At 41.8% G+C, this 46523-nt stretch carries 36 protein-coding genes, 1 pseudogene and 3 riboswitches; of the genes and pseudogenes, 4 read left to right on the forward strand and 33 right to left on the reverse strand.

The genetic code is table 11. The features are described 5' to 3' along the window. The first annotated feature begins 369 nt into the window (after positions 1 to 369). A complete protein-coding gene (locus GT508_RS10155; RefSeq protein ID WP_161144170.1) occupies positions 370 to 609 on the forward strand; it encodes a DUF6061 family protein in 240 nt (79 codons plus the stop codon). 79 nt (positions 610 to 688) lie between these two features. Here GT508_RS10155 and GT508_RS15070 read toward each other — a convergent pair. The 11 genes and pseudogenes from GT508_RS15070 to tdh form a co-directional block, all read right to left on the reverse strand. Further along, positions 689 to 814 (reverse strand): annotated as a pseudogene (locus GT508_RS15070) (ArsR family transcriptional regulator); the annotation flags it as partial. 136 nt (positions 815 to 950) lie between these two features. Beyond that, positions 951 to 1661, reverse strand: a complete 711-nt coding sequence (locus GT508_RS10165) for a succinate dehydrogenase/fumarate reductase iron-sulfur subunit (RefSeq protein ID WP_009203877.1) — start codon at positions 1659 to 1661, stop codon at positions 951 to 953. Next, complete coding sequence (locus GT508_RS10170; protein WP_161144157.1) at positions 1658 to 3202, reverse strand: FAD-dependent oxidoreductase; 1545 nt, start codon at positions 3200 to 3202, stop codon at positions 1658 to 1660. Before GT508_RS10170 ends, GT508_RS10165 begins: the two co-directional genes overlap by 4 nt. Beyond that, positions 3199 to 3738 (reverse strand): hypothetical protein, encoded by a 540-nt coding sequence (locus GT508_RS10175; RefSeq protein WP_025579815.1) that lies wholly within the window; start codon positions 3736 to 3738, stop codon positions 3199 to 3201. The genes GT508_RS10170 and GT508_RS10175 overlap by 4 nt, the downstream gene beginning before the upstream one ends. A gap of 10 nt (positions 3739 to 3748) precedes the next feature. After that, positions 3749 to 4267 carry a DUF6921 family protein gene (locus tag GT508_RS10180; protein WP_008703789.1) on the reverse strand — a complete coding sequence of 173 codons (519 nt, stop codon included), beginning with the start codon at positions 4265 to 4267 and terminating at the stop codon, positions 3749 to 3751. 16 nt (positions 4268 to 4283) lie between these two features. Then, positions 4284 to 6638 carry a heavy metal translocating P-type ATPase gene (locus GT508_RS10185; RefSeq protein ID WP_161144158.1) on the reverse strand — a complete coding sequence of 785 codons (2355 nt, stop codon included), beginning with the start codon at positions 6636 to 6638 and terminating at the stop codon, positions 4284 to 4286. Between the two features lie 59 nt (positions 6639 to 6697). Further along, complete coding sequence (locus GT508_RS10190) at positions 6698 to 7057, reverse strand: ArsR/SmtB family transcription factor (protein WP_015512809.1); 360 nt, start codon at positions 7055 to 7057, stop codon at positions 6698 to 6700. Between the two features lie 330 nt (positions 7058 to 7387). Next, complete coding sequence (gene ppdK / locus GT508_RS10195) at positions 7388 to 10012, reverse strand: pyruvate, phosphate dikinase (protein ID WP_055283630.1); 2625 nt, start codon at positions 10010 to 10012, stop codon at positions 7388 to 7390. 176 nt (positions 10013 to 10188) lie between these two features. Then, a complete protein-coding gene (locus tag GT508_RS10200) occupies positions 10189 to 11577 on the reverse strand; it encodes an aminopeptidase (RefSeq protein WP_161144159.1) in 1389 nt (462 codons plus the stop codon). Between the two features lie 122 nt (positions 11578 to 11699). Continuing rightward, complete coding sequence (locus GT508_RS10205; RefSeq protein WP_161144160.1) at positions 11700 to 12902, reverse strand: glycine C-acetyltransferase; 1203 nt, start codon at positions 12900 to 12902, stop codon at positions 11700 to 11702. Between the two features lie 58 nt (positions 12903 to 12960). After that, positions 12961 to 14022, reverse strand: coding sequence for an L-threonine 3-dehydrogenase (gene tdh, locus GT508_RS10210; protein WP_138376284.1), 1062 nt, complete (start codon positions 14020 to 14022; stop codon positions 12961 to 12963). A 279-nt stretch (positions 14023 to 14301) separates the two neighbouring features. Between tdh and sstT the strand changes: the two genes are divergently transcribed. Continuing rightward, entirely contained in the window at positions 14302 to 15522 is a 1221-nt protein-coding gene (gene sstT / locus GT508_RS10215; RefSeq protein WP_138376285.1) for a serine/threonine transporter SstT, read from the forward strand. A 136-nt stretch (positions 15523 to 15658) separates the two neighbouring features. Here the strand turns inward: sstT and grdD are convergent, their stop codons facing one another. The 20 genes from grdD to GT508_RS10315 all read right to left on the reverse strand — a co-directional run bounded on the left by grdD (position 15659) and on the right by GT508_RS10315 (position 40770). Then, positions 15659 to 16813, reverse strand: coding sequence for a glycine/sarcosine/betaine reductase complex component C subunit alpha (grdD, locus tag GT508_RS10220; protein WP_161144161.1), 1155 nt, complete (start codon positions 16811 to 16813; stop codon positions 15659 to 15661). A gap of 12 nt (positions 16814 to 16825) precedes the next feature. Beyond that, positions 16826 to 18364 (reverse strand): glycine/sarcosine/betaine reductase complex component C subunit beta, encoded by a 1539-nt coding sequence (gene grdC / locus GT508_RS10225; protein WP_117598214.1) that lies wholly within the window; start codon positions 18362 to 18364, stop codon positions 16826 to 16828. A gap of 114 nt (positions 18365 to 18478) precedes the next feature. Next, positions 18479 to 18940: a glycine/sarcosine/betaine reductase complex selenoprotein A gene (grdA, locus tag GT508_RS10230; RefSeq protein WP_080656513.1), complete on the reverse strand. Its 462-nt coding sequence runs from the start codon at positions 18938 to 18940 to the stop codon at positions 18479 to 18481. A 76-nt stretch (positions 18941 to 19016) separates the two neighbouring features. Then, on the reverse strand, positions 19017 to 19334 hold the full coding sequence (gene trxA / locus GT508_RS10235) for a thioredoxin TrxA (RefSeq protein WP_022415097.1): 318 nt from the start codon (positions 19332 to 19334) through the stop codon (positions 19017 to 19019). 55 nt (positions 19335 to 19389) lie between these two features. Further along, on the reverse strand, positions 19390 to 20334 hold the full coding sequence (gene trxB, locus GT508_RS10240) for a thioredoxin-disulfide reductase (protein WP_055283624.1): 945 nt from the start codon (positions 20332 to 20334) through the stop codon (positions 19390 to 19392). 33 nt (positions 20335 to 20367) lie between these two features. Then, positions 20368 to 21678, reverse strand: a complete 1311-nt coding sequence (gene grdB / locus GT508_RS10245; protein WP_081021049.1) for a glycine reductase complex selenoprotein B — start codon at positions 21676 to 21678, stop codon at positions 20368 to 20370. An 18-nt stretch (positions 21679 to 21696) separates the two neighbouring features. Continuing rightward, positions 21697 to 22977 (reverse strand): glycine/sarcosine/betaine reductase component B subunit, encoded by a 1281-nt coding sequence (locus tag GT508_RS10250; protein ID WP_022415093.1) that lies wholly within the window; start codon positions 22975 to 22977, stop codon positions 21697 to 21699. A 72-nt stretch (positions 22978 to 23049) separates the two neighbouring features. After that, positions 23050 to 23430, reverse strand: coding sequence for a GrdX family protein (locus GT508_RS10255; RefSeq protein WP_006426357.1), 381 nt, complete (start codon positions 23428 to 23430; stop codon positions 23050 to 23052). A gap of 144 nt (positions 23431 to 23574) precedes the next feature. Continuing rightward, a riboswitch (glycine riboswitch) is annotated at positions 23575 to 23687 on the reverse strand. A 210-nt stretch (positions 23688 to 23897) separates the two neighbouring features. Then, entirely contained in the window at positions 23898 to 25271 is a 1374-nt protein-coding gene (locus GT508_RS10260; protein WP_044919436.1) for an alanine/glycine:cation symporter family protein, read from the reverse strand. Between the two features lie 247 nt (positions 25272 to 25518). Then, complete coding sequence (locus GT508_RS10265; RefSeq protein ID WP_028087060.1) at positions 25519 to 26919, reverse strand: glycine--tRNA ligase; 1401 nt, start codon at positions 26917 to 26919, stop codon at positions 25519 to 25521. Positions 26920 to 26993: 74 nt separating this feature from the next. After that, entirely contained in the window at positions 26994 to 27713 is a 720-nt protein-coding gene (recO, locus tag GT508_RS10270; protein WP_006426361.1) for a DNA repair protein RecO, read from the reverse strand. Further along, entirely contained in the window at positions 27685 to 27855 is a 171-nt protein-coding gene (locus tag GT508_RS10275; protein ID WP_155515226.1) for a hypothetical protein, read from the reverse strand. Before GT508_RS10275 ends, recO begins: the two co-directional genes overlap by 29 nt. A gap of 73 nt (positions 27856 to 27928) precedes the next feature. After that, entirely contained in the window at positions 27929 to 28825 is an 897-nt protein-coding gene (gene era / locus GT508_RS10280) for a GTPase Era (RefSeq protein ID WP_006426363.1), read from the reverse strand. 33 nt (positions 28826 to 28858) lie between these two features. Next, positions 28859 to 31780: an insulinase family protein gene (locus GT508_RS10285; RefSeq protein ID WP_161144162.1), complete on the reverse strand. Its 2922-nt coding sequence runs from the start codon at positions 31778 to 31780 to the stop codon at positions 28859 to 28861. 235 nt (positions 31781 to 32015) lie between these two features. Beyond that, positions 32016 to 33629 carry a Na+/H+ antiporter NhaC family protein gene (locus tag GT508_RS10290; RefSeq protein WP_161144163.1) on the reverse strand — a complete coding sequence of 538 codons (1614 nt, stop codon included), beginning with the start codon at positions 33627 to 33629 and terminating at the stop codon, positions 32016 to 32018. A gap of 183 nt (positions 33630 to 33812) precedes the next feature. Further along, positions 33813 to 33998, reverse strand: a riboswitch (Lysine riboswitch). 146 nt (positions 33999 to 34144) lie between these two features. Further along, the gene (nifJ, locus tag GT508_RS10295; RefSeq protein WP_161144164.1) at positions 34145 to 37687 is read right to left on the reverse strand and encodes a pyruvate:ferredoxin (flavodoxin) oxidoreductase; all 3543 of its coding nucleotides are present in this window, start codon (positions 37685 to 37687) and stop codon (positions 34145 to 34147) included. Between the two features lie 185 nt (positions 37688 to 37872). Continuing rightward, positions 37873 to 39453 carry an ABC1 kinase family protein gene (locus tag GT508_RS10300; protein ID WP_022415084.1) on the reverse strand — a complete coding sequence of 527 codons (1581 nt, stop codon included), beginning with the start codon at positions 39451 to 39453 and terminating at the stop codon, positions 37873 to 37875. Positions 39454 to 39467: 14 nt separating this feature from the next. Beyond that, the gene (locus tag GT508_RS10305; protein WP_161144165.1) at positions 39468 to 39881 is read right to left on the reverse strand and encodes a phasin family protein; all 414 of its coding nucleotides are present in this window, start codon (positions 39879 to 39881) and stop codon (positions 39468 to 39470) included. A 21-nt stretch (positions 39882 to 39902) separates the two neighbouring features. Then, entirely contained in the window at positions 39903 to 40280 is a 378-nt protein-coding gene (locus GT508_RS10310; protein WP_022415082.1) for a diacylglycerol kinase, read from the reverse strand. A gap of 142 nt (positions 40281 to 40422) precedes the next feature. Beyond that, positions 40423 to 40770, reverse strand: coding sequence for a hypothetical protein (locus tag GT508_RS10315; RefSeq protein ID WP_227080540.1), 348 nt, complete (start codon positions 40768 to 40770; stop codon positions 40423 to 40425). 506 nt (positions 40771 to 41276) lie between these two features. Between GT508_RS10315 and GT508_RS10320 the strand changes: the two genes are divergently transcribed. Next, complete coding sequence (locus tag GT508_RS10320; RefSeq protein ID WP_161144167.1) at positions 41277 to 42233, forward strand: Rpn family recombination-promoting nuclease/putative transposase; 957 nt, start codon at positions 41277 to 41279, stop codon at positions 42231 to 42233. Positions 42234 to 42357: 124 nt separating this feature from the next. Here the strand turns inward: GT508_RS10320 and GT508_RS10325 are convergent, their stop codons facing one another. Both GT508_RS10325 and GT508_RS10330 read right to left on the reverse strand, forming a co-directional pair. Continuing rightward, positions 42358 to 43815: an alanine/glycine:cation symporter family protein gene (locus tag GT508_RS10325; RefSeq protein WP_161144168.1), complete on the reverse strand. Its 1458-nt coding sequence runs from the start codon at positions 43813 to 43815 to the stop codon at positions 42358 to 42360. 1 nt (position 43816) lies between these two features. Continuing rightward, positions 43817 to 43921, reverse strand: a riboswitch (glycine riboswitch). Positions 43922 to 44152: 231 nt separating this feature from the next. Beyond that, positions 44153 to 44686 (reverse strand): DUF3877 family protein, encoded by a 534-nt coding sequence (locus GT508_RS10330; protein ID WP_028087070.1) that lies wholly within the window; start codon positions 44684 to 44686, stop codon positions 44153 to 44155. A 147-nt stretch (positions 44687 to 44833) separates the two neighbouring features. Here GT508_RS10330 and GT508_RS10335 point away from each other — a divergent pair, with 147 nt between their 5' ends. Beyond that, positions 44834 to 46099 (forward strand): dihydroorotase, encoded by a 1266-nt coding sequence (locus GT508_RS10335; protein WP_161144169.1) that lies wholly within the window; start codon positions 44834 to 44836, stop codon positions 46097 to 46099. Positions 46100 to 46523 lie beyond the last annotated feature (424 nt).

The raw sequence follows: 46523 nt of genomic DNA on the forward strand, positions 1-46523 counted from the left end.
CATCGTAAATGGAAGAAGCAAATCCATAATCAACATAAAAATCCAAAACCCCATTGTAAACCTCCTTTACTACAAATTCCGATTGAGATTTCACCTGTTTTAAGAGATTTAATAACTGTTATATTTTGTTATTAAATTCTCCGCAAACCCTTGAAGACACTGAATTTATCACTAGTGAGCTTTCCCTTATTATTTCCCTTGTGTTATATCGTCCCACCAGTGTTTACGAACTCTGATAAGGGCAACTACAAGGGCAAAAAAATCTGATAACACATTATAACACAAAATGAAAATGACATGGTGAACTGATTGAAATGCTTCTGATTTTTGTAACTGATGATTGATTGAATGATAAGGAGATTCGATATGATGAGAACGATATTTGCAGAATACAATCCACAACGCAACAGTATTGATGTTTATACTTCTGCTGGTTATATGCTCCGCATTGACTGTTGGGAAGCTGAAAAGGATTTAAAAACTACACCCGGATCAGACTGTGCATTAACCTCACTTGCTGTCGATGAACCACTTGAATATGCGAGATTATATCTTGATGGAAATTTGCAGATGTGGGTAGATGCGGAAGACTCATTAGATATTTTTTAATTTTTAAACAAATACAACAGTTTAAATAACTATTAGCTACAATATTTCCGGAACATTCATCATTGAATAAAGTTGGCTGGGTAATTTCAAATCTTTCCAAAAGTTTACACCCGCACTTTTCTCCATCCGACAGCATCTGTACAATTTCCAGCCGGTTCGCATCGCCCAAAGCCTTGCATATCAAAGCCACATCCATTGCATTCATATTGACACCTCACATTGATCATTGTCTATGTTCAATATAATATATACATAGATATTTGCCAATGTATGTATTTTAAAAAAAGAGAATCAAGTTTTTGATTCTCTTCATACATTCATTATAGCTTTTATCATCCATTTTATTTGCCCCAAACAGCCGCTGCATTCGACCTTACAAGCAGTTCTTCCACAGGCAGACCAATCGGACAAATATCATGACAAGATAACGACTTCCCGCATCCCTCAAAATATTTCTTCTTATATTCAGCAGAAATCTCATTCAAATGAGTGCTTTCCTGTTCTTCATTCAGAATCCGAAATGCGTTGACTGCAGCAACAGCGCCTGCGAAAGTCCCATTTGCAGAGAAGTTGGGACACACTTCAAGGCAGCAGCCACACATCAGACAGCGTGCCGACTGGTATCTCGGTTCATGTGTCCACGGATTCATATAAGCTTCACTTTCAAGCCAAAGGTTCAGTTTTTTCAAATTTTCAAACAGAATTGACCGGTCAACGATCAAATCTCTTACAAGCGGAAATTTGCTTAAAGGTTCCAAGGTGATTGTAGAACCTTTTAACGTATGTAGAAATGTAGAGCATGCCAGCCTCGGACGTTCGTTAATCAGCATGGCGCAAGCCCCACATTTTCGCACCATACAGCTACATTCCCAGCTGATGGGAGTAACTATATTCCCTGAATTATCTTTCAAAGGAGTTCTACTGTTCAATTCCTTTAGAACATTGGCAACAGAGCTGTTTTTGCTTCCGTCAAACTCAAATTCCTGCCAATAACTGTCTGATTTCTGACTCTCCTGCCGCCTGATTCTTATTTTATATACCAAGTGAATCACCGCCTTTCTGGAACAGGTACAAAGGAAATCTGTATCTGCTTTCCATCAAATCTGGCTACCGTTGTTTTAAGGTAATCATCGTCATTGCTCTTCGGATAATCCTCCCGCCAGTGTGCACCACGGCTTTCTTTTCTTGCAAGAGCACTCTTTAGAACTGCCATGCCAAGCAATGGAAGATTTCCTGTCAGCGCTTGTACCGTTTGAATCCCATTTAACAACGTATTCTCATTTCTGACAACGCCCATAGTCTCCTGCATCACTTTGTTTAATTGCTTTATTTCTGAAATTTGAGACGCTGGTGGAAAATCTATCTGTGTCGCACAAGATAGATCTACTACATCTGCCTGTTCGCATGCTGATTTTGCCGCAACACGTCCTCCGTATAACGCTCCTAACAGAGAATTTCCACCAAGACGGTTGGCACCATGATATTGGGCACAGCATTCTCCGGCAGCGCAAAGATTCTGAATCGGCGTTCTGTGCTGCTCATCCACCAGAATGCCTCCCATAAAATAGTGAATTCCCGGTAAAACAGACACCGGTTCCTTTCGTATATCTTTATGCAGATAGGTCATACAATCGTCTGCCAGACCAGATAGCTTATTTGAAATAATCTCCTCCGATATTTCCGTCATGTCAAGAAATACCTCTGATTCATGGCTGACCTTCCATATCTCTCTGGCGGTAATATCTCGTGGCATCAGATTTCCAAGCTCCGGGTATTTTTCCTCCATGAAATACCATTGTTTTCCATCTTTCATGGCAAACAACCTGCCACCTTCCCCTCTGGCCGCCTCGCTGATGAGCATGCGTTTTCCACCACATTTCACAGTTGTCGGATGGTACTGGATCATCTCGCCATTTGCCAGAGGAACACCAAGCCGGAACAATTCTGCGGTGACTTCTCCTGTATTGCTCAGCGAACCCGTTGTATTTCCAAACAATCCGTGCATACCACCGGTGGCAACAATAACCGCATCCCCCGGTAATTCCACAGTCTCCTGACTATATTCATCCCTGATTACGCAGCCACAACAAATATTGCCACACAGACGAAGTGTTAGGAAAGAATGATGGCTGAACCGTTCTACCATACCAGATGCTTCTTTCCTGCGAACAGCGTCTATCATAGCTGTCATGATCTGCTTCCCGGTATCGCTCTGTGCAAAAGCAGTCCGTTTCTTTTTCTGCCCGCCAAAATTCCGCAGATCCACATCATCATAGCCACTCATGTTAAATTTAACTCCAAGTTTTAGCAGCCAGTGCACCAGCTCCGGTGCTGCCTGTGTCATTTCCCAAACTGCATTTGGATCTGCCAGACCACATGCTGCCTTTATTGTATCTGTAAAATGTTCTTCGGGACTGTCGTTTTCATCTTTTGTATTCAAAGCTGCGTTGATACCGCCCTCCGCCATAACAGACTGTGCCCGCTCTGACGGAAGGGAGGAAACCAGTTTTACATTGCATCCATTTTCCGCTGCCTGCAAAGCCGCTGAAAGTCCTGCCAGTCCAGCACCTATAATAATAATTGTCTTACTCATAGATATTGCCACCCAATATAATATAAAATAACCGCTCCCGCTATAAAAAGAAGAAGCACCGAAAGGATCAAATAAATATCGCTCCTTCGTTCTTTATAACTAATGATTCCCAGTGATACGAGCAATGGGCGTATATTGATAAAAATATGAACAAAGATTGCCGCTACGAACAAAAGCTGAGTTACCATCTTTACCGTTGTAAAAGGGAACAAAATATATGTCCCATTCTGCACCTTTCCAAACAAGCCAATATGGAATAACAGCAGAATCAGTATTGCCATCCCACTGGCTCGTCTCGCCCAAAATATGGCGTTCTGTTTCAGATACATTTTTCCTGATTGCTTCGCTGTCTGTAAACTCTGAACTGTCAGGATGACACCAATCACCGTATGCACAACAAGAATACCAACACCAATCCATGCAAGAAGTTTCCCTGCACTACTTCCAACTCCGTTCAGCATAAAGCTGCCCATGATTCCATGAATCATAAAAATGAGAAGCATTAAAACAGACAAAATCGTATTCCATTTTCTCATAAATTCCCGCTCACCTCATTTCTTCGCTGTCCATGATCATATAGTCCATCTGTGTTAGCGTTGTAACGTCAATAAAATCATCCGATGCCAGGAATACATCATACTTTCCACTTACCACTCTTGATAGCATCATTGTGTTACTGTACTCTTTCAGATCTACGGAAAAACCGGCCTGTTTCAACCTGTCACAGAGTTTCTTAGCATAACTGACAAGCGGATAATCCGTCTCAGATACATATAACCGAAAACTAATGTCCGTTTTCATGAGATCTGTTTCATTTGTTTCCGAATCGTCCAGTGCCAATTCTTTTAATTTATTCCGGGTGTTCTCGTTGTCGAGACCATCTGACATCATATTAATACCGAGAACATAAGAGCCTTCCAACTGTGCGGAGGCTTGAGCCGCCTTTTTTGACTTCGGTGTTGCTCCTGTGACTGCATCAATCATAGAAGGCGGTGAATGTAAAATGACACCAAAACCTACAAGAAAAACAATCGTAACAACTAACAGAATCAGTTTTCGTTTCACATGTCCACCTCATTTCCTATTTTTTCAAAATTCTCATTGCGTTCAAAACAGCAATTATGGTAACGCCTACATCACCAAATACAGCTTCCCACATTCCCGCAATACCAAGAGCGCCAAGAATCAGGAACACACTCTTAATCCCAAGAGCAATCACTATATTCTGCATGACAATCTGTTTTGTCGCTTTTGCTACTTCAATCGCGTCCACCAGCTTAGACGGTTCATCTGTCATCAGAACTACATCTGCTGCTTCAATGGCCGCATCCGAACCAAGCCCACCCATTGCAATACCAACATCTGCACGGGCAAGGACAGGAGCGTCATTGATACCATCACCAACAAAAGCCAATTTGCTTCCCGGTCTCTTTTTACCATCTAAAAGCTCAACCTTTTCCACTTTTTGGTCAGGAAGCAGCTGTGCATAATATTCATCCAACTGCAATTCTTCTGCAACAGACTTCCCAATTTTTTCATCATCACCGGTAAGCATGACTGTTTTTTCCACGCCGATATGTTTCAGGTCAGAAATTGCTTTTTTACTGTCCGGCTTCACTTCATCTGTTATCAAAATACATCCTGCATATTGACCATCTACCGCCAAATAAACTTTTGTACCTGCGTTTTCACAGGTTGTGTACTCTATACATTCTGTATCCATAAGTTTCGTATTGCCAGCAAAAACTTTCTTTTCCCCTGCCATTACACTGATTCCATATCCTGAAATTTCCTTATAATCAGAAATCACTGACTGATCAATTTCTTTTTCATAAGCAGCAAGAATGGATTTTGCAATAGGATGGTTAGAAAAACTCTCTGCCTCTGCCGCATACTCCAGAACCTGTTCTTTTGAAAATCCATTTGCAGGCAAAATATCCGTCACATTGAAAACACCTTTTGTAAGTGTTCCGGTTTTATCGAACACAATAACGCTGACATTATTAAGTGCCTCTAAATAATTGCTTCCTTTTACAAGAACACCTCGTTTAGATGCCGCACCAATGCCGCCGAAGAAAGTCAGCGGGATTGAAATAACCAATGCACATGGACAAGATACCACAAGGAAAACAAATCCTCTGCGAATCCACTCTGTCCAGCCTCCGCCAAGAATGATCGGTGGCAGAATCGCCAGCAAAGCTGCTAAGATTACAACCACAGGTGTATAATAACGTGCAAATGTAGTAATAAAATTTTCTGTTGGTGCTTTTCGGCTTGACGCATTTTCCACAAGATCAATAATCTTTGAAGCCGTAGATTCACCAAATGCTTTTGTTGTCTTAATCATTAAGACACCCGTCTGATTCATACAACCGGAAAGTGCTTCGTCTCCTTTATGAACACTTCTCGGAACTGATTCTCCTGTTAAGGCCCTTGTATCCAGCATAGAATCTCCATCCAATACCACACCGTCTAATGGAATTTTTTCACCAGGCTTTACAATAATAATCTCACCAATGGAGACATTTTCTGGAGATATGGTAATCAATTCCCCATTTCTTCTTACTGTAGCAGAATCTGGACGTATATCCATTAAGTCTGATATAGATTTTCTGGAACGCTTAACAGCCAATGACTGAAAAAATTCACCTACCTGATAGAATAGCATAACAGCAACTGCTTCTGGATATTCACCAATGACAAAAGCCCCAATCGTAGAAACACTCATCAAAAAATGTTCATCAAATACACGCCCCTTTGAAATGTTCCTCACAGCCTGCCATACAACATCTCCACCAAGAATAACATAAGAAACAATGAGAAAAGCTAACTCGATAGGCAGTGGCACTTTCGCAAAAACAGTCAATGCCATACCAATGGCATAGATTGCTGCACCAGTCGCTAAACGAACTGTCAACTTCTTATCCTCATTGTTATAGGATTCATTGGCCTCCTGCTTTTTTTCCGGTATATAAGATTCCTGTACAATTTCAGAAACTTCCACATCTGGCTCATGGCTATGAACAATCGTTTCAATCTGACTGGCTATCGTATCTGCGGCTGTCTGAGCAACATTGATTGTAAGCGTCTGCTTCATCAGATTTACCACTGAGGATTGCACTCCATCCAACTCTCCGACTTCTTTTTCAATTTTTGCGGAACAATTCGGACAGTCCAACCCTTTTAACGAATAACTCTTTGTAACATTCATAACGGTTTCTTCCTGAACTTCCACATCTGGCTCATGGCTATGAACAATCGTTTCAATCTGACTGGCTATCGTATCTGCGGCTGTCTGAGTAACATTGATTGTAAGCGTCTGCTTCATCAGATTTACCACTGAGGATTGCACTCCATCCAACTCTCCGATTTCTTTTTCAATTTTTGCGGAACAATTTGGACAGTCCAACCCTTTTAATAGAAATATGCGTTTCATGATAATCTCCTTATAATTTGTTTAATTGTTCAATTACTCAACTATAATATTAAAAAATATTATTTCTGCCAAAGATGCTCAAATCCCTTGTCAATAATCTCTTTCACATGATCATCTGCCAGCGAGTAGTAAACTATCTGTGCTTCTTTACGGAATTTTACCAGATTCGCTAGGCGTAATGCCTTTAACTGATGCGAAATTGCAGATTTTGTTACCCCCAGTAGCACTGCAAGATCACATACACACATCTCACTCTGTTCTAGAGCGTGTAAGATTTGTACTCTAGTTCCATCTCCAAATAGCTTAAACAAAGAAGCCAACTGGATATAATCATCTTTTGGCTGCATCTTGGATTTCACATCATTCACAATATCCTCATGAATTACATCGCAATTACAAATATAAGACGTTTTTGACATATATTCACCCCCCCAAATAATAATAGTTGAACAATTACTCAACTATTATTATACTTATTTTTAAATTTATGTCAATAAGCTGATGTTAGTTCCCCATAAATTTTACAATTAAAACCAGCTCTTTATTCTTTTCTTAATCTTTTTTTCCCAGTATACCGTTTTGGCTTTCTTGTCACACTTCCTGTAAATCCCGATTTGTCTTTATCATCATACTAGCACACCCAAGAACTTTTGTACATTTTTCACGAAAAAAACCCCTCACACCATAATTGATGTAAGGGGTTCTCTATATAAGCTAATTAACGTTCTATGTTAGCCACCTACAGTGTACTATTTCTGGTTAATTGCTGCCTGTGCTGCTGCAAGACGAGCGATTGGTACACGGAATGGTGAGCAAGATACATAGTCAAGACCGATCTTGTTGCAGAATTCAACAGAAGATGGATCTCCACCGTGCTCTCCACAGATACCAACGTGAAGGCTTGGATTAACCGGCTTACCTAATTCGATAGCCATTTCCATTAATTTACCAACACCTGTCTGGTCAAGCTTAGCAAATGGATCGTTCTCGAAGATCTTAGCATCATAGTAAGCGTCTAAGAACTTACCAGCATCGTCACGAGAGAATCCGTATGTCATCTGTGTTAAGTCGTTTGTACCGAAGCAGAAGAAGTCAGCTTCTGAAGCGATCTGATCAGCAGTAAGAGCTGCTCTTGGGATCTCGATCATTGTTCCAACTTCGTACTCAAGGTCGCTGTTTGCTGCTGCAATCTCAGCGTCTGCTGTCTCTACTACGAATTTCTTAACATATTTAAGCTCTTTGATGTCTCCAACAAGTGGGATCATGATTTCTGGTTTTACGTTCCAGTCTGGGTGAGCTTTCTTTACATTGATTGCTGCACGGATAACAGCGCTTGTCTGCATCTTAGCAATCTCTGGATATGTTACTGCAAGACGGCATCCACGGTGTCCCATCATTGGGTTGAACTCATGAAGGCTGTCGATGATTGTCTTGATCTGCTCAACAGTTTTACCCTGAGCGTCAGCAAGTTTCTTAATGTCTTCCTCTTCTGTAGGAACGAACTCATGAAGCGGTGGATCAAGGAAACGGATAGTAACCGGGTTACCTTCCAGTGCTTCATACAGTTTTTCGAAGTCTCCCTGCTGTTCTGGAAGAATCTTAGCAAGTGCTGCTTCTCTTTCTTCTTCTGTCTCAGAGCAGATCATTTCACGGAATGCATCGATTCTGTTTCCTTCGAAGAACATATGCTCTGTACGGCAAAGTCCGATACCTTCTGCACCAAGTTCGCGTGCTTTTACAGCATCGTGTGGTGTATCAGCGTTTGTACGAACTTTCATTGTTCTGTATTTGTCAGCCCATCCCATAATTCTTCCGAATTCACCAGCGATTGTTGCATCAACTGTTGGGATGATACCATCATAGATATTACCTGTAGAACCATCAAGTGAGATGCAGTCTCCTTCATGATATTCTTTTCCGGCAAGTGTAAATTTCTTATTAGCTTCGTCCATTGCGATGTCACCGCAACCAGATACACAGCATGTACCCATACCACGAGCAACTACGGCTGCGTGAGATGTCATACCACCACGAACTGTCAGGATACCCTGTGCAGACTTCATACCTGTGATATCTTCTGGTGATGTCTCAAGACGTACAAGAACAACTTTTTCTCCTCTTTCAGCCCATTCTACAGCATCGTCAGCTGTGAATACGATCTTACCGCAAGCAGCTCCCGGAGATGCTCCAAGTGCTTTTGCAAGTGGTGTAGCCTCTTTCAGGGCTTTTGCATCGAACTGTGGGTGAAGCAGAGAGTCAAGGTTACGAGGGTCGATCATTGCAACAGCCTCTTCCTCTGTTCTCATTCCTTCATCAACAAGATCACAAGCGATTTTCAGAGCAGCTTTTGCTGTTCTCTTACCATTACGTGTCTGTAACATGTACAGTTTACCATGCTCTACAGTAAACTCCATGTCCTGCATATCTCTATAGTGTTTTTCAAGAGTTTCACAAACCTGTTTGAACTGTACGAATGCTTCTGGGAATTTCTCTTCCATTTCTGAAATGTGCATTGGTGTACGAACACCGGCAACTACGTCTTCTCCCTGTGCATTTGTAAGGAATTCTCCGAACAGACCGTTCTCTCCTGTAGCTGGGTCACGAGTAAACGCAACACCTGTACCACAGTCATCTCCCATGTTACCAAATGCCATCATCTGTACGTTAACAGCTGTTCCCCATGAATATGGGATATCATTGTCACGACGATATACGTTAGCTCTTGGGTTGTCCCATGAACGGAATACAGCTTTTACTGCTTCCATTAACTGTTCCTTCGGATCAGATGGGAAATCAGAACCAATCTTCTCTTTGTATTCAGCCTTGAACTGGTTAGCCAGCTCTTTCAGGTCTTCTGCAGTAAGTTCAACGTCCTGCTTAACACCTCTGTCAGCTTTCATCTTGTCGATCAGCTCTTCGAAATATTTCTTTCCAACTTCCATAACTACGTCAGAGAACATCTGGATGAATCTTCTGTAGCAGTCCCAAGCCCAACGAGGATTTCCTGAAGCTTCAGCAAGTGTCTCAACTACTTCTTCATTTAATCCAAGGTTCAGGATTGTATCCATCATACCAGGCATAGAAGCTCTTGCTCCGGAACGAACTGAAACGAGAAGTGGATTCTTCTTATCTCCGAATTTCTTTCCTGTAATTCCTTCCATTTTATCGATAGCTTCCATGATCTGACCCATAATTTCGTCATTGATCTGTCTGCCGTCTTCGTAGTACTGTGTACAAGCTTCTGTTGTTACAGTGAAGCCCTGTGGTACCGGAAGACCTAAGTTTGTCATTTCAGCAAGGTTTGCACCTTTTCCACCAAGAAGGTTTCTCATGGTTGCGTTACCTTCTGTAAACATATAAACCCATTTTGCCATTTGTCATGACCTCCTAAAACTAAATTTTCTAAGTCGCACTTCATATTTTACTGTTTTTGCCAGTTTTCGTCAAGACTTTCACCAATAAATCTGTTGATTTTTCCTGTGTTTTTCAGTCATTGTGCACAATTGTGCTTATTTCCGTACATTCAAGTGCAAATATACGACTTTCTTTTTTAGATATTACGCAAAAACGACTTATATCCTCTGTAAGCCTCGTATACATCTGCCTTACTTGTTACTTCCCATGGTGCATGCATACTTAAGACTGCCACACCACTGTCGATAACTTCCATGCCATGATTTGCCATGATATAAGCAATTGTTCCACCGCCTCCAATGTCGACCTTTCCAAGTTCAGCGAACTGATACGATATATCTTCTGTATTCATCGCACGACGTATTTCTGCCAGATATTCTGCATTGGCATCATTGGAACCACTCTTTCCTCTTGCTCCGGTAAATTTATTGAATACCAGCCCTTTTCCAAAGAATGCCGCACTCCGTTTTTCAAAGGCTTCCGCATACATCGGATCATAAGCTGCGCTTACATCAGAAGAAAGCATTCTGGAATTCTGAAGCGCACGACGTACTTTCAATTCTGATTCCCCTTCTGTAAGAGCTACCAGTTCTGCCACAACATTTTCAAAGAAGCGGGAATGCATACCGGTTGCACCAACACTTCCGATCTCTTCTTTATCAACCAGGATGCAGCATGAGGTACGCACTGCTTCTTCGACATCCAGCATAGCGAATAATGAGGTAAATGCACACACTCTGTCATCCTGTCCGTAAGCCAGTATCATACTTCTGTCAATTCCACAATCTCTGGCCTTTCCTGCAGGTACGATTTCCAGTTCTGCCGACAGAAAATCTTCCTCTTCCATATCATAATAATCTGTCAGAATCCGCATGACATTGGCTTTTACTGCTTCTTTCTCACTCTCATCCAGTCTTTCTTCTTTCTCAAGCGGGCGGCTTCCGATCAGAAGATCGAGTTTTTCTCCTTCGATCACTACACTTGCTTTCTTTTCCATCTGTTTTCCTGCCAGATGGATCAGAAGATCTGTCACTACAAATACCGGATCCTCTTCTTTCTCTCCGATACTTACTTCCTGTACTGTTCCGTCGGTCTTAACAATCACTCCATGAAGAGCAAGAGGCAATGTCACCCACTGGTATTTCTTAATGCCGCCATAGTAATGCGTATCCAGGTAAGCAAGTTCTTCGTTTTCATATAAAGGATTTTGTTTCACGTCGATTCTTGGCGAATCAATATGCGCTCCCAGTATGTTCATGCCATTCTCCAATGGTTCTTTTCCGATCCGGAACATGGCAATACTTTTTCCCATACATACTGCATAGACTTTATCTCCTGTTTTTAAACTTCCTTTGATATCATTCAGGTTACGATACCCCTGCTTTTCAATCTCTTTCACAGTCAGACGGATACATTCTCTCTCCGTCTTTCCTTCATCCAGGCATACTTTATATCTGTCATTGATCTGATCCAGTTCTTTTAACTGTTCCTGTGTGTATGTCTTCCATGCATTTCTTCTTTCCATTGTCAGTCTCTCCTTTCAAGTTTACGCTGTGTTTAGTATAACACAAAAAAGAAAATGGTACGCACCACTTTTCATAAATGCTACGTACCATTTTTTCTCATCTTTTATTTATTTTTATCCGGTTATTTATTTAATCCCATCTCTTCTCTTACTTCAATAAAACATTTTACGATGAAATCAATATCTTCTTTTGTATGGCTTGCACATACCTGTGTACGGATTCTTGCTTTTCCCTTCGGTACAACCGGGTAAGAGAATGCTACAACATATACACCTTTTTCCATCATACGTTTTGCGAATTCTGCTGCTGTCTTCTCATCATAGAGCATAACAGGTACGCATGGATGTGTTCCCGGAATAATATCAAATCCGTTATCTACCAGCTGTTTTCTGTAGTATGCAGTTACCTCTTCCAGGTGATCACGAAGTTCTGTACTCTCCTCCAGCATGTCAAACAGTTCCAGGCTGGCCCCTGCAATTGCCGGTGCCAGAGAGTTAGAGAACAGGTACGGACGGCTTCTCTGTCTTAATAGATCAATGATCTCTTTCCGTCCGGATGTATATCCGCCGGATGCTCCTCCAAGTGCTTTTCCCAATGTTCCGGTAATGATATCCACACGGCCTTCCACACCACAGTACTCTGCTGTTCCACGTCCGGTCTTTCCTACAAATCCGACCGCATGGCTATCATCAACCATAACCAGTGCGTTATATTTATCAGCCAGATCACATACCCCTTTTAAATTACAGATGATTCCATCCATAGAAAATACGCCATCTGTAGCGATCAGTTTGATTCTTGCTCCGGCTTCGTCTGCTTCTTTTAATTTTGCTTCCAGATCTTTCATATCGTTATTCTTATAGCGGAAACGTTTTGCTTTACACAGACGTACTCCGTCAATGATAGAAGCATGATTCAGTTCATCACTGATGACTGCATCTTCTGCTGTCAGAATTGTCTCGAATAATCCTCCGTTTGCATCAAAGCATGAAGAATAAAGGATCGTATCGTCTGTTCCCAGGAATCCGGAGATCTTTTTCTCCAGTTTCTTATGAATGTCCTGTGTTCCACATATAAAACGTACAGATGCTACTCCGTATCCTTTTTCATCATATGTTCTCTTAGCTGCCTCGATCAGTCTCTGGTTATCCCCCAGTCCAAGGTAGTTATTCGCACACATACAAAGAAGTTCTCTTCCGTCTTCCATCTTCACTCTTGCTCCCTGCGGGGATACAAAAGGTGCCTCTCCTTTGAAAAGCCCAGCTTCTTTGATTCCTTCTACTTCTTTTGTATAAATGCTTAAAATATCGTCTTTACGTGCCATTTTCTCAACCTCTCCATTTTTATTCTGCCTTTTTTCTGCTTTGTTCCATGCACTCTTTTTAGTCATTTACATGTGCCCAGTCCAGAATGACTTTTCCCGAATTACCGGAGATCATAGCGTCAAATCCTTTCTGGAAATCTTTGATGTCAAAATGATGTGTGATGATATCCGAGATATCAAGTCCTGCCTGTAACATCGTAGACATCTTATACCATGTATCCCATACTTTACGTCCGTAGATTCCTTTCAGATGTAATCCGTTGAAAATTACTGTCTCAAGATCTACTTTGGCATCTGTTCTCTGTAATCCTAACAGTGCAATGTGTCCGCCGTGCTTCATATTGTGGATCATATCATCCAATGCCACCTGTGATCCGGACATCTCAAGACCGACATCAAATCCTTCTGCCATTCCGATCTCTTTCATGACATCTTTCAGATTCTCTTCTTTTAAGTTAACTGTTCTTGTTGCTCCCAGCTTCTTCGCAAGTTCCAGTCTGTATGGATTCATATCTGTTACCACAACATGTCTTGCACCCGAGAACTTCACGATTGCTGCTGCCATACATCCGATCGGGCCTGCTCCGGCGATCAGCACATCCTCCCCCAGTGCTTCAAAAGAAAGTGCTGTATGTGTTGCATTTCCAAATGGATCAAAGATTGCATACATCTCTTCCGGAATGTTCGGATTACATGGCCATACGTTACTTGACGGAATCACAAGATATTCCGCAAATGCTCCGTTACGGTTCACGCCGACACCTTTCGCATCCTTACAGTTCTCCTTGTGTCCTTCCAGACAGTTACGGCATTTTCCACATGTAATATGTCCTTCACCGGATACCAGATCACCGATCTTGAACCCCTGTACACCTTCCCCTTTTTCTACGATCTCTCCAACATACTCATGACCTGCTGTAAGGCCGATCGGAATCGTATGCTGTGCCCAGTCATTCCACTGATAAATATGTACATCCGTTCCACAGATTGCTGTCTTGTGGATCTTGATCTTCACATCATTCGGTCCTACTTCCGGAATCGGAACACGCTTCATCCACAGTCCTTCCTCCGATTTTTCCTTTACCAGTGCCCACATCAGACCATCATTATTTAATTGCATATTATATGACCTCCCAAAAATACCATCTCCCCAGATGGCAATCTCTTTATTAACAGTGGTTATTATACCACTCTTACTGCATATGCACAACCTCTAAACGATATTTTTTTGTTTAATATGACAATTTTTTCACATACTTTTTTCTTTTTCTTGTCATTTTGCCCAAAAATAATATTTACTTTCCTGCTCTTTTCCTGTATAATCATAATCATACTTGCGAAAAGCAAAAAAACAAAAGAGAGGGGTGCGGGATTCAAAAAAATCCTGCCAAAAAAAACAATGAAAGATTTAATCAAAAAATGGAACAGCATCAGCCTGATCAAACGGATCATCTGCGGATTGATCATTGGTCTGGTTCTTGGTCTTGTTGTTCCGCAGGCATCCGTAATCTCGATTCTCGGAACCATGTTCGTCGGAGCACTGAAAGGAATCGCCCCGCTTCTGGTATTCTTCCTGGTTATGAGTGCACTCTGCCACATGAAGTCTGGTCAGAAGACCAATTTAAAATTTATTATCATTTTGTACATGGTTGGTAACCTTGTATCTGCCTTTGTAGCCGTTATTGCCTGCCGATTATTCCCGGTAACACTGACCTTTACAGACACTGCTTCTGCTACCGATATCACTCCGCCAAGCGGAATTGCGGAAGTGCTCACCAACCTTTTGAACAATCTCGTTAAGAATCCGGTTGATTCCATTGTCAATGCTAATTATATCGGTATTCTTTTCTGGGCAGTTATTTTTGGAATTGCATTAAAACACGCGAACAAGGGAACAAAAGATGCACTGGAGAACATTTCCGATGCAACGGCGACCGCAGTTCAATGGATCATCAACTGTGCTCCGTTCGGTATCATGGGACTGATCTTCTCTACGATTTCAGAACAGGGACTGGATGCATTACTTTCTTATGGAAAGTTAATCCTCGTTCTGGTTGGAAGTATGGCTGTTGTTATCTTCATTATCAATCCGGTCATTGTATTTATTTTCACAAGACAGAACCCATTTCCACTGGTATTTACCTGTCTGAAAGGAAGCTTTATCACAGCATTCTTCACCAGAAGTTCTGCTGCCAATATTCCGGTTAATATGGAACTTTGTAAGAAACTTGGTCTGGACGAAGATACCTACTCTATCTCCATTCCACTTGGAGCTACGATCAACATGGCAGGGGCTGCGATCACAATCTCTGTAATGGCTTTATCTACCGCTCATACACTGGATATCCATGTAGACTTTCTTACATCGATCATTCTCTGTGTACTTGCTGCATTAAGTGCCGCAGGTGCTTCCGGAGTTGCCGGCGGATCTCTTCTTCTTATCCCTATGGCCTGCAGCCTCTTCGGTGTACCGAATGATGTTGCCATGCAGGCTGTCGGTGTTGGATTTATCATCGGAGTTATCCAGGATTCCTGTGAGACAGGCCTCAATTCTTCATCCGATGTACTTTATACAGCCATTGCTGATATCCGTGAAAAGAGACTTCGCGGTCAGAAATAATATGGAATAGAAGCTGCCACTGGCAGCTTCTATTCCATATTAAAAAATACCGGGAGTGGAAGAATCTTTCTATTGATTCTTCCACTCCCGTATTTATTCTTATTTTTTCACTCAAACCATTGGATTCCGTTATCCTTTAATTGATATATTCTGCCTTTTTAAGCTCCTCTTCTGCCTTTGCAAGATTCGCATCAGACACACGGATAATCGGTCCTGTACAGCCCATTCCGCTCTCTGCATAGATGTTCTGCTTCCACAGTACTTTCACCGCATCTTCCAGATCCATAACTTCTATTCCCGCAATCTGGGATGTCACGATCTCTTTTGGCGGAGCCTTTACTTCTATGGCTTCCGATGCCGGTTTCGACATCTGTTTTCTTGCCGCCAGGATATCTTTTAAACCGGCTTTGTCTGCTGCTACAAATTCTTTCTTTGCGATCTCAAATACTTTACTTTTTACCAGCTCCGCCGCATAACGGATTGCGCCTGCGATCACCGGTGCTCCTGACGCCCTGGATACAATCATAACTAGCTGTTCATAACCTTCCCCGATACCAGGGCCATAACCATATCCGGATGCTTCAAAGCTGCCTCCTGTTGTGTAAGAAGATAACATCTTCACCATGATATTTCCGGTCAGCGAATCACATACCATAATGTCCGGTGTTCCCTGCAGTACATCATTTCCACGCATTACACAACCCCCGTCAGCTCTTGCTGATTCAGCAAACGTAATGTCGTATCCGTTTTTCTCAAGTTCTTTTAATGCCATCTCCGTCTGGCGTGCACCATCCACATTCAGGATTCCCACTGTCGGATGCTCCTTACCACACGCCTTTGCAGCTATGATTCCATAGATTGTATTTTTGATCATTCCTTCTATACGGTCTGAACTGGAAGTTCCGGTTGTATTGGCAATGAACATCTCTCTTCCCTTCGCCGGAGTCACAACACGTCCAACCGTCGATACACCAATCGGGAATGGGAAATGCATCGTTACTGCACCGTCTACTTCATGCGATGCAAGCATTTCTTCCATCTTCTTATGACCTTCTTCATCATCTGCCACCTTCACGGTAGTAACGCCATCTGCTTCCAGTGTTCCGATATAATATACGTCAATTCCATCTTTTACTGCCATCTTTGCGGCTTCCATGGCATTCTCTTCTCCATGTTCGCTACCCATTCCGGTCAGTGCAATCCTCGGTTTCTTTCCAAAGTTTCCGGTCTCCAGACCTTCTGCCATCTGCAGAAATGTGTCTGCAATGATTTTTTCAATCTTATCTGCCATCCTGCACACCCCCTATTCAGCCATCAGGGTTGCTGCAAATTCTTTCATCGCCTTTGCGATCAGTCCCTTTACTTCTTCCTCAGATACACCGGCAGCTTCTTCCTGTACAGCTGCTGTATTGCCATGAATAACGAATGATACCCCATCGAAAAGGTTCGTCATACGTCCAAGGAACAGGCTTCCTTTTCCGATGATCATTGCATTCTTAATCTTTCCATCCAGAATGTCTTCTCTTGCAAATCCTACATATGGGACACCGGAAGGAATGTGACCCTGTGTCGGTGCCCATCCGGTCAGGCCATGTTCTTTTGTAAAGTTTGCAAGTTCTTTTCTGTCCAGCTCGCCTCTCTTAACAGCCAGTGCACCGATCATCTTATAATTGGCAAGCGGTACATCTCCTGCTCCTGCCGGTTTTGTGATATCCGGATTCTGCATCTCCGGTGAGAATTTATCGATATCCGTAATTTTCATTCCTGCACGGTCAAGCGGGTCTGCTACCAGGCTTCCGATTACATTCTGCGGTGCAGAACCGGTTCCCACACTGTGGCGTCCAAGCATTCCGAGATCGATCTCCGGATTCACTCCGTCATTCTCAGATACAACAACTGCAAATCCTCCCAGGCAGTCTTCCAGGATCGGAAGGCCTTTCTTTACATGATCTTTTCCGTTCATACCAAGTTTTGCAGTACAGCCTCCTGCTGTAACGACAACCGTCTTATACGCGCCTGCTTTTACCAGTGCGGCTGCCTCGATCAGTGCATGTGTCGGTGCTGCACAGAATCCTCTGGCATCTGATCCGGTTGCATTGACAAGACCTGCCACCTCTGCTGCCGCCTTCGCAAAGTTACCGCCGCCTCTTTGGTTCATATCTCCACAAGCTTCTTCCGCACAGTCAATTACATATTCAACATCTGATTTCTCAATTCCTGCATTCTTCACAGCATAGAGAAGGGCAAGTACACTGGAAGCCTTGCTCATAAGATTTTCATGCATAACATGAGAAGACAGGTTCACATCAATGTCATGTGCCGGTTTTACACAGCCCACTAACTGATGCTCAAAATATAATGGTTCCGCATGATCTTCGCTGATCAGCGTTTCGATCTCAGAAAGTTCCACCCCTTCATGGATTTTTTCAACTATGTCATCAGAGATTACCGGATCTTTGGCAAATGCTTCTTTATATTTTTCAACAAATGCTTTGTCCAGTCTCACTACTTCGAACATATCACATGCCTGTACCAGAAGCAGGAATTCTTCTTCCGGCATGATCTCTCCATATTTTCCGTAACGTTCTGCCCCTTCTTTTTTCTTGTCATAATACGGGAATTCTATTTCGGCAAGTTCATCCGGATGTGCATTACCGATATAAGTCTGGTTCGGCCAGTAAGACACTGCCTCTTCATAAGAACGGAGATGCTCCGGTACTGCTTTTAAATATTCCGAATCCGGATTCACAACTCTTTCTGTTGTCTGTGTTGTTCCGTTGTATAAAACCATATCTGGTGTATGTACTAATACATAACTTGCCCCTTTAATTACACTGTTCATTGGTTATCCACCTTTCCATTTACCTCAAAATAAATACCCTGAAATTTAGAAAAAGGACAGTCCCTGTAGGAACACAACGGACCTGTCCTTTTCATTCGTATGAGAAACTTCGGACTATAACTGATCTCTGATAGCCTGCATCTCAGAAATGATATCATCAACATCTAATACCATTTCCATCATGCTTACCTGCTCATCATAAACCGCTTCGTCAAACTCTTCTTTCATCTCTGGTTCGCATACGTGATATACCGTGAGTCCAAGCTGGACCCCTGTCAATGGACCTGCGAAAGTAGGATCGCCTAAAGTTACAGTCTCAGCTGCAAGACCTGCAGCCTCTCCTTCTGCTGCACCAAGAACTACTACCAAGTTCTCTGCACCATATTCTTCAGCGAATTCTTTTACTCTCTTCTGGTTTTCCAGATCCATTGCGCCTGCGCTCGTTCAGACGAAACATTCCGTAGATGAGAATACGATCTCAGCACCTGCAGTTTTTACACATTCTGCGATAGCCGGTCCCGGAATTCCATCACGGTCTCCGATAATTATTGCTTTTTTCCCTTCTAAAATAGCCATAATTACGATCTCCTTTCTTTTTATTTAAACCTTATCAAGGTCATTTATCTATGATTTAGAAATTACCTCTCGAGAATCAGATATATTTCTTAATCATTGCTTCAATTGCTTCAGCTGTACAGTCATCTTTTACCAGCTCTTCTACTTTTTCCCCGTCTTTATAGATTGCCATTACAGGAAGTCCAAGAACTTTCTGGGCAATTGCAAGACGGCGTGCTTTTGTTGTATTTAACGATGTGAATTTGAGTTTGTCCCCATAAGTATCTGCAAATTCATGTACCTTCGGCATCAGTGCCTGACAAGGAACACATCCATCTCCATAAAAGTCAACAAATACATAACCTTCTGCTTTTAATACTTCTTCTTCAAACGTAGTCTTATCTACATCTATCATGTCATTTTTCCTCCTTTTTTTATTATAATGACCCGGTTAAATTCCGGAGTTTCTCCTAAAAATAATCTGACATGCTGCGTTCGACCTGAACAGCTGCGATCGCACCATCTGCTGCCGCTGTTACCACCTGACGCAGGCTCTTTACACGTACATCTCCTGCTGCATATACACCCGGAATATTGGTATGCATATCAGCATCCGTCTTAATGTACCCTCTTTCATCCATATCAATGATTCCTTCAAAGATCTTTGTATTCGGAACCGTTCCGATAAATCCGAACAGCCCGAACATTCCGTCTTCCGGATCTGCTTCGACTTTTGTTACTTCTCCGGTCTTAACATTCTTCACATACATTGCCTGAAGGATGTCGTCACCTTCCAGTTCTTCTACGACACTGTCCCACATAAAGAAAAGCTTCGGATTCTTGAATGCTTTTTCTTGAATTGATTTTGCAGCCCGCAGTTCATCTCTTCTGTGAATGATCGTAACTTTTCTTGCGAATTTTGTCAGATACATAGCCTCTTCTACCGCGGAATCCCCACCGCCGACTACATATACTTCAAAATCTTCAAAAAAGTTCGCATCACATGTTGCACAATAAGAAACACCTTTTCCCCTGAACTGTCCTTCTCCTTTGCATCCGATCGGTCTTGCATGTGCGCCCGTTGCAATGATCACATTTTTTCCGCGATATTCATTCTTTTCGCTCTTAAGAACCTTGACCTCTCCTTCAAGTTCTACTTCTTTGATCATATCGGATACCCTTTTTGCCCCGAATTTTTCTGCCTGCTCTGTCATTCTTGCAATCAGGGATGGTCCGGATTCCCCTTCTACAATCTGACCCGGATAATTTTCAATCTCGTCAGTAATTGCGATCTGACCTCCATCCTGACCTTTTTCGATGATCAGAACATTGAGCCGGCTTCTTCCTGCATACAGCCCCGCCGCCAGACCGGCAGGACCTGCACCCAGAATGATAACGTCATAAATCTCACTCATTTTACGTTATATCTCCTTCTATATTCACATGTACTATTCAAAAACTTTCTGTCCGTCAACTTCCGTAGTCAAAGCTTCCAGAGCTTTTTCTACGATTCCACGGCGTAATTTCTTTTCTTCTTCCTGATCCAGTGCCGGATTACCGAGTGGATGTGGAATAGCAATTGCCGGTACGATTCTATTTGCACCAACTGTCATAGAAATCGGAGTAACTGTACAGATATGTACAACAGGAATTCCTGCTCTTTCGATTTCTTTTACCATCGTTGCACCGCAACGAGTACAGGTACCTCAGGTGGAGGTCAGGATAACGGCATCTACTCCGTCAGCCTTTAATTTCTGCGAATACTCTGCTGCAAATGCTTTTGCGGATGCTACAGATGTTCCATTTCCTACAGTTGTATAGAACAGATGATGAAGCGATCCGATCACACCTTCTTTTTCCATATCACGAAGAACATCTACCGGAAGTACACGGTCCGGATCTTCATTCGCATATACCGGATCATATCCGCCATGTGCAGTCTCATATGTCTCTTCTGTAAGATCTGTAACTCCTGTAATATCATACTCTCCATAGTGAGAAGCACTTGAACTTTCTATGTGGTCCGGGTTTCCCTTTGGAACGATACCACCGGAAGTAACCAGGGCAATCTTCGCATGTGCAAGATCCTTCACTGCCGGATTTGGTTCTACTCTGTCAAAATTCGGCATCGGATATTCTGTTACATATGGCTTGTCATTCAATTTCTTGATCAGCATCTTAACAGCACGTTTGGATCCTCTTTCTTTTTCGAAGAAGTTTACACGTACACCATTTGGGATATATCCTTCTTCTGCAGATGAACCGATTTTTTCTCCTTTTGCCAGTTTCACTGCCAACGGAGCAAGTTTCTTCACTGCATCCCTCATACCTGCCGCACTGTTCTTTGTTGAGATCATGTAGACATCATTCTTGAACATATCTGCTCCAGGGTTTTCTACATACATACCTGTAACTGCAGGAATTCCAAGTTCCTCCTGAACAGCTGCCGCAATTGTACCGCAAGCCACACCATAACGTCCTGCATTGAATGCCGGTCCTGCAATAAATACATCCGGTGCCTGCTCTTTTACCATTGCAAGAATATCTGCTTTTGCTTTTTCAAGGTTCTCATTGAAGTAAGAATCTCCGCAAATAACTGTTGCAATAATCTCTGCTTCATCTTTAAAATTCTGTGTCAGTGCCAGACCAGGTCCTACAACTTCCCCAACACGAATTTCTGCAGGATAGTCTGCTTTTTCCTCTCCACCAATCTGTGCAAAGAACTGGTTGATATAATGAACTACTTTTATCTTAGACATATTCTTATCCTCCCTCTTCTATCTTGCACTCAGCTTATTGAAACCTGTCTCATTTGTTGCACCTGTGATGACCTGAAGTTCTACTTCAAGAGATCCATCTTCGCGAAGTGTATCTTCACTTGCTCCGGCGATCTTTGTCACATAATCTAAAGTTCCAATTACTTTATCAAGTTTTGGCAGGATAACAACTTCATTTGCATTACCACCTGTTACAACCGCATCTGCTGCCACATCTGCGTCCGCAAGAGACTGTGATTTTCCATCACGTCCGGCATACTCATCTGTAATAATTACAGTCTTGATGCCTTCTGCTTCGATCTTCTTACAGTTCATAATAAGGTCTGTATCCGGATTACCAAATCCTTCCTGTGATACGATAACGCCATCCAAATCTAACATCTTACACAGTTTTGCTGTCCAGTCAGAAGATCTTTCTTTATCTGCAAGGTATACATTTTCATTTGTAATGATCTGACATACAAAGTTCAGTGTCTTTCCATGTTCTTCAAACAGATCATGAACAACCGGATTATTCTCATGTACATATGTAGGATTCTTATCACATGCAGATACACAGTTACCGGAGACGATTGCTCCGTCCATGATCTCTGTAGGACTTAAGATTGTAGGAAGTGTCTTCTTTGCATCCACTCCGTATACATAAGTGTCATGTAAGAGTCCCTGGCTTTGAAGCATCTGGACATATGCAACTCTCGGAAGATCCGGATACTGTGTGATTCCTTCTTTGATACCGCATGTCTCATATACTTTTGTCTCATCCGGCGTAAGCTCACGCGCTAATTCCCCAATGTAAGCTGCTACCCGGAATCCGGCAAACCGGACTGCTTTTTCATATTCATGCTGCTTGATACCTTCTACAGGTTCACATACCATAACCAGATTCAACGTCTTTGAAAACGGTGTGTAATCTGCTCCAGGTCCTGTCATGTCAATGATACCTTCCTGGAAACCGACGATTCTTCCTGCTGTTACAACAGCCATTCCTTTTAATGCATATGTCTTTCCGGAACCAACGGTATCAACTTTTGAAATAATTCCCGGGAATACCCCGCCTTTTCCCTCAACTTTTACTCTTGGTTCGATCACATCTTTTACCGGTGTGATTCTTACTGATTCTCCTGGTTTCGCAATATCAAAAGTGACTGTTTTGATATGCTCATCTTCCAATGCTACCGCTTTTACAGCTCCTTTATCTACATACAGGATTCCATCTTCAATCTTCGATGTATCCGCAAACTGGATATCCTTAATGTAAATATTCCCCATTTCTAATCTCACGATCTTTTCCTCCTTTTTTCATCTTCTTTTATAAAACGCTGCCCGTTTTACAACCTCTTTTATCACTGTCTTCTACCAAACATCCGCAGACGCCAGTCCGCTCTCTAATAAAGTCCAGTCAACCAATTGAAAATCCTTATAAACTTCTTCTTTGTAATACTTACTTTTATCTTGAAATTTCTGACATACCAGAATCGCATTTTCAATCAATCTGACAGATTCCCCATCCACCTTCTCCTTTCTCTCAGATATCAGCACAGATTTGTACGGTGTTTCCTTTGGTTTTACACTTCCTGATAATGGATGTGTCAATAATCTGTGACCTTCGTAAATTCTGTCCCTTACTACCTTCAGAAGTTCTTCATAAGAGAGTTCCAGATAGATTACCTCATGTGTATCATCCAGCCTGGATCGTACAAGCGGATTATTTGTGATCACCATATACTTACTCATTCATGTCCATCCTCTCTTATGTTATTTCAACCAGCCTTAGAAAATAAAAAGGACGTCCCACGCCAGTTACTGCGTTCAAACGTCCTTTTCTGTCTTTCGTCCTGTTAGATCTAATTCCTCTTACAGTACAAGATTCAGAATGTAGTACCTTTCTCCGTCCTTTTGCCTGAAAGTTTCGTCCGGTTTTTCCTCATTTTTTTCGATACCGGTTTGCCTCTTCGGCGGCTGCCCTGGCAGCTCTCTCTTGAGAAATATCATCCCACTCTTCTTTTCAGTTATAGAAAATTTTTATATCATTTATTTTCTTCCTCTATATTACATCATTGTTACTTATATTGCAATACTTTATCTTTTTTTATCTTTTTTTAGTTGTTTTGAACAATTATGTAATCTGCTTTTTGTATATTTTTCTATTTTTCCTCCGTTTTTCGTTTTCACTTATTCATTATTCACAAAGTCTTTTTTCTTTATTTTACTTTTTTATTTTTCAAGAAATTATGATAGTAATCGTCATGCAGTTCTTTCATCTGGCTGCTCAGGAAGAACAATGCAAGAATATTAGGAATTACCATCAATGAATTGAAACAGTCTGCCATATTCCATACCAGATCAACCTGTGCAAGTGAACCTAACAATACACAGAGCGAAACCAGAACCGCATACGGCTTTACTGCATTTTTTCCAAATAAATATTTCACATTGGCCTGCCCAAAGAAATACCATCCGATAATCGTCGAAAATGCGAAAAAGAACATACAGATTGCAATAAATACATTACCGAATTTTCCGAATACACTCGAAAATGCATACTGGCTGAGCGCTGTACCTGTAAGCCCTGTCGGAATCGACTGTGTTGTAATAATCACCAGTGCCGTCAGATTCAGAATTACAAAGGTATCAATGAATACACCGATCATTGCTACAAATCCCTGCTCTACCGGATGTTCTACTTTCGCTACCGCATGTGCGTGAGGCGTCGATCCCATACCTGCTTCATTCGAGAACAGTCCTCTTGCCACACCTTTTGTGAGTGCAAGCTTTACCGTTGCTCCCACTGCTCCGCCACTGACTGCAGACGGTTTAAAAGCACCTACAACGATAGAATAAAATGCATATGGGATTTCTTTAAAGTTTGCAAAGATTACAATCAGTGATCCGATAATATAAAAACATGCCATGATTGGAACAATCGTCTCTGTAACTTTTGCAATTCTGGAAATTCCTCCGACAAATACAAACAATGCGATAACCGCTATAATGATCCCCACCACTATCTGTGGTATACCAAATGCAGTATGAAATGCTGACGCTATCGAGTTGGACTGTACCGCATTTCCCATAAATCCCAGTGCAAAAATGATCAGAACAGAAAAGACAGCTGCCAGGATTTTTCCAAAAGTACCTTTGAAAGCCGCCTGGATATAATAAACCGGTCCGCCTGTTACATGCCCGTCTTTTCCTACATGCTTATATTTCTGAGCCATAATAGCTTCTCCGAAAATGGTCGCCATTCCAAGAAATGCCGCAATCCACATCCAGAAAATCGCTCCCGGTCCGCCTATTGCCAATGCTGTTGCCGCTCCTGCAATATTCCCCGTTCCTACCTGTGCTGCAATAGCCGTTGCAAGTGCCTGAAATGATGACATACCGTCTTTTCCCGCCGTTCCTTTTTTCGAAAACAGTCCGCCAAACGTTCTTTTCCACCCGGCCTTAAATCCACGTATCTGGATAAATCCGAGCCGGATCGTAAATATAACACCTCCTCCTAACAGCAGAATGATCAAAATATAATCTGCCAGATAATGTTGAATCAATAATACGATATTATTCAGTTTATCCAAAGTCTTTCCTCCTTACTTATAGATTTTACGAATAATGAATTAAGTCTTTTCTATAAATATACTCTTTCATTTATTTTAAATCAATATTTTATTTTATATTTTATTTTTTTGTACATTATGCACAAATCAATTTCTACATACCTGCATATATAAAAAAAGACCGTGAAACCGCCATGCATGCACTTTGGCATACATAGCCGATTCCACGGTCTCTTGTTTTATCTCTTATGCTTCGATTTTCTGATTCTTACCACTCGAATTTCTTCTCAAAGTAAGCATCCAGATCTTCAATCTTGATTCTTTCCTGTTCCATGGTATCTCTGTCACGGACAGTTACTGCTCCGTCTTCTTCAGAATCGAAATCGTATGTTACACAGAATGGTGTTCCGATCTCGTCCTGACGACGGTAACGTTTTCCGATATTTCCACGGTCATCATATTCGCAGTTGTATTTCTTGCTTAACTGTGCAAATACTTTCTCTGCGCCTTCATTCAGCTTCTTAGAAAGCGGAAGCACACCGATCTTAACCGGTGCCAGTGCCGGATGGAAGTGAAGAACTGTACGTGTATCAGGCTTCTCCTCTGTTCCGATCTCTTCTTCATCATAAGCACTGCAAAGGAATGCAAGTACCATACGGTCTGCACCGAGTGACGGCTCGATAACGTATGGGATGTATTTTTCCTTTGTCTCATCATCAAAGTATGTCAGATCCTGTCCGGATACATTCTGATGCTGTGTTAAGTCGTAATCTGTACGGTCAGCGATTCCCCACAGTTCTCCCCATCCGAATGGGAATAAGAACTCAACGTCTGTTGTTGCTTTACTGTAGAAAGAAAGCTCTTCTTTATCATGATCACGGTAACGTACTTCATCATCTTTCAGTCCTAATGCAGACAGCCAGTTCAGACAGAACTTCTTCCAATAATCAAACCATTCAAGGTCTGTATCCGGTTTGCAGAAGAATTCCAGTTCCATCTGTTCGAACTCTCTGGTACGGAATGTAAAGTTACCAGGTGTGATCTCGTTACGGAATGATTTACCGATCTGTCCGATACCAAATGGCAGTTTCTTTCTAGATGTACGCTGTACATTCTTGAAGTTAACAAAGATTCCCTGTGCTGTCTCCGGACGAAGATATACCGTATTCTTCGCATCCTCTGTTACTCCCTGGAATGTCTTGAACATCAGGTTGAACTGACGGATATCTGTAAAGTCATGCTTTCCACATGTCGGACATGGAATCTGATTCTCATCGATAAAGTTCTTCATCTGCTCCTGTGTCCATGCATCTACCGCACCATCCAGTTCAATGTTATTCTCTGCACAATAATCTTCGATGACTTTATCCGCACGGAAACGTTCGTGACACTGTTTACAATCCATCAGAGGGTCACTGAATCCTCCGAGATGTCCACTTGCGATCCATGTCTGTGGGTTCATAAGGATCGCACAGTCCACACCTACATTGAACGGAGATTCCTGAATGAATTTCTTCCACCATGCTTTTTTTACATTGTTTTTCAATTCTACTCCGAGATTACCATAATCCCATGTATTCGCAAGCCCGCCATAGATCTCAGATCCCGGATATACAAATCCTCTTGCTTTCGCCAATGAAACGATCTTATCCATAGTCTTTTCTGCCATTTTTTCATCCTCACCTTCTCAAAATATTCGTAATTGAATTTAATTATAGCGTCTGCCCTCTTTGTTTTCAAGCATTATCGTACAATTGTTTCCAATATCTCCAATGATTTGAAGCGTTTTCCCAGATATTCATCCAGATACGCTTTCGTCAGATTCTTTAGTTCTCCAAGCACATCTTCTTTTACAACGAAAGTATATAATTTCTCAACCGGGGAACATACGATGTACTGCAATGTATATAATGTCGACGGAAGAAGCCGGATTCCATCGGAAATATGGCCGGCACACTGCGTGCATATCACGCCGCCTCTCCGTATACTAAATACTTTTTCCCGCTCCTTATCCCCGCACATGATACATTCCATCACCTGCGGACCTTCCCCATTCACGGTAATGGTCTTCAATTCGTAAATGCACCGTATCAGTTCATTCGGGATATGTATGTTCGTCAGTGCCCGTAGCGTCTGATACAGAAGCTTCAGCATCTCGGTCTCATCGTTCGCTTCTCTTGCATAATACCCGGCCAGATCCATAAAATAGAATCCGTAATAGGCACCTTCTACATCCGTACGCAATTCCTGGAAATAATTGGAAACAGAGGCCGACACCAGCGTATAAGATGTCCGCCCCTCATATACAGTAAACTCTCCAAATGAAAAAGGGCTCGTCACTCCCATCAGTGCACTGTTCGGTCTTCTTGCACCACGTGCGAATGCCGAGATTTTCCCTCTTTCTCTGGTCAGTATTACCACTCGTCTGTCATATTCACCTATCGGTGCTGCTGTCAGTATCATGCCAGTCAGTGTAATCTGATTTACCAATTGTATCTCCTTCTTTGTATCTGTTTATCGTCTCCTCACAGATACTCATACCTTTATAATACAGATAATCTTCTATCTTACCTGATGCGACGAATCTGTCCCAGTACTCTTCCATATGATCACCTCATCCTTTGCCAGGGCATATTTTTTAATGCTCTAAGATTAGGTTCTCCCATGGGCACTGCTTTTTATTCATCTTCGCGGTATCCAAAATTTTTCATCAAAAATTCACTGTCTCTCCAGTCTTTCTTTACTTTGACCCAGAGTTTGAGATTCACCTGCTGATCCAGCATTTTCTCAATCTCATAACGAGCAGTGCTTCCGATCTTTTTCAACATACTTCCTTTTTTACCAATAATTATCCCCTTGTGTGAATCGCGCTCACAGATAATCGTTGCATCGATGTGCATCACTTTATTTCTGACTTTCATACTGTCAATGGCAACTGCGATACCGTGCGGAATCTCTTCCTGCAGGCAGTGCAGTGCTTTTTCACGGATCAGTTCGGCCACAATCTGACGCTCCGGCTGATCTGTAATGGTATCTTCATCATAGAACTGTGGTCCGTACGGAAGGTATTTCATGATCACTTTTACAAGCTCATCGGTATTGTCACCGTTTCTCGCAGATACCGGAACGATTTCTGCAAAGTCATAGACATCTTTGTACGCAGCGATGGCCGGAAGAACATCTTCCTTCTTTACACTGTCTATCTTATTGATGACCAGTACAACCGGTGTCGTTACTTTCTTAAGCTGGCTGATGATATGCTGTTCACCTGCTCCGATAAATGTTGTCGGCTCTACCAGCCAGAGCACCACGTCAACTTCATTCAATGTACGTTCTGCCACATTGACCATATACTCCCCAAGCTTGTTCTTTGCTTTATGGATTCCCGGTGTATCCACGAACACAATCTGACCGTCATCTGTTGTAAGTACGGTCTGGATACGGTTACGTGTCGTCTGTGGTTTATTCGATGTAATCGCGATCTTCTGTCCGATCAGCTGGTTCATCAGAGTTGATTTTCCAACGTTTGGACGACCGATCAATGTTACGAATCCTGATTTATAATCCTTTTTCATATTTTCTCCTGTTCTTTTTACTATTGAAGACACCTAAAATGTTGTCACATTTTTAAACATATCTTTTGCTTCTTCTATCTTCTCTTCGCTTCCGATCACACAAATCTGTCCGGCTTTCATTACCGCTTCTACGACATCTGCCAGTTTTCGGATGTCTTCCTGACCTGCCTCCAGGATCTGAAGACGTTCTTTTTTGATCGTCTCTGCACTGACTTTATTCATGTACAGATTAAACGAACGTTCTCCTTTTGCAGACGGTGTCATCGGCTGGTCAATGTTACTCATGGTTCCGATAATATATTTGTTCATGTCACGGTCACTGACAGTAAAGTTTCTCAGATAATCTGCGATGCCTTCATAGACTTCCATTGTTCTTTCCAGGTTCGGATCACGGTAAGATACAAAATAGCCCTCTCCGGTACGGCTGAATCCGCTCATACATCCATAAGCTCCGCCTTTGACACGGATATTCTGCCACAGGTAATCATAACTTAAGATCACCTTCAATATCTGCAGTGCTCCTGTATAGTCAGCTCCATTGTCAATAAAGTTACCGGTTCTTGCCACATACTGTACTTTGGAAGCAGTCTTGAATCCCTCGTTCTTCATCTCACAGTGCAGTACGCATCTGGTATCTCCCACCGGATCTTCGAACATTGCTTTCTTCAGACCTTCTACCAGCTCTTCCATGCCGTTCAGGCCCTCTTTTGCAGCCGTGTAACTGATCATTATATTGTCTGCACGGAACAGCTTATGAGCCAGCATCTGAAGCTTCTGTACCAATACGTCTTTTTCTTCTTCAAAATGTTCCTCGATATAAGCGATCTTATCATAGAACTCGATACCGCTTGTCATGTCTTTTAACTTAGATGACGGAGATGCATAAGACATCGCACGAAGCACTGCTGTTGTATGTCCAGATGACTGGAATTTCATAAGAAGTCTTGACTTCTGCATCGCAAGAATCTCTCTGATTCTCTTGGTATCTCCCAGTTTCGAACGTGTCAGGATCTCCTCCATCATCCGGAATACGACTGGCAGCTTCTGATATAATGCCTTTCCTTTGATTTCAAATGTTGCTTTGAATTCTTTTTCTGGCACTTTGGAAATGTCTGTATACAGTTCCAGTGATGTTCCGATACCGCCGGTATGCACGTTGATCTCATTAAAGAGTTCTCCGTACTTATAATTCTCGGTATCAATGACTCCAAGTACTCCCTGCAGGATTCCGACATACGGAAGATCTGCTTCTTCCACACCTGACATATCGAATAACACATCCACGTATCCGATGCCATTTGTCTCAATCTCATGGTAAACTACCGGTACATCTGCGATTCTTTTTTCTTCATTGATGATCGGCTCAATCTCTTTTGAAATATCTTCTCTTGAAAGAACCGGGATCTTCTCAAGATTTTCTACTGCATCCGGTGCTGACTGATATGCCTCTAATGCATTGGAACGCTCTACCAGTTCTTTTCTTTCTTCTTCTGTAAGACTTTCTTTGTATGCCTGTAACTTCTCCTGAAGTTCTTTGTCCATTCTTGCAGTACGTCCTTTTTCCGGCTTGATCAGCACAATCGCACCGTGCGTATTCTCTAACAGATATTTGCGGATCAGTTCTTCATAATATCCTGTTCCGACCTGTGCCTTTAAGAACTCGAATGTATCCAGCGCTTCGATATGGATAAATGGTTTTTCGTCATCGTATAACCAGCTGTCCATAATCTGCAGTCCGTACATCAGTCCCTTCGGATAACCTCCGAAATCCGCCTCTCTGTAACGGAACTCATTATAATTGATTCCGGCTTCTAGAGCTTTCTTATCCATTCCATTTTCAACAATATCTTTTAATGTATCCTCGATTACTTTCACAAATGCTTCTTTCTGTTCTACATTCGCATTCTTCGCAATGACAGAAAAGATCGGCTGGTAAATTCCGTTGTCATACGATCCCATAATGTCTTTTCCGATCCCGGCATCCGTAAGTGCTCTCTTAAGCGGTGCTCCCGGTGCAGATAACAATGCATAATCCAATACTTCAAATGCCAGATACAGCTTCTCATCCAGGCTTGTTCCAATGACTTTATTGTAAGAAATGTAAGTATTATCCTCTTCTGATTCATCGCTTGCTATGGAATATGGCATCTCTTTTTCGATTACTTTATCAAATGGTTCCTGATAGCGGATCTTGGAATCTACCGGCGCATAGTCGAATTTGCTCAGATATTCCTGATCCAGCCAGTTTAATTTTTCTTCCATGTCCATATTTCCATACAGGTAAATGTAACTGTTTGACGGATGATAATATCTTCTGTGGAAATCCAGGAACTGCTCATACGTAAGTTCCGGAATCACTTCCGGATCCCCGCCAGATTCGTTCGCATATGAGGTATCCGGGAACAGTGTATTCAATACCACTCTGTCCAGTACACCTTCCGGTGAAGAGAATGCTCCCTTCATCTCATTATATACAACACCGTTGTAAGCCAGATCATCTTCCAGAGAATCCATCTTGTAGCTCCAGCCTTCCTGACGGAAGATCTCTTCATGCTGATAAATATTCGGATAGAATACCGCATCCATATATACATGCATCAGATTCTGGAAATCCTTATCATTACAGCTTGCTACCGGGTAAACCGTCTTATCCGGATAAGTCATTGCATTTAAAAATGTATTCAGTGAACCCTTTACCAGTTCTACGAACGGATCCTTCGCCGGAAAATTCTTAGATCCACACAGTACGGAATGTTCCATGATATGTGGTACTCCGGTACTGTCTGACGGCGGTGTACGGAATCCGATATTGAATACCTTGTTGTCATCATCATTTTCTATCAGTAAGATCCTTGCCCCGCTCTTCTTATGCTTTAACAGCATTCCGTGGGATTTGATCCCTTTTAAATCTTCTTCCTTTACTAATTCGTAAGCACTTAAGTCTTTTACACTCATGAATTTCTATGTTCTCCTTTCGTCTGCAATCTTCCATTTCCCCAAAGCAGAAGATTCTTCTGCCCCGCAATATATCTACTGGAATAATTGCCACTCATGCAAGATATTATAACACCTTTCTTATTATTCTGCACCTATCAAAAAAAGACTCCAAAGCAACTTTTGCGCCACATACTTTTATGCAAGGCAAAGAGTCTTTGAAGTCTCTGCTAATTTTAATTTTTTAACAAATCATTTATGAATGGCTTTCTGTTCTCTTCTTCATGAGCAGTAAAGCTGCTACCAGAAGTACCATACCGATCGGAAGACAGATCAATGCATTCTGAACAAATCCGGCAATTACATAAGTAATGCAGGAAACAACTGCAACGGTTGCCGCATACGGTAACTGTGTCGTTACATGGTTGACATGATTACACTGCGCTCCCGCGGATGCCATGATCGTTGTATCCGAAATAGGCGAACAATGATCTCCACATACAGCTCCCGCCATACAAGCTGAGATAGAGATGATCATCATAGTCTCGTTCGTTCCCTGGAATACCGCTACTACGATCGGGATCAGGATTCCGAATGTTCCCCATGATGTTCCAGTTGCAAATGCGAGGAAGCATCCTACGAGGAAGATAATTGCAGGCAGGAAGTTTAATAATCCTCCAGCTGCGGACTGCATAACATTAGCCACATACTCCGCTGCGCCAAGACTGTCTGTCATTGCTTTTAATGTCCATGCAAATGTCAGGATCAGGATTGCAGGTACCATAGCCTTGAATCCTTCCGGAACACATTCCATAGATTCACGGAACTTAAGTACTTTTCTAAGCGCATAGAATACAACCGTAACAACCAATGCGAAGAAACTTCCAAGCATCAGACCTACCGATGCATCACTTGCCGAAAATGCTTTAACAAAGCCTGTTCCACTAAAGAAGCCTCCTGTATAAAGCATACCGCAGATGCAGAAAATGATCAGGACCACTATCGGGAATACCAGATCGATCACTTTTCCCTTTTCTTCTACGATCTCATTCTCAGCATTTGCATATGGCCTGTCCGGTGTAGTATAGATATCACCCTTTACAGCATTATCTTCATGTAATTTCATCGGGCCATAATCAATCTTAAGCACTACGATCAAAACCATTGCAAGAATTGTGAGTAAAGCATAATAGTTATACGGAATCGCACGCATAAAAATAGAAAATCCATCTTCACCTTTTACAAATCCTGTTACAGCCGCTGCCCATGATGAGATTGGAGCAATGATACATACCGGTGCCGCTGTCGCATCGATCAGATACGCCAGTTTCGCACGTGATACATTGTGCTTATCTGTGATCGGACGCATAACACTTCCAACTGTCAGGCAGTTAAAATAATCATCAATAAAGATCAGGATTCCAAGCACGATCGTTGCAAGCTGTGCCCCAACTCTTGTCTTGATGTGAATACTAGCCCAACGCCCAAATGCTGCCGAACCTCCTGCATTATTCATCATGCAGACCATAATTCCAAGAATAACCAGGAATACCAGGATTCCCATATTATAGCTATCTGTCAGTACTCCTACGATTCCATCTTCAAATATATGCAATACTGCCTTTTCAAAATGGAAATTAGACCAGAAGATTCCTCCGATCGCAATTCCGACAAACAAGGAACTATACACTTCTTTCGTGATCAGTGCAAGACCAATTGCCACAATTGGGGGTACCAGTGCCCAGAATGATGAATACATCTTTGGTACATACTCTTTTCCTCCATCTGCCGCAAATACGGTAATTGCACCGCATGCAAAGATCATGAGGCAGGTGAGTACGGCAAAGAGTAATTTTTTTCTTTTTCTCATAACTCTCTCCTTCGTTTTTTTTCCAAAAAAATACCATGAACAATTTCCTCTGCGTGGATTGCTCATGGCATATATCATCTTATAAGCAGGACATCCGTATTTTCAGATCATTCAACACTTCATTTATGTCCTCTATATAACTCTAAATACAAATTACATAATTAAACTCTTATATCTTCTATATACTCCGATAGCGCTCCACTTACTGAAGTGACAGTCCGCAGCATATTCTGCTGCGTCCCAGGAAGTATATCTCGAATATAATAAGGGATGATATCTTCCTTCGGCAGTTTTCCCTTTCAGGCAGAAATGATTTCCCTTTATCTGTTATTCTACCTTACTGATGAAACCTGCGCCTCTATCTAGTCTCATTATTCATATAATAATATTTTTATCATCTTTGATCTATTTTGTCAATACAATATGGCAAATGCATGACAACGCAAAACTCCCGCAGATCCTTTCGAATCTGCGGGAGTCATGATTTATACTATTCTATTGCTAATCAGATATGATTACTCCTCTACTTTGTAAAGGTCTGTCAGTTTTGACAGGTAATCGTATCTTTCCATAGCCTCTGCCTCATTCTTAGCGAAGAGTCTTGCAGCCTTTTCCGGATTAGCTCTCTTAAGAGCATTGTAACGAACTTCTCCGTCAAGGAATGCCTGGTAATCTTCTTCCTTAGGCTGTTTGCTGTCAAGAGTGAACTTGCTTCCCTTTTCAGCTGCAGGATTGAATCTGAAGTTGTTCCAGTATCCGCATTCTACTGCTAACTGTTCCTCTGTCTGAGCTTTGCTCATACCCTTCTTGATACCATGGTTGATACATGGAGCGTATGCGATGATCAGAGATGGTCCCGGATAAGCCTCAGCCTCTGCAATTGCTTTTACAGTCTGGTTGAAGTCTCCACCCATAGCGATCTGTGCAACGTATACATATCCATAGCTCATAGCCATGCTTGCAAGGTCTTTCTTCTTCGTCTCTTTTCCGCCTGCTGCGAACTGAGCTGTAGCACCAGTCTTAGTAGCCTTAGAAGACTGTCCACCTGTGTTAGAGTAAACCTCTGTATCGAATACCATGATGTTGATGTCTTCACCACTTGCTAATACGTGGTCAACTCCACCGAATCCGATATCGTAAGCCCATCCGTCACCACCGAAGATCCACTGAGATTTCTTACCGAGGAAGTCTTTATTCTTAACGATGTCTTTGCATGTATCACAATCACATCCGTCTAATGCTGCAACTAATTTATCTGTAGCATCTCCGTTTGTAATACCACATGTGAATGTATCGAGGTATTCCTGACAAGCTGCCTTAACCTCTGCTGAAGCCTGCTCTGATGCTGCAACAGTTTCAACTTCTTCTTTCAGTCTCTTTCTGATTGCTTTCTGAGCAAGTAACATACCATATCCAAACTCTGCGTTGTCTTCGAACAGTGAGTTAGACCATGCAGGTCCCTGTCCCTTAGAGTTCATTGTGTATGGTGTAGACGGTGAAGAGTTACCCCAAATTGAAGAACATCCTGTTGCATTAGCGATGTACATTCTGTCACCAAATAACTGTGTGATCAGTTTTGCATAAGGTGTTTCTCCACAACCTGCACAAGCTCCTGAGAACTCAAGTAATGGCTGTTTGAACTGGCTTCCCTTAACTGTCTCTGGTTTGAATTTAGCAACAACTTCTGGTTTAACCTCGATCTCACGTCCGAAATCAAAGATATCCTGCTCTGCTGCATTTTCTTCCATGTTTGCCATAACAAGAGCTTTTTCACCCTTCTTACCTGGGCAAACGTTTACACAAGATCCACATCCTGTACAGTCATAAGCTGATACAGTCATAGTGAATTTCATTCCCGGCATACCGATCATATCGATTGCTTTTGTTCCTTCCGGAGCTTTTGCAAGTTCATCCTCTGTAAGTGCTACCGGGCGGATAACTGCATGTGGGCAGACATATGCACAACGGTTACACTGGATACAGTTCTCTGACTGCCATACAGGGATATCTACTGCGATACCACGTTTCTCATATGCTGCACTACCTGATGGTGTAGATCCATCTGCATAGTCAGTAAATGTAGATACTGGCAGAGTATTTCCTTCCTGAGCATTAACCTTAGACTGGATGTTCTTAACGAATGCTACAACATCGTCTTTTCCACCCTTAACTTCTGGTGTGAATAATCCTTCGTCTTCACAAGATTTCCAAGATTCCGGAACTTCGATCTCAACTACCTGTTTAGCACCGGCATCGATAGCATCGTAGTTCATCTGTACGATCTTGTCACCTTTTCTTCCGTAAGTAGCTTTTGCAGCTTTCTTCATCAGATCGATTGCTTCTTCTTCCGGAATGATAGATGCCAGTTTGAAGAATGCTGACTGAAGGACTGTATTGATACGTCCGCCAAGTCCGATCTCTTTACCGATCTTAATACCATCAATTGTGTAGAACTTGATGTTGTGATCAGCGATGAATGCTTTTACCTGTCCTGGTAAATGTTTCTCAAGACCTTCCATGTCCCAAGAGCAGTTCAGAAGGAATGTTCCTCCGTCAACTAATTCCTGAACCATGTTGTATTTGTTTACATAAGATGGGTTGTGACATGCTACAAAGTTAGCCTTGTGGATCAGGTAAGTAGATTTGATTGGCTTCTTACCGAAACGCAGGTGAGACATTGTAACACCACCAGACTTCTTAGAGTCATAGTCGAAGTAAGCCTGTGCATACATGTCAGTATTGTCACCGATGATCTTGATAGAGTTCTTGTTAGCTCCTACAGTACCGTCAGCTCCAAGTCCCCAGAACTTACAGTTGATTGTTCCTTCTGGTGTTGTAACCAGTGGTGCACCAACTTCAAGTGAAAGATTTGTAACATCATCGTTGATACCGATTGTGAATCTTTCTTTGTCTGCGTTGTTGAATACTGCAACGATCTGTGCAGGTGTTGTATCTTTAGATCCTAATCCGTAACGTCCGCCGTTAACCGGTACTGCGTCGAACTTAGATCCCTTTAATGCAGAAACAACATCCAGGAATAATGGCTCTCCCTGAGCTCCTGGTTCTTTTGTTCTGTCAAGTACGTTGATGTATTTTACTGTGTCAGGAATTGCATCAATTAATGCCTGTGCACAGAATGGTCTGTAAAGACGAACCTTAACAACACCAACTTTTTCCCCAGCTGCTGTTAAGTAATCGATTGTCTCTTCGATTGTGTCACATACAGAACCCATAGCAATGATAACTTTCTCTGCGTCTGCTGCTCCGTAGTAGTTGAAGAGTTTGTAATCTGTTCCGATCTTCTCGTTAACTTTGTCCATGTACTCCTGTACGATAGCCGGCATAGCATCGTAGTATGGGTTACATGCTTCTCTTGCCTGGAAGAAAATGTCCGGGTTCTGAGCTGAACCTCTCTGGCATGGGTGATTTGGATTCAGTGCATGATTTCTGAATGCATCGATTGCGTCCATATCTACCAGATCTTTCAGATCTTCGTAATCCCATGTCTCAATCTTCTGAATCTCGTGTGATGTACGGAATCCATCGAAGAAGTTGATAAATGGAAGTTTTCCTTTTAATGCTGCGCAGTGTGCAACTGGTGTTAAGTCCATAACTTCCTGTACGCTGGATTCGCAAAGCATTGCTGCACCAGTCTGACGACAGGCGTAAACATCAGAGTGATCTCCGAAGATATTCAGTGCGTGGCTTGCAAGCGCACGAGCGGATACGTTAAATACTCCAGGAAGCTGTTCTCCTGCTACTTTATATAAGTTAGGAATCATTAACAGAAGTCCCTGTGATGCTGTAAATGTTGTTGTCAGAGCACCAGCAGAAAGAGATCCGTGTACTGCTCCTGCAGCACCAGCTTCTGACTGCATCTCTGTTACCTGAACAGTCTGTCCAAATATGTTCTTTCTTCCTTCTGTAGCCCATTCATCTACATGTTCCGGCATAACGGATGATGGTGTAATAGGGTAAATTGCTGCAACTTCTGTATATGCATATGAAGCATGAGCTGCGGCCTGGTTACCATCCATGGTCTTCATTTTTCTTGCCATTTTCGTTGTTCCTCCTTGATAATAGTACAAATCATATATTGACGTGTATGGTTTTATTATATCTCCTGTATCATCAAAAGTCTAGCGATTCCGACTGTTATTTTGTTCATTTTTTGGTACAAATACAGATTCTCGTATCATTTTGTCGGCATATTTGCCCATAAAACCGAGAATAAATCTCAAATTCATTTGGAAAGAATATGCTTAATAAGCACATACATCACAATCGCAAATGCAAATAAATACCCAATCGCACCAATTGCCGGGATCCCGCAGATCTTCGGGCTCATATTGGTAGTGCAGATAATGCTTGAACTAATCAGCAATGCCATCACCCACAATCCCATTACCACATTCCGCACAAGACGCCTCAGTAACTGTGCCAGATCGTTGGATGCATGCAGATCCAGGTTGACTCTTGTCTGACCTTTCATCAGACCATGCAATGCATCCGCTGCAAGTCCCGGGACTTCTACTGCTTTATGCATCGAACGGTAAAGATTCTTTCCTGCATGTTTTAATTCTTTTTTCCAATCCAGATCTTTCCACATACTCTCTGAAATATGTCTGGATGCGATCTCGATCATATTGATCTGTGGAGCAATGTCTGCAAGTACGCCTTCCATGTTAGTCAATCCTCTTGCCAGCATCGTCAGACCATGCGGCATACGGATCTTATTTTCCTTCATCACTTCCATAAGATCCATCATCACTTCTGCAACATCGATCTCTCCCATATCTAAGGACCCATACTTCGACATCAGTTCACTGATATCTTCATACAATACGCTCTGATCTGGTTTCTCTTTAAATTCACCCAGTGCCATGACTGCTTCCTGGATCATGCCGATATCATTTTCTGCAATGCCGCGGATTGCTTTTCCGATCAGTTCTTTATCCCGTTCGGTCAGTCTTCCCATCATTCCCATATCGATCCATACAATCTTGCCATCCTGGATCTTTACATTTCCCGGGTGGGGATCTGCATGGAAGAAACCGTCTTCCATCACCTGTTTGATATAATTATCGATCAGCTTGATCCCGATCTCTTCCAGATCGTATCCGCCTGCCAGAAGTTTCTCTTTATCATCGATTGCAGGCCCTTCGATGTATTCCATGACCAGCACATGCATGGTTGTATATTCCTGATATAGTTTCGGTGTTCTTACATATACGACATCCGCATTCCGTCTGGCAAACTCTTCCATATTCGATGCTTCGGTGAGAAAATTCATCTCTTCCCGTGTCACATTCCAAAGTTCATCCAGTACCTGGTCGAAGTCAGCCATTCCTTTCAGACTGATCGGCGGCATCAGCTTTACTGCCTTCCGAAGGAGTCCGATATCTCTTGCCATAATTTCATAAATACCTGTTCGCTGAACCTTGATAACAACCTGTTCACCGCTGAGCAGTTCTGCTCTGTGGACCTGTGCAATGGATGCTGATCCCAGTGGTGTATCGGAAATAAATGCAAATATTTCATTCCACGGACAACCATATGCCTGTTCGATTACTTCTTTTACTTCCGGAAATTCCATCGGAGTTACTTCTGAACGCAGACACATCAGTTCATCACAATACCTTTTCGGTAAAATGTCTGAATGCAGTGACATAATCTGACCGATTTTAATATAAGTAGGCCCCAGATCCTCCAGTATCATCCGGAGTTTCTGAGGCGTAATTCCCCTGGTGATTCCATATTTATGAAGTACGGATGTAATCTCCTTTAACCTGGTACGGTATTCTTTGGATTCTCCCTTACTCATGAACCTGTTCCTCTTTAAATGTCCTCGTTCTCAGCTGTCTCTTCTTCCGCTGCTTTCTCTGCCGCATCTTCGCATACGGATTCGTCTGCCAGATCTTCTACCGTCTCTGCAGCTTCAAATTCTTCCTGTTTTTTCTCCATCTCATCAATTCTCTGTTTCAACAATGCCATCTGTTCCGGAGTCATCTTATCCAAAAGCTCATCCAGTTCTTCCGGTGAAGATGTTTTTACTTTTACATTCACTTTTTCTTTTACTGTCGACTTGATGTTATGCTTAAGTTCTTCATTCAGTGCTTTGCCCTGTTCAACAGTCAGCTCACCCTTTTTCACCATCTCATCCAGAAGTTCTTTTGATTTCTCTCCTGTGACTGCAACTGCTCCGATTCCTGCAAGTAATACTTTCTTTAATCCGCTTCCTAACTTTTCCATAGGTCGTTCTCCTTTCGATGTCTATATAGACAGGCTTTCCAAAAGCTTTGGAATAAATATGATCATCCCTGCAATTGCTGCCATGATTGCCGCGATCAGTACTGCTCCTGCTGCAGCATCTTTTGCAAGCTTTGCAAGCGGCTTTCTCTCTTTCGTGACCAGATCGACCACTGCTTCCACCGCCGTATTCACCATTTCCAATGCCATGACCAGACCAAACAATGTCAGGCAAATACACCACTCTACCGGTGTAATATGAAATACGAATCCTGCGATCACCACACAAACCATTGCCACACAATGAATCTTCATATTCCGTTCCTTCGTTACCACTGCAAATATTCCGGCAAATGCATAACCGAAGCTTTTATACAATGGATCTTTCTTTTGTTTCTTCATTTTTGCACCTGTCCTTTGTTTTCTTACATTTTAACACGTTTTACACGAATTTACACAAACATTATGTATTTTTTGTTTTATTTTCTGTGTTTTTAAATTAGATATTCTGTTTTATATTTTCTTTATTAGCATAGTATTTTTCTTATTGTGGAATACAATCTAACTTTTTCACCATAAATTCATATATTTCCGCCTCATATCCCGATGCATATAAGTTTTGAATCGAATGATAGCGATGAATAACAATATATGTTTCTTCACCTTCTGTGAATTCAACTGTAAACAACCCCTTCAAGACTCCCTGAAAGCCCATTCTTTTTATCCCATTTATTTTAAGGAAATATATGCCATTCTTTTTTTCAAAATCGTAATACAATGTATCCTGAATTTCGGGCATCTGCAATTTCAGGATAACTTCTGTTACCGATAACTCTGTTTTGAATATCAGTTTTTGTCCTGCATTTTGATAGGTTCCATTTGAATACTTCATGTATCGCTTCCAACGCCTCATAATAGACCATACTGCTCCCACTGTTAGAAATACAAAAAATACATAAAAAAACAAAGAATTTCTCATATTTATCCTTTCTTTTCATACCACCGCTCTAATTTTCGGATATTATCTTTCCATTATTTTATTATACCTTAAAGCATTTCTCAATAAGGATATAGGCAAGGAATATACATTTACAATTTTTTTATTGCAATACTTATAATTTTATGCTACCTTATCCTTACGCAGTAATCATTCGAAAAACTGCATAAGAATCTATTAACATATCGGCAAATAATCTTACAGGCTCAGATAATCGGGCAGATAATCCGATGACACCCCACAAAGTTGAATATCGTTTGAAGAATTTTATCAAAATAGTCTAAAAAAATTCTTATAATTTTTTTCCTTTTCTAATAAAAGAATCTGTGCTAAAATATAAGAAGATAGAGAATTCTTTACTTCATACGATAGTTCATCTTGCAAGTAAAAGGAGAATTCTTATGAGAAAAACTAAAGAGAAACAGCGTAATATAACCAATCAAGGAAAAGCAGTAGCAGATATAAAAGAAACAGATGACCGGAAACAGGCTGATTTTATCATGCTTCCAACTGTTGATTTCTGTTTTAAAGAGATGATGCATAATAAAAATGTTCGCAAAGGAATCATCGCAGCTATATTAAATGTACATCCAGATGAAGTAGAGGATACACAACTTCTACCGACAATTCTTAGAAAAGAATCAGAGGATGATAAATATGGCATTTTGGATGTCAGAGTAAAATTAAAAAGCGGAACACAGATGGACTTTGAAATGCAGGTTATCTATTATGACTACTGGGCGAATCGAACCATTTATTATCTAAGCAAAATGTATTCAGAACAACTCAATGAAGGCGATGGTTATGATAATATTCAAAAATGTATTCAGGTAAGTATTCTCAATCATGTACTCATTTCCGAAGATGATAAATATTATCGTCGAATTGCATTTTGTGATACACAAACCGGAAAAGAATACTCCGACATGATGGAAATACATCTCCTTGAATTACCTAAATTACCACCAGAACAACAAAGCGAAACAGACTTGATACAATGGATGCGTTTTCTGAGTGGAAAAAACAGGGAGGATTTGAAACGAATGGCTGAAAAAAATTCAAACCTACAGGAAGCATACAATGAATTGGACAGATTAAGTGCAGATAAAAAAAAGCGCTTGGAATATGAAGCCCGTCAAAAGGCAATCAGAGATAAAAATATTCTGCTCAAAACTGGAGAAAATCGTGGAATTGAAAAGGGTGAACGCATCGGATTCGAAAAAGGGACACAGGCAACACTTGAAAAACTTATTCTCTCAATGCTCAAAGAACAACTCCCATTAGATAAAATTTCCTCAATAACAGGTGAATCTTTAGAGGCAATCCAGACACTTGGAAAGAAGTACGGACTTTTATAACTTTCTGCATCTTGCATAAATTTTCGTCAAAATAAGCGACTCAAAAATAATAACAGGAATTCTGATCTTTATACCAGAATCCCTGCTATTTTATCACCACATTCTCTATAGCACTTATATTCTATTATACATTCTCTGCATTCATTCCTTTGAGAATTCTCTGATTCTTCTCTTCCACATTCAGCTTTTCCGTAAATGCTTTCGTTTCTTTTACTATAACTTTGCTGAGTGCAAGCAAGGCTATCAGATTCGGGATTGCCATCAATGCATTGAAGATATCTGCGATATTCCATACTGCCGCAACCGTCATATATGGTCCGATGAATACACATATAATATAAAGCCATCTATACGCTCTTACAGCTTTCATATTCTTATTAAACAGATATTCCAGGCATCGTTCTCCGTAATAATCCCATCCAAGAATCGTTGTAAATGCAAAGAATACCAGACAAATCATCAATGCAAAGGATGCCACAACCGGCGGGAACGGAAGTCCCTTCTGAAAGGCCGCTGTCGTAATTTCCACACCTTCCAGTCCCGTATTCCATGTTCCTGTAATGACAATAGAAAGTCCTGTCATCGTACAGATTACGATCGTATCAATAAATGTACCGGTCATTGACACCAGTCCCTGTCTTGCAGGTTCTTTGGTCTGTGCTGCAGCCGCTGCGATCGGTGCGCTTCCAAGTCCGGATTCATTCGAGAAGATTCCTCTGGCAATACCTTTCTGCATTGCTACGATCATACTTCCCATTGCACCACCGGCCAGTGCGCTTCCGGTAAATGCTGATTTTACAATTGTTACAATAGCTGCCGGAATTGCGGTAATATTTGTCACCATGATAATGACTGCCAATACTACATACAGAATCGCCATGAACGGAACGACGATCTCAGATACTTTTGCAATTCTCTTGATTCCACCTAATACAACCATTCCGACACATACCGTCAGTACCAGACAGGATATTACAGTTGCCCATGAATAATCATTTCCAAATAATGCTACTGTATATGCCATGTTCGGATCAAAAAAGTTACGGACTGCAGATGAGATACCATTCACCTGTGTAAATGTACCAATTCCGAATAATCCAACCCCTGCTCCAAAGAATGCAAATATCTTTGCAAGCCATCTGAACTTTACACCCATTCCATTCTCAATATAATAGAATGGTCCGCCAAGTACATGCCCGTCTTCATCGATCGTACGGTATTTTACTGCCAGAAGACCTTCTGAATACTTTGTTGCCATTCCTAAAAATGCTGTCAGGATCATCCAGAATAACGCTCCCGGTCCACCTGCAGAAATTGCAGTTGCCACACCGACGATATTACCGGTACCGATTGTTGCCGATAATGCGGTACAAAGAGCTCCAAAGCTAGTTACTTCTCCGTGTCCATCTTCTTCATTTTTCACCATGAATTTTAACGCTTTCCCAAGATACCTTACCTGAAGAAGGCCCAAGCGCACAGTCAGAAAAATTCCTGTGACCAGAATTAAGATGATTAACGGAAGTCCCCATACGACTCCGTCAAACCATGTGATAAAAGTGTCAATACGTCCAAAAATTCCCATAATTCATTCCTCCATCCTTTTGCCTGAGAGATTTGCAGATCTGTTTTCTGCTTACACCTTCGGCGCTTTTCATTTCATTACGAAAAGACTCTCCTGAGTTTTTTATGATAACGTAATCGCATTGCAGCAAATTCGTCAAAGTAATTGTCATTATTTTGAGAATAAATCCTCACCCAAATCGCTTTAGCACGTCTTTGCTTTAGCACGATGTAGGATAGCTTATCATGAATCTTTACATATAGCAAGATATTTTATAATTAAAAATGCAGGCAGCATTTATAAGTTATAATTATAATTCCTGTCTGCATCTGTATTTTTATTCTTTTCCGACTGCCTTTCAGAATCCGAAATCTGCATAATCTTCCGGCAAAAAACGGTGATAGATCATATGACACCCTTCGTCCTTAAAGCAGTAATAGTATTCGTCCTCATTTTCTTCCGGAAATCTTACCCAAAAGTCAAATTCTCCGTTGTGCATATCTCCCACCCTGATATCTTTTGCCTCTTTCTGAAATATCGCAAGGATATCTTCTTTTTTGATTCCGTGATTCATCATCAGCTCCACCAGCTTTTTGATGAATTCATTTTCTGCCGTATGTTCATGTACATAGACACTTCCCTGTTCCGGAATATGCAGGCAGAATCTGTCTTTTTTGTGCGTCACACAGATATCTCCGAGTTTTTTCTTTACTTCTTCCGGGAACTGTTCCAGACGTGTCTGCATCTCATCCACATCGTCATCCGCCTCAAAGAAATGATTGAGGGAAATCAATGGATAATACAAACGGATCTCTTCTTTCCGAAATCCAAGTTTTGCCTGTTCTTCTTTTATAATATCGATCAAATTTTTTTCCAAACGTTTAAATCCCATTTCTGTTCTACGTGCTCCTTTTATTTCTCATATATTCAGCTTTCCTGTTCCATGTCTCCTAATTGACAAGCTCATTTCCAATACATTATACTACATTTATAATATTTACTGTATTTTAACATCAGATTTTTAAGGAGGAAATTTATCATGATCATCAAACATGGACTTGTGGTAGATCCTGCATCTGGTCTGTCCGAGCATATGGATATACTGGTGAAGAACGGAAAAATTGCAAGAATCGCACCTGAAATTTCAGAAGATTCCGAGGAGATTCTAGAAGCCGGAGGACTCGTTGTCGGACCGGGACTCATCGATACACATGTACATTTCCGTGATCCGGGATTTACATATAAAGAAGATATCCATACAGGAGCAAAGGCATCTGCAAAAGGCGGGTTTACTACTGTAATCTGTATGGCGAATACATCCCCTACGGTCGACAATACAGACACCCTAAAAGATAATCTTGCACGTGCTTCCAAAGAAGATATCCGTATCTTCCAGGCTGCTGCAATCTCCCATTCATTAAAGGGCCGGGACGAAGTAGACATGCTTGCATTAAAAGAAGCCGGGGCATGCGGATTTACCGATGACGGCATCCCTCTTCTGAATGCTGAGTTCTGCTATCAAGCGATGAAAAATGCCGCAAAGTTAAACGTTCCGATCAGTCTTCACGAAGAAGACCCGGCTTTTATCCGCAACAACGGAATCAATCATGGCAAAGTATCCGATGCACTCGGCATCTACGGTTCTCCATCCATTGCCGAAGAAGCACTGGTGGCAAGAGACTGTCTTCTGGCGCTCCGTTCCGGTGCAGATGTTGTAATCCAGCATATCAGTTCCGGTGTATCGATTGATCTGATCCGTACATACAAAAAACTGGGAGCAAAATTACACGCTGAGGCAACACCGCACCACTTCTCCTTAACAGAAGACGCTGTTTTGGAACATGGCACGCTGGCAAAGATGAATCCGCCGCTTCGTACGGAAAATGACCGCCAGCAGATTATTGCAGGACTCGCTGATGGAACTATTGACCTAATTGCTACGGATCATGCCCCACACAGCACAGAAGAAAAATCCAAACCGATCACAGAAGCCCCAAGCGGCATTATCGGTCTCGAGACCTCCCTTGCACTCGGTATCACCAACCTTGTAAAGCCCGGATATCTGACCATGATACAACTTCTGGAAAAAATGACAGTGAATCCTGCAAAGCTATACCATCTGCCTTACGGAACAATTCAGGAAGGTGCAGATGCAGACTTTGTTATATTTGACCCTGATGAAACATGGATCCCGAAAGAATATACTTCCAAATCATCAAACTCACCATTTACCGGAGAGGAACTTACCGGTAAGGTGAAATATACGATCTGCGGAGGAAACGTCGTATATTCTGATATAAAATAAGCTTGGGATTTAATTTATTAACTGGGAAGCGGCCTCTCAGTCCTTGAAGGAAACAATAGATAAGGCTTCTTGTTCAGGTTCCATACCATAAGAAACACTAAGAGAGCCAGAATCACCTAAAAGCAAAGGAACTACGCTCAAACTCGGCGTTCGCCTCAAACACGTTCGCTTCGTTCCTTTAACGGTGCTTCTGACTCTCCAACTGTTTCTAACGGCATTCCACATTCACAATAATCCTTATCTATTGTTTCCTTCAAGTCGTGACTGGCAGCGAATGTTAATAAATAAAATGCCCGGAAGTGTAACCCGGTGAAGGCCACTACGGTTACGCAATTGCCATTTCATTCGTAAGGCATTCGACACCCACGGAATAAAAAGTAGAAAGCCGTTCCAGTGAATGTGAAGAAGGTGTTGGAAATAGTTA

Source organism: Dorea sp. BIOML-A1 (genome assembly GCF_009875615.1).
In the GTDB taxonomy this organism is placed as follows: Bacteria; Bacillota; Clostridia; order Lachnospirales; family Lachnospiraceae; genus Dorea_A; species Dorea_A amylophila.

Excerpts from the sequence above, each read along its gene's own strand:
- GT508_RS10155 (WP_161144170.1), top strand. The coding sequence starts at position 370 with ATGAGAACGATATTTGCAGAATACAATCCACAACGCAACAGTATTGAT.
- GT508_RS10170 (WP_161144157.1), bottom strand. The coding sequence starts at position 3,202 with ATGAGTAAGACAATTATTATTATAGGTGCTGGACTGGCAGGACTTTCA.
- GT508_RS10175 (WP_025579815.1), bottom strand. The coding sequence starts at position 3,738 with ATGAGAAAATGGAATACGATTTTGTCTGTTTTAATGCTTCTCATTTTT.
- GT508_RS10185 (WP_161144158.1), bottom strand. The coding sequence starts at position 6,638 with ATGAAACGCATATTTCTATTAAAAGGGTTGGACTGTCCAAATTGTTCC.
- GT508_RS10190 (WP_015512809.1), bottom strand. The coding sequence starts at position 7,057 with ATGTCAAAAACGTCTTATATTTGTAATTGCGATGTAATTCATGAGGAT.
- ppdK (WP_055283630.1), bottom strand. The coding sequence starts at position 10,012 with ATGGCAAAATGGGTTTATATGTTTACAGAAGGTAACGCAACCATGAGA.
- GT508_RS10200 (WP_161144159.1), bottom strand. The coding sequence starts at position 11,577 with ATGGAAAGAAGAAATGCATGGAAGACATACACACAGGAACAGTTAAAA.
- GT508_RS10205 (WP_161144160.1), bottom strand. The coding sequence starts at position 12,902 with ATGGCACGTAAAGACGATATTTTAAGCATTTATACAAAAGAAGTAGAA.
- tdh (WP_138376284.1), bottom strand. The coding sequence starts at position 14,022 with ATGCAATTAAATAATGATGGTCTGATGTGGGCACTGGTAAAGGAAAAA.
- sstT (WP_138376285.1), top strand. The coding sequence starts at position 14,302 with ATGAAAGATTTAATCAAAAAATGGAACAGCATCAGCCTGATCAAACGG.
- grdD (WP_161144161.1), bottom strand. The coding sequence starts at position 16,813 with ATGGCAGATAAGATTGAAAAAATCATTGCAGACACATTTCTGCAGATG.
- grdC (WP_117598214.1), bottom strand. The coding sequence starts at position 18,364 with ATGAACAGTGTAATTAAAGGGGCAAGTTATGTATTAGTACATACACCA.
- trxA (WP_022415097.1), bottom strand. The coding sequence starts at position 19,334 with ATGATAGATGTAGATAAGACTACGTTTGAAGAAGAAGTATTAAAAGCA.
- trxB (WP_055283624.1), bottom strand. The coding sequence starts at position 20,334 with ATGAGTGAGATTTATGACGTTATCATTCTGGGTGCAGGTCCTGCCGGT.
- GT508_RS10255 (WP_006426357.1), bottom strand. The coding sequence starts at position 23,430 with ATGAGTAAGTATATGGTGATCACAAATAATCCGCTTGTACGATCCAGG.
- GT508_RS10265 (WP_028087060.1), bottom strand. The coding sequence starts at position 26,919 with ATGGCAGAAAAGACTATGGATAAGATCGTTTCATTGGCGAAAGCAAGA.
- recO (WP_006426361.1), bottom strand. The coding sequence starts at position 27,713 with ATGATACTGACAGCAGCACCGATAGGTGAATATGACAGACGAGTGGTA.
- GT508_RS10275 (WP_155515226.1), bottom strand. The coding sequence starts at position 27,855 with ATGGAAGAGTACTGGGACAGATTCGTCGCATCAGGTAAGATAGAAGAT.
- era (WP_006426363.1), bottom strand. The coding sequence starts at position 28,825 with ATGAAAAAGGATTATAAATCAGGATTCGTAACATTGATCGGTCGTCCA.
- GT508_RS10285 (WP_161144162.1), bottom strand. The coding sequence starts at position 31,780 with ATGAGTGTAAAAGACTTAAGTGCTTACGAATTAGTAAAGGAAGAAGAT.
- GT508_RS10290 (WP_161144163.1), bottom strand. The coding sequence starts at position 33,629 with ATGAGAAAAAGAAAAAAATTACTCTTTGCCGTACTCACCTGCCTCATG.
- nifJ (WP_161144164.1), bottom strand. The coding sequence starts at position 37,687 with ATGGCAAGAAAAATGAAGACCATGGATGGTAACCAGGCCGCAGCTCAT.
- GT508_RS10300 (WP_022415084.1), bottom strand. The coding sequence starts at position 39,453 with ATGAGTAAGGGAGAATCCAAAGAATACCGTACCAGGTTAAAGGAGATT.
- GT508_RS10305 (WP_161144165.1), bottom strand. The coding sequence starts at position 39,881 with ATGGAAAAGTTAGGAAGCGGATTAAAGAAAGTATTACTTGCAGGAATC.
- GT508_RS10310 (WP_022415082.1), bottom strand. The coding sequence starts at position 40,280 with ATGAAGAAACAAAAGAAAGATCCATTGTATAAAAGCTTCGGTTATGCA.
- GT508_RS10315 (WP_227080540.1), bottom strand. The coding sequence starts at position 40,770 with ATGAAGTATTCAAATGGAACCTATCAAAATGCAGGACAAAAACTGATA.
- GT508_RS10320 (WP_161144167.1), top strand. The coding sequence starts at position 41,277 with ATGAGAAAAACTAAAGAGAAACAGCGTAATATAACCAATCAAGGAAAA.
- GT508_RS10325 (WP_161144168.1), bottom strand. The coding sequence starts at position 43,815 with ATGGGAATTTTTGGACGTATTGACACTTTTATCACATGGTTTGACGGA.
- GT508_RS10330 (WP_028087070.1), bottom strand. The coding sequence starts at position 44,686 with ATGGGATTTAAACGTTTGGAAAAAAATTTGATCGATATTATAAAAGAA.
- GT508_RS10335 (WP_161144169.1), top strand. The coding sequence starts at position 44,834 with ATGATCATCAAACATGGACTTGTGGTAGATCCTGCATCTGGTCTGTCC.